Source organism: Erwinia sp. MYb375 (assembly GCF_037479175.1).
Taxonomy (GTDB): Bacteria; Pseudomonadota; Gammaproteobacteria; order Enterobacterales; family Enterobacteriaceae; genus Erwinia; species Erwinia rhapontici.
In genome coordinates this window covers 1,448,549-1,505,689 of record NZ_JBBGZS010000023.1, presented here as the reverse complement: position 1 = coordinate 1,505,689, position 57,141 = coordinate 1,448,549, and the positions used below count along the sequence as shown (strand labels likewise).

The 57,141-nt window shown below is 54.7% G+C and carries 53 protein-coding genes, 3 pseudogenes and 1 riboswitch (1 of these 57 running past the window's edge); of the genes and pseudogenes, 24 read left to right on the top strand and 32 right to left on the bottom strand.

What is annotated here, in order from left to right; genetic code table 11:
* Positions 1-43: 43 nt before the first annotated feature.
* Entirely contained in the window at positions 44-751 is a 708-nt protein-coding gene (locus WH279_RS19825) for a phosphatase PAP2 family protein (protein WP_339458140.1), read from the bottom strand.
* Between the two features lie 52 nt (positions 752-803).
* Positions 804-1,775 (bottom strand): CobW family GTP-binding protein, encoded by a 972-nt coding sequence (locus tag WH279_RS19820; RefSeq protein WP_339458139.1) that lies wholly within the window; start codon positions 1,773-1,775, stop codon positions 804-806.
* A 119-nt stretch (positions 1,776-1,894) separates the two neighbouring features.
* On the opposite strand from WH279_RS19820, the gene WH279_RS19815 reads away from it, so the two are divergent.
* Positions 1,895-2,203, top strand: coding sequence for a hypothetical protein (locus WH279_RS19815; protein ID WP_339458138.1), 309 nt, complete (start codon positions 1,895-1,897; stop codon positions 2,201-2,203).
* 63 nt (positions 2,204-2,266) lie between these two features.
* Here the strand turns inward: WH279_RS19815 and yeiP are convergent, their stop codons facing one another.
* Entirely contained in the window at positions 2,267-2,839 is a 573-nt protein-coding gene (gene yeiP, locus WH279_RS19810; RefSeq protein ID WP_133841462.1) for an elongation factor P-like protein YeiP, read from the bottom strand.
* A 260-nt stretch (positions 2,840-3,099) separates the two neighbouring features.
* Here yeiP and WH279_RS19805 point away from each other — a divergent pair, with 260 nt between their 5' ends.
* Entirely contained in the window at positions 3,100-3,354 is a 255-nt protein-coding gene (locus WH279_RS19805; RefSeq protein WP_339458137.1) for a YkgJ family cysteine cluster protein, read from the top strand.
* 1 nt (position 3,355) lies between these two features.
* Here WH279_RS19805 and WH279_RS19800 read toward each other — a convergent pair whose 3' ends face one another.
* The gene (locus WH279_RS19800) at positions 3,356-4,570 is read right to left on the bottom strand and encodes a sugar efflux transporter (RefSeq protein ID WP_339458136.1); all 1,215 of its coding nucleotides are present in this window, start codon (positions 4,568-4,570) and stop codon (positions 3,356-3,358) included.
* 372 nt (positions 4,571-4,942) lie between these two features.
* On the opposite strand from WH279_RS19800, the gene fruB reads away from it, so the two are divergent.
* The 3 genes from fruB to fruA are packed head-to-tail and all read left to right on the top strand — an operon-like array spanning position 4,943 to position 8,719.
* Entirely contained in the window at positions 4,943-6,076 is a 1,134-nt protein-coding gene (gene fruB, locus WH279_RS19795) for a fused PTS fructose transporter subunit IIA/HPr protein (protein ID WP_339458135.1), read from the top strand.
* Positions 6,073-7,014 (top strand): 1-phosphofructokinase, encoded by a 942-nt coding sequence (fruK, locus tag WH279_RS19790; RefSeq protein WP_200644051.1) that lies wholly within the window; start codon positions 6,073-6,075, stop codon positions 7,012-7,014. The genes fruB and fruK overlap by 4 nt, the downstream gene beginning before the upstream one ends.
* Positions 7,015-7,030: 16 nt before the next feature.
* Positions 7,031-8,719, top strand: coding sequence for a PTS fructose transporter subunit IIBC (fruA, locus tag WH279_RS19785; protein ID WP_339458134.1), 1,689 nt, complete (start codon positions 7,031-7,033; stop codon positions 8,717-8,719).
* Between the two features lie 71 nt (positions 8,720-8,790).
* Here fruA and nfo read toward each other — a convergent pair whose 3' ends face one another.
* Positions 8,791-9,633, bottom strand: coding sequence for a deoxyribonuclease IV (nfo, locus tag WH279_RS19780; RefSeq protein WP_200644053.1), 843 nt, complete (start codon positions 9,631-9,633; stop codon positions 8,791-8,793).
* Positions 9,634-9,698: 65 nt separating this feature from the next.
* Positions 9,699-10,760, bottom strand: coding sequence for a YeiH family putative sulfate export transporter (locus WH279_RS19775; protein WP_339458133.1), 1,062 nt, complete (start codon positions 10,758-10,760; stop codon positions 9,699-9,701).
* 138 nt (positions 10,761-10,898) lie between these two features.
* On the opposite strand from WH279_RS19775, the gene yieE reads away from it, so the two are divergent.
* From yieE to WH279_RS19755, 4 genes are all read left to right on the top strand, one after another.
* Positions 10,899-11,765: a DNA-binding transcriptional regulator YeiE gene (gene yieE, locus WH279_RS19770; protein WP_133841470.1), complete on the top strand. Its 867-nt coding sequence runs from the start codon at positions 10,899-10,901 to the stop codon at positions 11,763-11,765.
* Positions 11,766-11,955: 190 nt separating this feature from the next.
* Positions 11,956-13,422 (top strand): amino acid permease, encoded by a 1,467-nt coding sequence (locus tag WH279_RS19765; RefSeq protein ID WP_133841471.1) that lies wholly within the window; start codon positions 11,956-11,958, stop codon positions 13,420-13,422.
* A 139-nt stretch (positions 13,423-13,561) separates the two neighbouring features.
* Complete coding sequence (locus WH279_RS19760; protein WP_339458132.1) at positions 13,562-14,644, top strand: FecCD family ABC transporter permease; 1,083 nt, start codon at positions 13,562-13,564, stop codon at positions 14,642-14,644.
* The gene (locus tag WH279_RS19755) at positions 14,644-15,429 is read left to right on the top strand and encodes an ABC transporter ATP-binding protein (RefSeq protein ID WP_418903933.1); all 786 of its coding nucleotides are present in this window, start codon (positions 14,644-14,646) and stop codon (positions 15,427-15,429) included. The genes WH279_RS19760 and WH279_RS19755 overlap by 1 nt, the downstream gene beginning before the upstream one ends.
* A gap of 118 nt (positions 15,430-15,547) precedes the next feature.
* Here WH279_RS19755 and fghA read toward each other — a convergent pair whose 3' ends face one another.
* From fghA to ptrR, 3 genes are all read right to left on the bottom strand, one after another.
* Entirely contained in the window at positions 15,548-16,390 is an 843-nt protein-coding gene (gene fghA / locus WH279_RS19750; protein WP_133841474.1) for an S-formylglutathione hydrolase, read from the bottom strand.
* An 11-nt stretch (positions 16,391-16,401) separates the two neighbouring features.
* Positions 16,402-17,529: an S-(hydroxymethyl)glutathione dehydrogenase/class III alcohol dehydrogenase gene (locus tag WH279_RS19745; RefSeq protein ID WP_200643590.1), complete on the bottom strand. Its 1,128-nt coding sequence runs from the start codon at positions 17,527-17,529 to the stop codon at positions 16,402-16,404.
* Between the two features lie 65 nt (positions 17,530-17,594).
* Positions 17,595-18,473, bottom strand: a complete 879-nt coding sequence (ptrR, locus tag WH279_RS19740; RefSeq protein WP_339458131.1) for a putrescine utilization regulator PtrR — start codon at positions 18,471-18,473, stop codon at positions 17,595-17,597.
* A gap of 102 nt (positions 18,474-18,575) precedes the next feature.
* On the opposite strand from ptrR, the gene WH279_RS19735 reads away from it, so the two are divergent.
* The 7 genes from WH279_RS19735 (at position 18,576) to mglC (ending at position 26,939) form a co-directional block, all read left to right on the top strand.
* Complete coding sequence (locus WH279_RS19735; RefSeq protein WP_339458130.1) at positions 18,576-19,709, top strand: YbfB/YjiJ family MFS transporter; 1,134 nt, start codon at positions 18,576-18,578, stop codon at positions 19,707-19,709.
* Between the two features lie 233 nt (positions 19,710-19,942).
* The gene (gene folE / locus WH279_RS19730; protein ID WP_133841478.1) at positions 19,943-20,608 is read left to right on the top strand and encodes a GTP cyclohydrolase I FolE; all 666 of its coding nucleotides are present in this window, start codon (positions 19,943-19,945) and stop codon (positions 20,606-20,608) included.
* A 42-nt stretch (positions 20,609-20,650) separates the two neighbouring features.
* Positions 20,651-21,820 carry a DUF418 domain-containing protein YeiB gene (gene yeiB, locus WH279_RS19725; RefSeq protein WP_339458129.1) on the top strand — a complete coding sequence of 390 codons (1,170 nt, stop codon included), beginning with the start codon at positions 20,651-20,653 and terminating at the stop codon, positions 21,818-21,820.
* A gap of 135 nt (positions 21,821-21,955) precedes the next feature.
* Entirely contained in the window at positions 21,956-22,996 is a 1,041-nt protein-coding gene (gene galS / locus WH279_RS19720; RefSeq protein WP_133841480.1) for an HTH-type transcriptional regulator GalS, read from the top strand.
* Positions 22,997-23,315: 319 nt separating this feature from the next.
* Positions 23,316-24,311, top strand: coding sequence for a galactose/glucose ABC transporter substrate-binding protein MglB (gene mglB / locus WH279_RS19715; RefSeq protein WP_133841481.1), 996 nt, complete (start codon positions 23,316-23,318; stop codon positions 24,309-24,311).
* 77 nt (positions 24,312-24,388) lie between these two features.
* Positions 24,389-25,909 (top strand): galactose/methyl galactoside ABC transporter ATP-binding protein MglA, encoded by a 1,521-nt coding sequence (mglA, locus tag WH279_RS19710; protein WP_133841482.1) that lies wholly within the window; start codon positions 24,389-24,391, stop codon positions 25,907-25,909.
* A gap of 19 nt (positions 25,910-25,928) precedes the next feature.
* Positions 25,929-26,939, top strand: coding sequence for a galactose/methyl galactoside ABC transporter permease MglC (gene mglC / locus WH279_RS19705; protein WP_133841483.1), 1,011 nt, complete (start codon positions 25,929-25,931; stop codon positions 26,937-26,939).
* A gap of 128 nt (positions 26,940-27,067) precedes the next feature.
* On the opposite strand, the gene sanA is transcribed toward mglC, so the two are convergent.
* The 6 genes and pseudogenes from sanA to metG form a co-directional block, all read right to left on the bottom strand.
* Positions 27,068-27,781, bottom strand: a complete 714-nt coding sequence (gene sanA, locus WH279_RS19700; RefSeq protein ID WP_200643586.1) for an outer membrane permeability protein SanA — start codon at positions 27,779-27,781, stop codon at positions 27,068-27,070.
* A gap of 153 nt (positions 27,782-27,934) precedes the next feature.
* Positions 27,935-29,608, bottom strand: a pseudogene (locus WH279_RS19695) (NAD-dependent malic enzyme); the annotation flags it as partial.
* A gap of 150 nt (positions 29,609-29,758) precedes the next feature.
* The gene (gene cdd / locus WH279_RS19690; RefSeq protein WP_200643584.1) at positions 29,759-30,649 is read right to left on the bottom strand and encodes a cytidine deaminase; all 891 of its coding nucleotides are present in this window, start codon (positions 30,647-30,649) and stop codon (positions 29,759-29,761) included.
* A gap of 126 nt (positions 30,650-30,775) precedes the next feature.
* Positions 30,776-31,468 carry a CidB/LrgB family autolysis modulator gene (locus tag WH279_RS19685; RefSeq protein WP_339458128.1) on the bottom strand — a complete coding sequence of 231 codons (693 nt, stop codon included), beginning with the start codon at positions 31,466-31,468 and terminating at the stop codon, positions 30,776-30,778.
* Positions 31,461-31,856, bottom strand: coding sequence for a CidA/LrgA family protein (locus WH279_RS19680; protein WP_339458127.1), 396 nt, complete (start codon positions 31,854-31,856; stop codon positions 31,461-31,463). Before WH279_RS19680 ends, WH279_RS19685 begins: the two co-directional genes overlap by 8 nt.
* 71 nt (positions 31,857-31,927) lie before the next feature.
* Complete coding sequence (gene metG / locus WH279_RS19675; protein ID WP_339458800.1) at positions 31,928-34,009, bottom strand: methionine--tRNA ligase; 2,082 nt, start codon at positions 34,007-34,009, stop codon at positions 31,928-31,930.
* Positions 34,010-34,142: 133 nt separating this feature from the next.
* On the opposite strand from metG, the gene apbC reads away from it, so the two are divergent.
* Entirely contained in the window at positions 34,143-35,255 is a 1,113-nt protein-coding gene (gene apbC / locus WH279_RS19670) for an iron-sulfur cluster carrier protein ApbC (RefSeq protein ID WP_339458126.1), read from the top strand.
* Positions 35,256-35,297: 42 nt separating this feature from the next.
* On the opposite strand, the gene WH279_RS19665 is transcribed toward apbC, so the two are convergent.
* The 4 genes from WH279_RS19665 to WH279_RS19650 all read right to left on the bottom strand — a co-directional run bounded on the left by WH279_RS19665 (position 35,298) and on the right by WH279_RS19650 (position 37,826).
* Positions 35,298-35,546 (bottom strand): hypothetical protein, encoded by a 249-nt coding sequence (locus WH279_RS19665; RefSeq protein WP_339458125.1) that lies wholly within the window; start codon positions 35,544-35,546, stop codon positions 35,298-35,300.
* 99 nt (positions 35,547-35,645) lie between these two features.
* Positions 35,646-36,068, bottom strand: a complete 423-nt coding sequence (locus WH279_RS19660; RefSeq protein WP_200643578.1) for a GNAT family N-acetyltransferase — start codon at positions 36,066-36,068, stop codon at positions 35,646-35,648.
* 162 nt (positions 36,069-36,230) lie between these two features.
* Entirely contained in the window at positions 36,231-36,827 is a 597-nt protein-coding gene (wrbA, locus tag WH279_RS19655; RefSeq protein WP_339458124.1) for an NAD(P)H:quinone oxidoreductase, read from the bottom strand.
* A 114-nt stretch (positions 36,828-36,941) separates the two neighbouring features.
* Positions 36,942-37,826, bottom strand: a complete 885-nt coding sequence (locus WH279_RS19650; RefSeq protein WP_339458123.1) for a pirin family protein — start codon at positions 37,824-37,826, stop codon at positions 36,942-36,944.
* A gap of 115 nt (positions 37,827-37,941) precedes the next feature.
* Between WH279_RS19650 and WH279_RS19645 the strand changes: the two genes are divergently transcribed.
* Complete coding sequence (locus WH279_RS19645) at positions 37,942-38,883, top strand: LysR family transcriptional regulator (RefSeq protein ID WP_339458122.1); 942 nt, start codon at positions 37,942-37,944, stop codon at positions 38,881-38,883.
* A 20-nt stretch (positions 38,884-38,903) separates the two neighbouring features.
* On the opposite strand, the gene WH279_RS19640 is transcribed toward WH279_RS19645, so the two are convergent.
* Together WH279_RS19640 and WH279_RS19635 are read right to left on the bottom strand one after the other, a co-directional pair.
* Positions 38,904-39,227: an AzlD domain-containing protein gene (locus WH279_RS19640; protein WP_339458121.1), complete on the bottom strand. Its 324-nt coding sequence runs from the start codon at positions 39,225-39,227 to the stop codon at positions 38,904-38,906.
* Entirely contained in the window at positions 39,227-39,889 is a 663-nt protein-coding gene (locus WH279_RS19635; protein ID WP_339458120.1) for an AzlC family ABC transporter permease, read from the bottom strand. The genes WH279_RS19640 and WH279_RS19635 overlap by 1 nt, the downstream gene beginning before the upstream one ends.
* Positions 39,890-39,992: 103 nt before the next feature.
* Between WH279_RS19635 and WH279_RS19630 the strand changes: the two genes are divergently transcribed.
* From WH279_RS19630 to fbaB, 6 genes are all read left to right on the top strand, one after another.
* On the top strand, positions 39,993-40,541 hold the full coding sequence (locus WH279_RS19630) for a helix-turn-helix domain-containing protein (RefSeq protein WP_339458119.1): 549 nt from the start codon (positions 39,993-39,995) through the stop codon (positions 40,539-40,541).
* Between the two features lie 277 nt (positions 40,542-40,818).
* Entirely contained in the window at positions 40,819-41,601 is a 783-nt protein-coding gene (locus WH279_RS19625; RefSeq protein WP_339458118.1) for a hypothetical protein, read from the top strand.
* 111 nt (positions 41,602-41,712) lie between these two features.
* A riboswitch (TPP riboswitch) is annotated at positions 41,713-41,809 on the top strand.
* 34 nt (positions 41,810-41,843) lie between these two features.
* Positions 41,844-42,635, top strand: a complete 792-nt coding sequence (gene thiM, locus WH279_RS19620) for a hydroxyethylthiazole kinase (protein WP_339458117.1) — start codon at positions 41,844-41,846, stop codon at positions 42,633-42,635.
* Positions 42,632-43,432, top strand: a complete 801-nt coding sequence (gene thiD / locus WH279_RS19615) for a bifunctional hydroxymethylpyrimidine kinase/phosphomethylpyrimidine kinase (protein ID WP_339458116.1) — start codon at positions 42,632-42,634, stop codon at positions 43,430-43,432. Before thiM ends, thiD begins: the two co-directional genes overlap by 4 nt.
* Positions 43,433-43,760: 328 nt before the next feature.
* Positions 43,761-45,032, top strand: a complete 1,272-nt coding sequence (locus tag WH279_RS19610; RefSeq protein WP_339458115.1) for a hypothetical protein — start codon at positions 43,761-43,763, stop codon at positions 45,030-45,032.
* Positions 45,033-45,225: 193 nt separating this feature from the next.
* A complete protein-coding gene (fbaB, locus tag WH279_RS19605) occupies positions 45,226-46,278 on the top strand; it encodes a class I fructose-bisphosphate aldolase (protein WP_133841502.1) in 1,053 nt (350 codons plus the stop codon).
* A gap of 59 nt (positions 46,279-46,337) precedes the next feature.
* Here the strand turns inward: fbaB and WH279_RS19600 are convergent, their stop codons facing one another.
* The 11 genes and pseudogenes from WH279_RS19600 to baeS all read right to left on the bottom strand — a co-directional run.
* Positions 46,338-47,024, bottom strand: coding sequence for a GntR family transcriptional regulator (locus WH279_RS19600; RefSeq protein WP_200643566.1), 687 nt, complete (start codon positions 47,022-47,024; stop codon positions 46,338-46,340).
* A gap of 92 nt (positions 47,025-47,116) precedes the next feature.
* Positions 47,117-48,580 carry a mannitol dehydrogenase family protein gene (locus WH279_RS19595; protein ID WP_339458114.1) on the bottom strand — a complete coding sequence of 488 codons (1,464 nt, stop codon included), beginning with the start codon at positions 48,578-48,580 and terminating at the stop codon, positions 47,117-47,119.
* Positions 48,581-48,627: 47 nt separating this feature from the next.
* Positions 48,628-49,910, bottom strand: a pseudogene (locus WH279_RS19590) (MFS transporter).
* 71 nt (positions 49,911-49,981) lie between these two features.
* Complete coding sequence (locus tag WH279_RS19585; RefSeq protein ID WP_339458113.1) at positions 49,982-50,992, bottom strand: Zn-dependent oxidoreductase; 1,011 nt, start codon at positions 50,990-50,992, stop codon at positions 49,982-49,984.
* 10 nt (positions 50,993-51,002) lie between these two features.
* Positions 51,003-52,217, bottom strand: a complete 1,215-nt coding sequence (manD, locus tag WH279_RS19580) for a D-mannonate dehydratase ManD (protein ID WP_339458112.1) — start codon at positions 52,215-52,217, stop codon at positions 51,003-51,005.
* 156 nt (positions 52,218-52,373) lie between these two features.
* Positions 52,374-52,547 carry a hypothetical protein gene (locus WH279_RS19575; protein ID WP_339458111.1) on the bottom strand — a complete coding sequence of 58 codons (174 nt, stop codon included), beginning with the start codon at positions 52,545-52,547 and terminating at the stop codon, positions 52,374-52,376.
* Positions 52,516-52,980 carry a hypothetical protein gene (locus WH279_RS19570; RefSeq protein WP_339458110.1) on the bottom strand — a complete coding sequence of 155 codons (465 nt, stop codon included), beginning with the start codon at positions 52,978-52,980 and terminating at the stop codon, positions 52,516-52,518. Before WH279_RS19570 ends, WH279_RS19575 begins: the two co-directional genes overlap by 32 nt.
* 175 nt (positions 52,981-53,155) lie before the next feature.
* Positions 53,156-54,055 (bottom strand): lipid kinase YegS, encoded by a 900-nt coding sequence (yegS, locus tag WH279_RS19565; RefSeq protein ID WP_339458109.1) that lies wholly within the window; start codon positions 54,053-54,055, stop codon positions 53,156-53,158.
* Positions 54,056-54,329: 274 nt separating this feature from the next.
* Positions 54,330-55,712 carry a prephenate-dependent tRNA uridine(34) hydroxylase TrhP gene (gene trhP, locus WH279_RS19560; protein WP_339458108.1) on the bottom strand — a complete coding sequence of 461 codons (1,383 nt, stop codon included), beginning with the start codon at positions 55,710-55,712 and terminating at the stop codon, positions 54,330-54,332.
* 165 nt (positions 55,713-55,877) lie between these two features.
* Entirely contained in the window at positions 55,878-56,585 is a 708-nt protein-coding gene (gene baeR, locus WH279_RS19555) for a two-component system response regulator BaeR (protein WP_159336325.1), read from the bottom strand.
* 16 nt (positions 56,586-56,601) lie between these two features.
* Positions 56,602-57,141 (bottom strand): annotated as a pseudogene (baeS, locus tag WH279_RS19550) (two-component system sensor histidine kinase BaeS); it runs 846 nt beyond the window's last position.

Genomic DNA, 57,141 nt, shown 5'->3' with positions numbered 1-57,141 from the left:
TGTGGACGTAAAAAAGAGCGATTACGTCCGTGCAGCAGGGGGGTTAATTTCCAGGTTTATATTTGCCTGGCAAATTGCGATACAACCAGTTCACCAGATAATCACTTGCCGGAGTCAGCAACCACCAACTCATACCGACCAGTACGATTGACAGGGAACCCACGGCAATATCGGTAAACCAGTGTGCGCCAATCATCACGCGCGGCAGCGCAAAAATCAGCACAATAATCACGGCCAGAGCAAATGCACGTCGGGTGAAATAGCGCAGCATAAAGCAGGCAAAAATCATCAGCATCATACCGTGGTCACCGGGGAAACTGTCTGCCGAAGAATCTTTTGTCGGGATCCCGGTGAGTTTGGTCACATGGTTAACGTCCGGGAAGAATTTCGTTGGGCTGGGATGCGACACGGGAATTTGATGGCCGAGCTGGTTAAGGCCTACGGCCGTGATCAGCATGGTGATGCCGATGGCGAACATACGGCGGCGCCCTTCAGGTGTTTCACGACGCCAGAAATGCAGGTACAACCCGCCCATCGCCAGCAGTGACACACCGTCAAAGGCGCGGAAGTTGGTAATAGCCACCAGCCATAACAGAATTGGGTTAGTCACCAGTCGCTGGTTAAACCAGTAAAAAAGGGTTTTATCCAGGCTAAACCACAGGCCGTGGTTAGCTGGGAGATACCATGAGAAAAACAGTGCCAGGCCGAGAAAGTTCAGCAGCAAAATGAGTGAAAAACGTTTAATAGTCATATCCGTATTTAGGCTTTTTATAGAAAAGTCGCGGCGTATAATATGTCTACAACTATAAACGAAGATTCAACAAGGCATTTTGCAAAAGATTCCATTCGGCCCTTTCCTCATGAATTAACTCTATACGGCTATCGGGCGGTGTTGTCTGACGGGTTTCAATATGGAAGTCCGCACCCTGACGATTAATGCTCACTAACCCTTCCGAAATGCGTAATACGCCCTTAACACGTGAAACCGGTGCCAGCCTGGCCCATTCAAGCAGGCCAATAGTATCAAACACCGTTTCACTGTCGAAAATCCAACCCGCCGCATAGTAGCCCTGTCCCTGATTCAGTGCTCGCCGCCAGCGTGCGTTGTTGTCCAGCTTTAGCGCGGCCAGCCCTGACTGTGACGGACTATGATGATGGTGTGAGGGCGTTGGCAGCGCTTGCAGGTTGGCACGCGGTTGATCGAGCAGTGCAATATCGATCTGGCCGTGTGAGGTGGCAACCAGCTGACGCGGCGCTGCTGATAGCTGCTGCCACTGATCAAGTCTCTGCCGATCTGCCTCTTCCCAGCGATCTTGCTTATTGGCGACAATAATATCTGCGGCGGCCAGCTGGTCGCGGAAGTTTTCATTATAGACAACGCGTTGGTCGGCAAGCTGACGCGGATCGAGCAGACACAAAGTGGCGCGCAGGTCGATCCACGGCTGATAAACGGTGGCTGACAGCATATCGAGGATCTGTTTTGGATGGCCGAGCCCGGTAGGTTCAATCAGCAGGCGGTCAGGTTTAGCCTGCTTCAGCAGCATATTGAGCCCCACCTGCATGGGCAGTCCGTTGACACAACACATGCAACCACCGGGGATCTCTTTCAGTAGGGCGCCCGTCTCTGCCAGCAGGGCACCGTCGATGCCAATTTCACCAAACTCATTGACCAGAACGGCCCACTGCTCACCTTCGGGTTTACTGGCCAGCAAATGACGCAGAGTGGTGGTTTTTCCGCTGCCAAGAAAACCGGTAATCAGATTGACTCGGGTCATATTAACTCCTCAGGAAAACTTTAATGATATTTATCGTTCTTGGCCCGTATTTGTTTTCATCACATCGACGTGCGTAATTGGCTAGAGTCATCGAGAAGAAGATGAACAGCGAGGTTAATATGAACATTATTGCTACAACAGCAATCGTTATTTTTTTCGCATCATGGACGAGCAATGTAATGGCAGAGCCGCAAAGCACTTCGGGGATCATCCAGTTTAGCGGGAGGATTGTGGAGTCTGAATGTACCCATAAGATTCAGCAGCAACAGGTGCAAGTCTCATGCGAGCGTAATGGCCAGGCGAAATTCAGTCATGTTTCTTTTAAAAGCAATGAATTACAGCCACTACCTTACAATTTAGGTACCAGCCGGATTCGCTGGATCGACCAGCAACATAAGATGGGCATTCTTATGGTCGACTACCTGTAGTGTTGTTATGTTATAACATGTTATTTATGGCGCTGTCACCTGACCGCGCCATTTACGTGGTGGCTAGTCTGCACGGCTCATATAACGACGCTCAGGGATGTGAATGCGAATTTTGTCACCATTACTGAGGTATTCCGGCACCTGAACGACCAGGCCTGTGGCCATTTTCGCAGGTTTTGTGCGGGCGCTGGCGGAAGCACCTTTAATTCCCGGGGTGGTTTCGACAATTTCCATATCTACCGTCTGAGGTAACTCCAGCGCCAAAATCATGCCGTCCATGGTCAATACCTGAATACCCGGAATGCCGCCTTCCGGCAGGAACAGCAGTTCATCTTCGATCTGCTCCTGTTTGAAGTTGTACGGCGTGTAATCTTCATCATCCATAAAGACGTATTCATCGCCATCAATGTACGAGAAAGTGACCTGGCGACGGCTGAGTGAAATGGTGTCGATAATGTCGTCACCTTTGAAACGTTCTTCCACTTTCATTCCGGTGCGGATATCCGTGAAACGCATTTTGTACAGCGTAGACGCGCCGCGTGCGCTCGGGCTTTGTACGTCAATATCTTTAACTAACAGCAGTTTGCCGTTAAAGCTGACGGCCATGCCTTTTTTGATTTCATTGGCTCTTGGCATAAAACAGGTCTCGTATGAAAGATGAGGGAGAAATTTATCGCGACACGTTACTCGCGCCCGCGTCGCCAGGCAAGATGGCCCGGAGAAAAATATGCACCTGAAAGGATACGCATGGCCCGAACATCGGTTTTCGACGTATCGAAATTGATAACCTGTAGGGGCCGATCATTTGTTTCCATCGGACCGAACCGGTTACAGGACAAGAATAGTATTCACGAGGGCGACCTGCTATTGTCGCGCTTTCGTATTGGAGGTCAGTGATGGAATGTCGCGCCGCCTGTGGTGCCTGCTGTACGGCACCGTCAATTTCATCGCCTATCCCAGGCCATCCGCATGGAAAACCGGCGAACACACCCTGTATTCAGCTTGATGCTCAGATGCGCTGTAAACTCTTTGGTTCGCCACTGCGGCCTAAAGTGTGCTCAGGGTTGCAGCCGCAGGTCGAGATGTGTGGCATCAGTCGCGAGCAATCGATAGTGTATTTACTGGACCTGGAAGCACAGACCGCACCCTGAATCAGCCGGCGGGCTGCTCAGCGCTGGTTTCCCCTGACTGAGGTTCCGGCACGCGCAGCAGGCAAAGCAGCGAGGCGGCCATCATGACGACGGCAAACCAGAATACCGCGTGGAAACTCCATACCTCAGCCACCATTCCTGCCAGCGAGCCGCCAACAATCCATCCCATACGGGTAGAGTTGGTGAACAGTGTCGTCGCTGCTCCCGCCTGGCCGGGCATCATGTCCTGGAAGTAAATCATTCCGATGGCTGCCACCACCCCAATAAACATGGCATTCAGCCCCTGCAACAGCAGCATCGACACTTCGCCATTAAACATCAGCGTGCCGCCGTAAAACAGCAATCCTGAAAACGCGGCAGCGCGCATCAGGCGGCGCTTACCGCAGCGTTTGGCATAATAGCCCGCCAGCAACATCACCGGGATCTCCAGCCCCGCAGCCAGCCCCATCATCAGCCCGGCCAGTTTTTCCGGCAGATGCAGCTCATTCACTACGTATAACGGCATGGTGATGAGATACAGACCATTGCTCGACCACATCAGCGTGCAGGCAATAAACAACATCAGCGTGGCACGGCGGTGACGGCGCGGAGCCTGAATGGGCTGACGCATCACCACGGTAGTTTTGCGCATTGAGGGCAGCAGATAGCGCACAATCACCGCGCAAAGAACAAAGGCCACGGCGGCCGTCAGATACATAGTGCGGAAGCCGTAACCCAGCGCCAGAGCAAAGGCCAGCGGTGGGCCTACCATCCAGGCCAGCGAGATCTGTGCACGCATAACCGAACTGAACATCACGTTTTCACGCCCGGTTTTATCTGAATGTTCACGCGCCAGCGCAAACATCTGAGAGGTGGCGCTGGTGCCGAAACTGGAAAGCAAAACGCCCACGAACAGTAAAATAAAGTAGTTGCGGTTCCAGGCGAACAGTAGCGACGCCATTGCGCCCAGCAGACAGCAATAGAGGATCAGCGTTTTACGGTCGCCTTTGCGGTCTGAATAGCGCGCCAGCAGCTGGCTGACGACAATGCCAATGACGGCGCTGAGGGTGAAGAACAGCCCAACCATAAAGGGGCGCACATGAACTTCAGTGCTCAGGAACAGGCTGAGGGTTGGCGTTTGCAGTGCACCGGCCAGCCCGGAGATAAATGCCACGACAAGAAATGCCAGAGATTTGCTGTCTGGCAGGGTACGGGCGGGCGCAGCAGGTAATGACATGGGTTCCATAAGCCTGGTGAGGAAAAGCCGCGAGATTTTACGCCTTAATGCGAAAGTCGGGAAACCTTTTTCAATGGAGGAGGAAACCGTTTTTATTTTAGGCACTTTTTGCACAATTCCGCGGTGAGGATGCTCGTCAGCATGCCTTCAGCTATTCACTCTTTTGACGTGCGTTTTTCTGAAAATGATTAATGAAATGTGCGGAGCGTCAAAAATCTGCTACGCCATTCACAGTAAAACTTGCAACAGATCCGCTATCCGGACCACACTCATTGAAACGTTTCAGCGTTGTCTCCTCAGGTTGTTAGTGCAGAGATAGCGCTTTTTTTCTCAAATTAGCTGAAACGATTCAAATCAGCAGCGAGGAGAACCATGTTCCAGTTAGAACTCAACGCCATTAAGCCTGGTGCCCAGGCAGGCGACAAACAAGATGCTATCCGTCAGGTCGCCGCCGCGCTGACCGCCGCCGGGAATGTCGGTGAAGGTTATGTCGACGGCATGCTGGCACGCGAACAGCAGACTTCAACTTACCTCGGTAATGGCATTGCCATCCCGCATGGCACCACCGATACCCGCGACCTGGTGTTAAAAACCGGTGTGCAGGTGTTCCAGTTCCCGCAGGGCATTGCCTGGGGCGAAGATCAGACGGCCTTCGTCGTGATTGGTATCGCCGCGAAGTCTGACGAACACCATGCGCTGCTGCGCCAGCTCACGCATGTGCTGAGTGATGACAGTGTGGCAGAACAGCTGCGTACCACCGACTCGGCTGAAACCCTGCGCAGTATTCTGATGGGTGAAAAACTGGCGGCAGAATTCAAATTCGATACCTCACTGATCACCGTTGATGTGGCTGCCAGCGACCTGATGACCCTACAGGCGCTGAACGCCGGTCGTCTGCAACAGGCCGGCGCAGTGGATGCCTCTTTCGTGAGCTGCGTGATTGCCGGTAAGCCGCTGAATCTGGGGCAGGGTATCTGGCTCAGTGACAGCACCAACGGTAACCTGGCCAGTGCGGTTGCCATCAGCCGCGCTGCTGCCCCGTTCAGCGTGAACGGTGAAACCGCGTCCCTGTTGATCACCGTTTCCGTCACCGATGACCAGCCGCTGAATGTGCTGAATTATTTAAGCGATCTGCTGATTAAGCAGAAAGCAGATCGTCTGCTGAGTGCGGACGCAGCCGGAATTCTGGCATTGCTGACCAGCGATGTCTCCGAACAGGCTGACGTACTGACCGAAGAGTTCACCATTCGTAACGAACATGGGCTGCACGCGCGTCCGGGTACAGCACTGGTCAGTGTGATCAAGCAGTTTAACTGTGATGTGACCGTGACGAACCTTGATGGCAGCGGTAAACCGGCTAACGGTCGCAGCCTGATGAAAGTCGTGGCGCTTGGTGTGAAAAAAGGCCATCGTCTGCGCTTCAGCGCCAGCGGTACCGATGCCCGCGCAGCACTGGATGCCATTGGTGAAGCCATTGCTGCCGGTCTGGGCGAGGGTGCATCATGAGCAGACGTGTCGCCACTATCACGCTGAACCCTGCCTACGATCTGGTGGGGTACGTCCCGGAAGTTGAGCGCGGCGAAGTCAACCTGGTGAAAACCACCGGGCTGCATGCAGCGGGTAAAGGCATCAACGTGGCCAGGGTCCTCAAAGACCTGGGCATTGATGTCACCGTGGGCGGCTTCCTGGGTAAAGAGAATCAGGACGGCTTCCAGCATCTGTTCAGCGAGCTGGGGATTGCTAACCGCTTCCAGGTGGTTGAAGGCCGCACCCGTATCAACGTCAAACTGACCGAGAAAGATGGCGATGTCACTGACCTGAACTTCTCGGGTTTTGACGTAACAGCACAGGACTGGGAGCGCTTTACGGCGGATTCACTGACCTGGCTGGGGCAGTTCGATATGGTCTGCGTCAGCGGCAGCCTGCCCGCAGGCGTTGACCCGGATGCTTTCACCGAGTGGATGACGCAACTGCGCACCCACTGCCCATGCATTATTTTTGACAGCAGCCGTGAGGCGCTGGTTGCGGGCCTGAAAGCCGCACCGTGGCTGGTCAAACCCAACCGCCGTGAGCTCGAAATCTGGGCAGGCCGCAAATTACCGACATTACAAGATGTGATTGAAGCAGCACATGCGCTGCGTGAGCAGGGGATCGCTCACGTGGTTATCTCTCTCGGTGCCGAAGGGGCGCTGTGGGTGAATGCTTCAGGCGAATGGATTGCAAAACCACCTGCCTGTGAAGTTGTGAGCACCGTGGGTGCGGGCGATTCTATGGTTGGCGGGCTGATTTATGGCCTGCTGATGCGTGAATCGAGCGAGCACACACTGCGTCTTGCAACAGCAGTGGCGGCTATGGCCGTCAGCCAGAGCAACGTGGGCGTTACCGATCGTACCCAGTTGGCCGCAATGATGGCGCGTGTCGACCTACAACCTTTCATTAACTAACAGCAGGAGACGCATAATGAAAACGCTGCTGATAATCGATTCTTCGCTGGGGCTGGCAACGGGCTATCTGGCAAAAAATATCACCACAGCGGCTGCGGCAAGCGCCGGTCTGATTCTGACGGATAATCCGGCAGAAGCGGATCAAGTCATTGTGGCAGGCAAAAATATTCCGGCAGACAGCACGCTGAACGGCAAAGCCATTTATCTGGCTGACATCGAACAGCTGCTGCGCCAGCCAGCCGACGTGCTGGCCAAGGCGCAAACTCACGCTCAACCTTATCAGGCACCGGCGGCATCAGCGGCTGCGCCTGCTGCGGTCAGCACCGGACCTAAACGTGTTGTCGCGATTACCGCGTGTCCGACTGGCGTGGCACATACCTTTATGGCCGCCGAAGCCATTGACACCGAAGCGAAAAAACGCGGCTGGTGGGTGAAGGTTGAAACCCGTGGTTCAGTGGGGGCTGGCAATGCCATTACCGCCGAAGAAGTGGCGGCAGCCGATCTGGTGATTGTGGCGGCAGACATCGAAGTGGACCTGGCGAAATTTGCCGGTAAGCCGATGTACCGTACTTCTACCAGCCTGGCGCTGAAGAAAACCGCTCAGGAACTGGATAAAGCCGTGGCAGAAGCCCGTGTTTACCAGCCTCAGGGTGGACAGTCTTCTGCACAGGACGAGAAAAAAGAGAAAGCAGGGGCCTATCGTCACTTGTTGACCGGTGTGTCCTACATGCTGCCGATGGTGGTTGCAGGGGGGCTGAGCATTGCCCTGTCCTTCGCCTTTGGTATCACTGCGTTTAAAGAGCAGGGTACGCTGGCAGCAGCGCTGATGCAGATTGGTGGCGGCAGTGCGTTTGCCCTGATGGTGCCGGTGCTGGCAGGCTTTATCGCCTTCTCGATTGCCGACCGTCCGGGTCTGACGCCTGGCCTGATTGGCGGGATGCTGGCGACCAGCATTAACGCCGGCTTCCTTGGCGGTATCATCGCCGGTTTCATTGCCGGTTATGCCGCGAAGTTCCTCAGCCAGAAGGTCAAACTACCGACCAGTATGGAAGCATTAAAGCCGATTCTGATCATTCCGCTGGTCGCGAGCTTGATTACGGGTCTGTTGATGATCTACGTAGTGGGCAAACCGGTGGCCGGTATCATGGCGGGTCTGACGGCCTGGCTGGCAAACCTGGGTACGGCTAACGCCGTGGTTCTGGGCGCTATCCTCGGTGGCATGATGTGTACCGATATGGGTGGCCCGGTGAACAAAGTGGCTTATGCCTTTGGTGTCGGGCTGCTCAGTTCGCAAACCTATGCGCCGATGGCGGCGATTATGGCGGCCGGTATGGTGCCACCGCTGGCGATGGGTCTGGCAACGCTGGTTGCACGCAGGAAGTTCAACAAAGGTCAGCAGGAAGGGGGCAAAGCGGCGCTGGTACTGGGTCTGTGCTTTATCTCTGAAGGTGCGATTCCGTTCGCTGCCCGTGATCCGATGCGTGTTCTGCCTTGCTGCATCATCGGCGGTGCCGTAACCGGCGCAATGTCGATGGCGATTGGTGCCAAACTGATGGCGCCACACGGCGGTCTGTTTGTCCTGTTAATCCCTGGCGCAATCACCCCGGTCGTCGGTTACCTGGCGGCGATTATCGTGGGTACGCTTGTGGCAGGTCTCTCTTACGCGGTGTTGAAACGCCCGGAAGCAGAAGCGCTGAAAGTCTAATCTTATCCCCGTAGGGGGGGGGCCCGCCTCGCCCGTTTCACAGGGTCAGGCACGCCTGACCCCTACGGGTTTTATTTCTGCTCTGACTTCAACCACGCAATTTCATCTTTCCAGATATCCGGATTGATCGTTTCAAGAATCATCGGGATCCCGTCAAAGCGTTTATCCTTCATCAACCAGCTAAATACCGTCTTACCGATATTCCCCTCGCCCAGACTGTGGTGACGATCGACGCGGCTGTTAAACTCGCTTTTCGCATCATTCAGGTGCATACCGCGCAGATACTGAAAGCCCACGATGCGTTCGAAATCAGCAAACGTCTTCACGCACTCTTCTTCGGTGCGCAGGTCGTAACCCCCGGCAAAGGCATGGCAGGTATCAATGCAGACACCGACGCGGGATTTATCTTCCACGCCATCAATGATCGCCGCCAGATGTTCAAAGCGAAACCCCAGGTTACTGCCCTGACCGGCGGTATTCTCGATCACCGCCGTGACGCCTTCCGTCTTATCCAGCACGATGTTGATCGACTCAGCAATACGCTGAAGGCAATCGTCTTCGCTGATTTGATGCAGGTGGCTGCCGGGGTGGAAGTTCAATAACGTCAGCCCCAACTGCTGGCAGCGTGTCACTTCATCGAGGAAGGCTTCGCGTGATTTTTCCAGGGCCTCCTCAACCGGGTGCCCAAGGTTGATCAGATAGCTGTCGTGGGGCAGGATTTGTCCGGGCGTGTAGTGATACTTTTCACAGGCGCTGCGAAAGGCCGAAATCACTTCATCAGTCAGCGGAGCCGCGCGCCACTGACGCTGATTTTTCGTAAAGAGCGCGAAAGCAGTGGCTTCCAGTTCGTATGCGCGTTCAACCGCTTTATCCACACCGCCAGCTGCACTGACGTGGGCACCGATATATTTCATGCCGTTCTCCTGTTAATGACCTGCTTAATGGCAGGCGGGTCATCATAACCGGAAAAGAGCGGAAACTATGCCATCAAATGTTGAACCAGCAGGTTGATAGCACCACCGCCCACGATCAGCCAGATAAACAGCGTCAGGCCAAGAAGAAGGGGACGCATCCCGGCGCGCTTCAGTTGGCTGACCTGTGTCGTGACGCCGAGCGCCGCCATGGCCATCGCCAGCAAGACATTATCCAGCTGGTTAATCGTATTGACGACTGACCGCGGGAACAGCTGCAGAGAGTTAAACAGCGCGACAACAATAAACAGCAGGGCGAACCATGGGAAAGAGAGCGCGCTTTTGCTCTGGGTTGCAGTGGCTGGCTGCATCCGCTTTATCTGCCAGTTAAGGATCACCAGGAAGGGGGCCAGCATCATCACGCGTAGCATTTTACTGATCACCGCCGCGTTCTCTGTTTCCGGGGCGATAGCATGTCCTGCCGCGACCACTTGCGCGACTTCATGCATCGTTGAGCCGGTGTAAATACCGTAACTTTCAGCCGTCACCGACGGAAACATTTGCAAGACATGCGGATATAACAGCGGATAAAGGAAAATGGCGAGAGTGCCAAAGATCACAACCGTAGCCACGGCCACCGCGACTTTTGAGGCTTCGGCTTTCAGCACGGGTTCTGTTGCCAGCACGGCCGCGGCACCACAGATACTGCTGCCGGCGCCAATCAACCAGGCCGTGTCGCGATCCAGCCCGAAGACTTTACGGCCCAGCCAGCAGGCAATAAAGAACGTGGAGCTCAGGGTCATGATATCGATGATCACGCCACTGACACCCACGCTGGTAATTTGCTGGAAGGTTAACCGGAAACCATAAAGAATAATGCCCAGCCGGAGCAGTCTCTGCTTTGCCAGCAGAATACCGCTATCGCAAGGCGGATAAATGAGGGGATACAGCGTATTGCCAACGACGATGCCAAATACAATAGCCAGGGTCAGTGCGCCAAGCCCCAGTCCGGCAACCCAGGGGATATTGCCTGCCCAGATAGCCAGCGCGGCAATCCCGCCTGCCAGCGCGAGGCCTGGAATAAAGCGCTGTATCGAGTGATGATGATTTTTGAGAGCGATGTCAGCCAAAATATCTTCCTCCATAAGATGATGGCAATATGATGATGGCAACTTACTTAAAAGAGAAATTGATTATATACTTATAATCAACCACTCTAAGTGTTAAGCGGTCTACTTGTGAGCCACTTTTTTGTGAAAGGAATGACGATGCATATCACCCTGCGCCAACTGGAAGTCTTCACCGAAGTTCTGAAAAGCGGTTCAACCACTCAGGCCTCTCAGGTGCTGGCACTTTCCCAGTCAGCGGTCAGTGCCGCACTGGCCGATCTTGAAGGCCAGCTGAGCGTCCAGTTGTTTGACCGGGTCGGCAAACGCCTGGTCATTAACGAACATGGCCGCCTGTTATATCCACGTGCCGTTGGGCTGCTTGAGCAGGCGCAGGATATTGAGCAGTTATTCCGTGAAGACAACGGGGCGTTGCGCGTCTCGGCCAGCAGCACCATCGGCAACTATCTGTTACCCGGCATGATCGCCCACTACCGCCGCGATTTCCCGATGCTGCCCTTAGAGCTGAGCGTCGGTAACAGCCAGGATGTGATTACCGATGTGGCAGATTTTCGCGTGGATATAGGTCTGATTGAAGGGCCATGTCATATGGCCGAGTTGATCACTGAGCCCTGGCTGGAAGATGAGCTGGTGGTTTTTGCGGCCCCGAATGCCGATATTCTCAACCAGCCGGTGACGTTACAGAGCCTGGCCGCTGCGCCCTGGATCCTGCGCGAACATGGCTCCGGCACGCGTGAAATCGTCGACTATCTGCTGTTGTCACATCTGCCGCAGTTCGATCTGGCGTTGGAGCTGGGCAACTCTGAGGCGATTAAAAATGCGGTGCGTCACGGCATGGGGATCAGTTGCCTGTCGCGGAGGGTGATTGCCGAGCAACTGGAGATGGGGACGCTGGTCGAAGTGACCATTCCGTTGCCAAAACTCAAACGCACGCTGTACCGGATTCATCATCGGCAGAAACACCTCTCGAAGGCGCTGAACCGTTTTCTGAGCTATTGCACGGAATAAAACCCGGGTCGGGCATGCCCGACCCCTGCGAAATCATGCGCTCTGACAGGGGAGAGCACGCCTCGCCCGTGTTACGCTAATAATTTCCCGCCGATCATGAAGCTAACTTATAACGTGGCGTAATCGCTATACGACCCCCGCCAGGTTGCTATAATCGCGCCTTATTTTTTGCAAGGCGCAGCGTTAAAACATGGATCATGACACAACAACAACACAACCCACTGGATTAAGACGTGAACTGAAAGCACGTCACTTAACCATGATCGCCATTGGCGGTTCGATTGGCACAGGCTTATTTGTCGCCTCAGGTGCCACTATTTCTCAGGCGGGTCCAGGCGGGGCATTACTGTCCTATATGCTGATTGGCCTGATGGTTTACTTCCTGATGACCAGCCTCGGTGAGCTGGCGGCCTTTATGCCGGTTTCAGGCTCATTTTCTACCTACGGCGCCAAATACGTCGAAGAAGGCTTTGGCTTCGCGCTGGGCTGGAACTACTGGTACAACTGGGCGGTCACCATCGCCGTTGACCTTGTCGCTTCACAGCTGGTAATGACCTGGTGGTTCCCGGACACCCCGGGCTGGATCTGGAGCGCACTGTTCCTCTGCCTGATCTTCCTGCTGAACTACATCTCCGTAAAAGGCTTTGGCGAAGCGGAATACTGGTTCTCGCTGATCAAAGTGGTCACCGTCATCATCTTTATTATCGTGGGTGTAGCGATGATCGTGGGCATTCTGCGCGGCGGTGAAAGTGCAGGCTGGCATAACTGGCAGATTGGTGATGCGCCGTTTTCCGGTGGCTTTGCCGCGATGATTGGCGTGGCGATGATCGTTGGCTTCTCGTTCCAGGGCACTGAATTAATTGGTATTGCCGCCGGGGAATCGGAAGACCCGGCGAAGAACATTCCACGTGCGGTCCGTCAGGTGTTCTGGCGCATCCTGCTGTTCTATGTGTTTGCGATTCTGGTGATCAGCCTGATTATCCCTTACACCGACCCAAGCCTGCTGCGTAACAATGTGACCGATATCAGCGTCAGCCCGTTCACGCTGGTATTCCAGCATGCCGGCCTGCTGTCGGCAGCGGCAGTCATGAATGCGGTGATCCTGACGGCGGTATTGTCAGCGGGGAACTCCGGGATGTATGCCTCCACGCGTATGCTTTATACCCTGGCTTCAGAAGGTAAAGCACCGCGTATCTTCGCCAAACTGTCCAAAGGCGGTGTGCCGCGTAATGCGCTGTATGCCACGACAGTGGTGGCGGGGCTGTGCTTCCTGACCTCGATGTTTGGCAATCAGACGGTGTACCTGTGGCTGCTGAACACCTCCGGGATGACGGGATTTATTGCCTGGCTGGGTATTGCTATCAGTCATTATCGTTTCCGTAAAGGGTATGTGGCTCAGGGCCGGGATCTCGCCGATTTGCCGTACCGTTCCGGTTTCTTCCCGCTGGGGCCGATCTTTGCGTTTGTGCTGTGTCTGATTATTACCCTGGGCCAGAACTATCAGGCGTTCCTGTCGGATACCATTGACTGGGGCGGCGTAGCGGCCACGTATATTGGCATCCCGCTGTTCCTGATCATCTGGTTTGGCTTCAAGCTGACGCGCAAAACGCGTTTTGTGAAGTACAGCGAGATGGAATTCCCTAAGTTCGAAAAGTAATGGCGATGGGATAACAGAAGAAGGCGCGGATCCCGCGCCTTTTTTTATCTGAAAAAAACAGACTAAAAATATTACTGATTAGTATTCGCATTTGCTTTATTTTAAGCGGCATTAAATACATTTCTAGCAGGTATTAAGAATGAGTCTGACCCAGGAACCCGTGCAGCACGCGGGCAATATCCCGCCTGAAGGTGTCATGGGGCGTTACCACCAGCTGCTGCGCCACCGACTGTTAATTATGGCCGTACTGGTGCTGGCGATCGCCGCTTCGCTGGTGCTGGACTTCACGCTTGGCCCGTCCGGCCTGTCGTTACAGGTATTATGGCAAACGCTGCTGTCACCGGAGACGGTTGATGCCGGTACCCGGGTGATCGTCTGGGACATACGCCTGCCGTATGCGTTGATGGCTGTGGTGGTTGGCTTAGGACTGGGCCTTGCCGGGGCTGAGATGCAGACCATCCTGAATAACCCGCTGGCCAGCCCGTTTACCCTTGGGGTGTCGTCGGCCGCCGCCTTTGGTGCTGCACTGGCCATTGTGCTGGGCATTGGTATCCCGGGCATCCCTGACCAGTGGTTTATCTCCGCCAATGCGTTTGTCTTTGCGCTGCTGGCCGCACTGATGCTGGACGCGGTCACCCGCTGGACGCAGGTGTCCACCTCCGGTGTGGTGCTGTTTGGTATCGCGCTGGTGTTTACTTTCAATGCACTGGTCTCGATGATGCAGTTTATTGCCAGCGAAGATACCTTGCAGGGGCTGGTGTTCTGGACGATGGGCAGCCTGGCGCGCGCCTCGTGGGAAAAGCTGGCGATACTCTGCGTGGCGTTGCTGATTCTGGTACCGTTCTCGATGTTAAGCGCATGGAAACTGACAGCGCTGCGTTTGGGTGAAGATAGGGCAGTGAGCTTCGGTATTGATGTGCGTCGCCTGCGTCTGGTCACGCTGCTGCGCATCAGCGTGATCTCTGCACTGGCGGTGGCATTTGTCGGCCCGATTGGCTTTATCGGCCTGGTGGCACCGCATATTGCCCGCATGATTTTTGGTGAGGATCACCGCTTCTATCTGCCCGCCAGTGCGCTGACCGGGGCACTGGTGCTGTCGATGGCATCGGTGGTATCGAAGAACCTGATCTCAGGCGTCATCATCCCGGTGGGGATTGTCACCTCGCTGGTGGGCGTGCCGTTCTTCCTGAGTATTATTCTGCGCCATCGGGGGAGTGTCTGATGCAGGGGCTGAAAATTAGCGGTTTCCATGCCGGTTATCCAAAACGTCAGGTGATCAGCAACCTTAATGTGCCGCTGCTGCCACGTGGCAAAATCACCGTGCTGTTGGGGCCTAACGGCTGTGGGAAGTCAACGCTGCTGCGCTCGCTGGCCGGGCTGAATCGCGCCAAAGGCGAACTGTGGCTGAACGGTGAAGACCTGATGGCGTTGCCGTTTGCCCGCCGTGCCTCACGTGTGGTGTATCTGCCGCAGTCGCTGCCGGCCGGGGTGCATCTGCATGTGCTGGAGTCTATTATAGTGGCTCAGCGTGCCAGCGGTGGGCGCAGTAATGCCAGCAGCGAAGCCGAAGTGATGGCGCTGCTGGAACAGCTGGGTATCGCGCATCTGGCGCTGAGTTATCTTGACCAGCTGTCCGGTGGTCAGAAACAGTTAGTCGGGCTGGCGCAGTCGCTGATCCGCCGCCCGGAGCTGTTGCTGCTGGACGAACCGTTAAGCGCCCTCGACCTCAATTACCAGTTCCACGTGATGGATTTAGTGCGACGCGAAACCCGCCTGCGCAACATCGTTACCGTCGTGGTGGTGCATGATATTAATATCGCGCTGCGTCACAGCGAGCACGTATTGATGCTGCAAAACGGTGAGCTGATTGCCGATGGTTTACCGGAAGCGGTGATTACGCCGGAAAGCCTGGCGCGGGTATATGGTGTGAAAGGGCGCATTGAGCGCTGCTCGCAGGGTGTACCGCAGGTGTTGATTGATGGGTTAGTGGCAGAGGCCATCACGTAGAACGGGTATACCGCAGAAGGGTCGGGCATGCCCGACCCCTACGTTCAGGAGGGTGCGGTGATCTTGGGTAGGGGCGAGGCATGCCTCGCCCTGGGTCAGAGATGCCCCCGTGCGCGATTTACACCAGCAGATGCTGCGCATGGAAGCGCAGGTGATCTTCCACAAAGCTGGCGATAAAGAAGTAGCTGTGATCGTAACCGGGCTGTTCCCGCACGGTTAACGGATAGTTCAGCTCCAGCGCGATGGCTTCCAGCCGTTGCGGCCTCAGCTGATCGGCGAGGAACTGATCGTTATCGCCCTGATCGACCAGCATCGGCAGCACGGCACCGCCGTTACGCATCAGCCAGCAGCTGTCATATTGCTTCCACGTGTTGATATCGTCCCCCAGATAGGTGCGGAAGGCCTTCTGCCCCCATGCCACTTCCAGCGGATTCACAATCGGTGCGAACGCCGACGCCGAACTGAATTTACCCGGGTTACGCAGTGCAATCATCAGTGCACCGTGGCCCCCCATCGAATGCCCCATAATCGCCTGACGATCGCTGACATTGAAATTACCGGCAATCAATGCAGGTAATTCAGTGTTGATGTAATCGTACATGTGAAAATGATCTGCCCAGGGCGCTTCGGTGGCATTGAGGTAAAAACCGGCACCCTGACCGAGGTCGTAACCGTCGTCATTGGCAACGCCTTCGCCGCGCGGGCTGGTATCCGGCATCACCAGCACCAGGCCCAGTTCGGCCGCCACGCGCTGCGCACCGGATTTCACGCTAAAGTTCTCGTCGCTACAGGTCAGTCCCGCCAGGAAGTAGACCACGGGTGGCGGTGAACTGCTTTTCGGTCCCGGTAAAAAGACGCTGAAGGTCATCGCGCAGTTCAGCGTCTCAGACTGATGCTGATAGCGCTGTTGCCAGCCGCCAAACAGGCGATGTTCTTCCAGAAGTTCCAGAGTCGATGGCATCCTTTCCTCTCTTATTTTTTGGCGAAATGCACCACGGAACGAATCGATTTCCCTTCGTGCATCAGGTCGAATGCGTCGTTGATCTCTTCCAGCGGCATGGTGTGGGTAATAAAGTCATTCAGCTGGAATTCACCCGCCATATAACGATCCACGATGCCTGGCAGCTGCGAACGGCCTTTCACGCCACCGAAGGCAGAACCGCGCCAAACGCGCCCGGTCACCAGCTGGAATGGACGGGTAGAAATCTCTTCACCGGCACCGGCTACACCGATGATCACGGATTCGCCCCAGCCTTTATGACAACACTCAAGAGCTGAACGCATCACGTTGACGTTACCAATACACTCGAAGGAGTAGTCAACCCCGCCGTCGGTCATTTCAACGATCACATCCTGAATCGGCTTGTCGAAATCTTTCGGGTTGATCAGATCGGTCGCGCCCAGTTTGCGTGCCAGATCGTATTTGCTGGTATTGATATCAATCCCGATGATGCGTCCGGCTTTCGCCATTTTCGCGCCAATAATCGCCGACAGGCCGATGCCACCAAGGCCGAAAATCGCCACGGTATCGCCTTCTTTCACTTTAGCGGTATTGGTCACGGCACCCATGCCGGTGGTGACGCCGCAGCCCAGCAGGCACACTTCTTCCAGCGGCGCTTCTTTGCTGATTTTCGCCAGGGAGATTTCCGGGATCACGGTGTATTCAGAGAACGTTGAGGTGCCCATATAATGGAAAATCGGCTGACCGTCTTTGAAGAAGCGAGTGGTGCCGTCTGGCATCAGGCCTTTGCCCTGGGTGGAGCGGATCGCCTGACACAGGTTGGTTTTACCGGACAGACAGAATTTACATTTGCCACACTCCGGGGTGTACAGCGGGATCACATGGTCGCCCACGGCCACGCTGGTAACGCCTTCACCCACGGCTTCCACCACGCCGCCGCCCTCATGGCCCAGCACCGCCGGGAACACACCCTCCGGATCTTTACCGGACAGCGTGTAAGCATCGGTGTGGCAGACGCCAGTGGCAACGATACGGACCAGCACTTCGCCTTTTTGCGGTGGCATCAGATCCAGTTCTTCAATTTTCAGTGGTTCACCGGCGGCCCATGCTACGGCGGCACGCGTTTTAATCATCTGCATATGTTGCTCCTGTCTTTCTTTCAAAGGGGTGTAATAAGCGTAACCAGGGTTGAAGGAAACAGCGGTTAATCGCTGGACTTCTCATCAAATTGTTCAATAATCAGATACTTCAGCGCCTCAACGTTGGGCGTGAAGGCATCACGGCGCCACACCAGTCGGGTCTCTGTGTCGCGCATTTCAGGTGGCAGCGGGTGCTGGCGCACGCGTTCGTGGCCCGGCATCTGCGCCAGCACGGCGGCAGGCAGCAATGCCAGCCCGCCGCCGCTGGCAACGCAGGCCAGCATCGCGTGATACGACTGAATCTCCATCACATTGCCCGGCTGGACGCCTGCATTGCGGAACCAGTTCTCAAACCGGATGCGATAGGAGCAGCCTGGACGAAAGGCAAACAGCGTGCTGCCTGCGGCATCGGTGGGCGTTATGATCCCGGCGTGATCCAGACTGGAAATCAGCACCATCTGCTCGGGAAACGCGACACAGCTGTTGAGTTCATCGGCATTGACCGGACCATCCGCCAGCGCGGCGGCCAGGGTGCCAACGCGCACTTTTTCGATAATCTCAGAAGAGGTACCGGTACTCAGCGCCAGGTTGACGGCGGGATAACGCTGATGAAACTCTGCCAGCAGGGAGGGAAGGCGCGTGGCAGCCGTGCTCTCCATCGAGCCGAGGGCAAAATTGCCCGCCGGTTTGCCGCCGTGTGCCATATTTAGCGCCTCTTCGCTCAGCGCAAGGATACGCTGAGCATAACAGAGGAAGTTGTGGCCCATCGGCGACAGGCGCAGGCGCTGCTTCTCGCGGATAAACAGGTCGGTGCCCAGCTCTTCTTCCAGCTGGCGCAGGCGCGTAGTGAGGTTTGACGGCACCCGATGTAACTGCTCCGCTGCCCGTACAACGGAACCGCTGTCGGCCACTGCACAGAACATTTTAAGTTGGGTCAGGTCCATTCGTTCTCTTATCGTCAGTAACTTAGTTAGTATTATTCACTTTTCGTGATTTTAACCATCACGCATGCTGATGGCAACTGAAAATCGGCCAGGGAGTCAAAAATGGCAGTACGTGTGGCGTTATGTGCTTTTCTGACGTTGGTGGTGGCGATGGGGATAGGGCGCTTTGCCTTTACCCCGCAGGTGCCTTTAATGATAGGCGAAAATCAGCTATCGCTGACGAGTGCGGCGGTGGTGGCGGCGCTGAACTATCTGGGGTATCTCTGCGGTTCGTTTGATGCCATGCGTGCCACCCGGCGCGTGGAGTGGCGCTTACAGGCGGGCGTCTGGGGAGCGGTGGTGCTGACGCTGCTTTCCGCCCTGGTTTCCGGCCCGTGGCAGCATGGCGTGGTGCGTTTCCTGATTGGCTGGGCCAGTGGCTGGGCGATGGTGCTGATCGCCGCGTGGAGCAATGAACAGTTGCACCGCTATCAGCGTCCGGGGCTGAGTGCCGCCGTGTTCGCCGGGCCGGGAACCGGGATTCTGATCAGCGGACTGCTGGCGGTGTGGCTGCACAGTCAGCAGGTCAGCGCGGCCTGGGCGTGGGGCGCTTATGGTGTGCTGGCACTGGTTCTGGTGGCGCTGATTGCCCGCACCTTACCGCGTACCGGCCAGTTGCATCGCCCGGAAACCGCCCCGGAGCCGCTGCGCCTGACACCTGGGCTGAAGCGGCTGGTATGGAGCTACAGTCTGGCCGGATTTGGCTATATTCTGCCCGCAACCTTTCTGTCACAGATGGCGACCACGCGTTTTCCTGGCCTGATCAGCCAGTTTGTCTGGCCGGTGTTCGGTGGGGCCGCGGTGGTGGGGATCGCTATCGGTATTCTGACCCGTCACCTGGGTGACAGTAACCGTCGCCTGGCACTGGTGCTGTGGGTGCAGGCGCTGGGAGTCTTTGCAGCGGACCTGATCCCCGGATTGGGCGGATTGGCGCTGGGATCGGCACTGATTGGTGGTGGCTTCCTGTGCGTGGTGCAACTCTCTCTGCAATATGCCCGCGAACTGGCTCCGCTGCACACGCGCTATCTCGCCGGATTACTGACCACCGGCTATGCGGTCGGGCAACTGGTGGGGCCGTTGTTATCGGCGATCTCTACCGCGCTGACGCACCGGCTGGAACCCGCGTTGTATGTAGCCGGGGCGGCGCTGCTGGTGGCGGGGATTCTGGTGTGGCATCGCGAGGCGGCAACTGAATGAAACTGTTTCATCGACAATTAAATTGATTCACTGGATCAGACTCCAAATGTGTTCCAAAATAGCGCCTCAGAAATCCTCTTCATCTTTCACGCTGCAGGTGCGTTGTCTGCCCTTACTCACCCCGGTCACTTACTTGTTGTAAGCTCCCGGGGATTCGTTCGGTTGCTGCCTTCCTGCATCATGAAATCTATTGAGGATTGGATTTTGTCAGACCTGCTGGAGAAAAGAGACAAATGGCGACGTTAAGTCAGGAAGCCACACTGGTTCATGAGGCGCTGGTTGCCCGCGGCCTGGAAACCCCGCTGCGTTCACCTGTGCGCGAGATGGATGATGACACGCGTAAGCAGCTTATCGCCGGTCACATGACCGAAATTATGCAGTTGCTCAATCTTGATCTGGAAGATGACAGCCTGGCTGAAACACCGCAGCGTATTGCCAAAATGTACGTTAATGAAGTGTTCTCCGGTCTGGACTACGCCAACTTCCCGAAAATCACCGTTATTGAAAATAAGATGAAAGTGGATGAAATGGTGACCGTGCGTGATATCACGCTGACCAGCACCTGTGAACATCACTTTGTGATCATCGATGGCCAGGCCACCGTGGCCTATATCCCGAAAGAGAAGGTGATTGGTCTGTCGAAAATCAACCGTATTGTGCAGTTCTTCTCCTCGCGTCCGCAGGTGCAGGAACGCTTGACGCAGCAGATCCTTGTGGCACTGCAAACGCTGCTGGGCACCAGCAACGTCGCGGTGTCCATTGATGCCGTGCACTACTGTGTTAAGGCGCGTGGTATTCGTGATGCCACCAGCGCGACGACAACGACCTCACTGGGTGGGCTGTTCAAGTCCAGCCAGAACACGCGCCAGGAGTTCCTGCGCTCGGTACGCCATCGCTAATGTTCAGGGTCAGGCATGCCTGGCCCCTACAGGAATGCCTTCATGTCCCGTATTCTTCCTCTCGATTTTATTCGTGGACTGGCCATTCTTGGCATTCTTCTGCTGAATATCACCGCCTTTGGTTTGCCGAAGGCGGCTTATCTCAATCCGGCCTGGCAGGGATTGCCATCGACCCGCGATTTTCTGGTGTGGGCGGCAATGGACCTGTTCGCCCAGGCAAAATTCCTCACGCTGTTTGCGATCCTGTTCGGTGCCGGGCTGCAACTGCTGCTGTCGCGCGGTAAGCGCTGGATACAGTCACGCCTCTCCTGGCTGGTGATCTTCGGTTTCCTGCACGCGTTGCTGCTGTGGGAGGGCGATATCCTGCTGGCTTACGGGCTGACCGGGCTGGTGACCTGGCGCATGATCCGCGATGTGCCCGGTACAAAGCAGCTGTTCAATACCGGGTTAATGCTTTACCTGATTGGCAGCGCGGTGCTGGTGGTGCTCGGCATGGCCTCAGGGCCGAATCCGAACAGTTCATGGTTGGCCGGGGCGGCCGACGTGCAGTATGAAACCTTCTGGCGTACCCAGGGCGGCTGGGAGGCGATGGTGAATCGCCTGGATATGCTGGGGTCGGCGCTGATGGCGCTGGCGGCACAGTACGGCTGGCAGCTGGCGGGCTTAATGATGGTGGGCGCCGCATTGATGCGCAGCGGCTGGCTGCGTGGCACATGGAGCCTGCAACATTATCGCCGTACGGGCACGATGCTGGTGCTGTCCGGTATGCTGATTGAAGCACTGTCGATTGCGTTACAATGGCACGTCAAATGGGAGTTTCGCTGGGCGGGTTTCTTCCTGCAGGTGCCGCGTGAAATCAGTGCCCCCTTGCAGTCGCTGGGCTACGCCGCGCTGTGCTTCGGCTGGTGGCCACAGCTCCAGCGTTTTCGCCTGACGCTGATGGTGAGTGCGGTCGGCAGAATGGCACTCTCCAACTATCTGTTACAGACGCTGATTTGTACCACGTTGTTTAACCACTTTGCATTGTTCAATCACTTCGACCGCCTGCAATTGCTGCTGATTGTTCCGCTGGTCTGGGGCGTTAACCTGTTGTTTTCCCACTTCTGGCTGCGGATATTCCGTCAGGGCCCCGTCGAGTGGTTATGGCGCCAGCTGACCGGGGTGGGGGTAGAGAAAAAACCGTTGGAAGATGATGCTCATCACAAAGGTTAAAAAATTGTATGTAACCGTTTTCAAGCCTGTGACGGAATTCACGTAGCCCGGGTGTTTCACCTGACAGAATAGACGTCAGAATGCGTCTGGGTCAGGAAGAGCTATGCAAATAACAGGCTTCAGTGGTAATCGCTCATGATTACCATACGTGATGTTGCCCGCGAGGCGGGCGTTTCGGTCGCTACGGTCTCCCGGGTGCTGAATAACAGTGCGGCGGTGACCGGAGACACCCGCGAGGTGGTGCTGAAAACGGTTGCACGCCTCGGTTATCGTCCCAATGCGAACGCCCAGGCGCTGGCCACGCAGGTCAGCGACACCATCGGTGTGGTGGTGATGGACGTGTCCGATCCCTTCTTTGGCGCGCTGGTGAAAGCGGTTGATACCGTGGCCCAGCGTCTGCACAAACATGTATTAATCAACAACTCCTATCATCAGGCGGATAAAGAGCGTCACGCGATTGAAGTATTGATCCGCCAGCGCTGTAACGCCTTGATCGTCCATGCGAAAGCCTTACCAGACGCCGAGCTTGCCTCTCTGATGCAGCAGGTGCCGGGTATGGTACTGGTTAACCGTATTGTGCCTGGTTTTGCCCATCGCTGTGTTTGCCTCGACAACGTCAGCGGGGCGCTGATGGCGATGCGTATGTTGCAACAGCACGGTCACCAGCGCATTGGCTACTTAGGTTCCGTACATCCGATTGAAGATAACGACCAGCGCCGTGAGGGCTGGTCTCAGGCGCTGAGCGAGCAGGGCGTGACGCCCGTTGAAAGCTGGTGTGCCAGTGGTGAGCCGGATTTACAGGGCGGTGAGGCGGCGATGGTGGAGCTGCTGGGGCGGAACCTGCAATTGACGGCAGTGTTTGCCTACAACGACAGTATGGCTGCCGGGGCGCTGGCCGCCCTGAAAGATAACGGTATTGCGGTGCCGCAGCAGCTTTCTGTCGTCGGGTTCGATGATATTCCCATCTCGCGTTACACCGATCCGCAGCTCAGTACCGTGCGCTACCCGATTGTTTCTATGGCAAAACTGGCCACTGAGCTGGCGCTCAAAGGCGCCGCCGGGGAGCTGGACAGCAGCGCCCAGCACTGCTTTATGCCGACCCTGGTGCGACGCCATTCAGTGGCAACACGACAAAATGTGGCGGCCGTCACTAACTCAGGCGAATCTACGATGTAACCGTTTCCAATCTGTGAGTAAATTCACAGTTAATTAACAAGGCCTTCTCTATGATGGCAGCGTCCTGCAGGGTTTGAAACATTATGTAACGGCAGAACGTCCCCTTGTGACGGTCATTTGCCCTCCCTGCGAAACAGTTTCACACACAGCACTCAGGAAGCATTCCGTACAGGGAAGTCGGGTTTGATGTTAGCAATATGTCGGTGCCGCAGATCGTACATGTAACATTTCGCGCCGCCGCCAACAAACTGATCGCCCTGTACCTCATCATTGACGGGTACGCGGCGTTGAGTACTACCCTACAAAAACCGGAGATACCATGAATAAGAAGGTTTTCACTCTCAGCGCCCTGGTGGCCACCATGCTGTTTGGCGCAACTGCTCAGGCAGCAGATACCCGTATTGGCGTCACCATTTATAAATACGACGACAACTTTATGTCCGTCGTGCGCAAGGATATTGAGAAAGAAGCCAAGCTCAACCCGGGCGTGCAGCTGCTGATGAATGACTCGCAGAACAGCCAGTCTACTCAGAACGATCAGGTTGACGTACTGGTTGCTAAGGGCGTGAAAGCGCTGGCCATTAACCTGGTTGACCCGGCTGCCGCTGCCGTTGTGATCAGCAAAGCAAAAGCTAACGATATCCCGGTTGTGTTCTTCAATAAAGAACCGACTGCGAAAGCACTGGCCAGCTATGACAAAGCTTACTACGTTGGTACTGACTCTAAAGAGTCTGGCGTGAAGCAGGGCGAGCTGATCGAGAAACACTGGAAAGCCAATGCCAACTGGGATCTGAACAAAGATGGTCAGATTCAGTTCGTGCTGTTAAAAGGCGAGCCAGGTCACCCGGATGCGGAAGCCCGTACCAAATACGTGATCGATACGCTGAACAAAGATGGCGTGAAAACGCAGCAGCTACATCTGGATACCGCGATGTGGGATACCGCACAGGCGAAAGATAAGATGGATGCGTGGTTGTCTGGCCCGAACGGCAACAAAATTGAAGTGGTTATCGCCAATAACGATGCGATGGCAATGGGTGCAGTAGAAGCACTGAAAGCACACAACAAGTCATCTGTACCGGTCTTCGGTGTGGATGCGTTGCCAGAAGCTCTGGCGATGGTGAAATCTGGCGCAATGGCCGGCACCGTGCTGAATGATGCGAAAAACCAGGCGAAAGCGACCATCGATATGGCGATTAACCTGGCGGCGGGTAAACCAGCCACCGAAGGTACCGATTACAAACTGGATGGCAAAGTGGTTCGTGTTGCCTATGTCCCGGTCGACAAAGACAACCTGGCCGACCTGCCTAAATAAGTACAATCTGATACGGATGCTGGTTCCAGCATCCGTTTTTCAGGCGTTGAATAAAAAACCTTCAGCCGGGTAGAAATATGGGCAGCGATAACGTGCAAACACAGCGCGAGTTTTTACTGGAGATGACTGACGTCAGTAAGTCATTCCCCGGTGTTAAAGCGCTCGATAATGTTAATTTAAAAGTCCGTCCACATTCGATTCACGCCTTGATGGGGGAGAATGGTGCCGGTAAGTCAACACTCTTAAAATGCCTTTTTGGTATTTACAGTAAAGATACGGGGAGCATTCTTTTTCAGGGCGAGGAAATTAATTACAAAAGCTCTAAAGAGGCGCTGGAAAATGGCGTGTCGATGGTGCATCAGGAATTAAACCTCGTTCTGCAACGTACGGTTATGGATAACATGTGGCTGGGTCGTTATCCAAAAAAAGGCTTTTTCGTCGATCAGGATAAAATGTATCGCGATACCAAAGCGATTTTCGACGAGCTGGATATAGATATTGACCCGCGTGACAAAGTGGTTTCTCTGTCTGTTTCTCAAATGCAGATGATTGAGATTGCGAAAGCATTTTCCTATAACGCTAAAATCGTCATTATGGATGAGCCCACCTCATCGTTGACGGAAAAAGAAGTTAACCACCTGTTTACGATTATTCGTAAGCTGAAAGATCGTGGCTGCGGCATTATCTATATCTCTCACAAGATGGAAGAGATCTTCCAGCTGTGTGATGAAATTACCATCCTGCGCGACGGACAGTGGATTGCCACTCAGCCGCTGGAAGGGTTGGATATGGATAAGATTATTGCCATGATGGTTGGGCGGTCGCTGAATCAGCGCTTCCCGGATAAAACCAACGTGCCGGGTGAAACCATCCTGGAAGTGCGTAATCTGACCTCACTGCGTCAGCCGTCGATTCGCGATATCTCCTTTGATTTGCGTAAAGGGGAGATCCTCGGAATTGCCGGTCTGGTGGGTGCGAAACGTACCGACATTGTTGAAACACTGTTTGGTATTCGCGAAAAATCAGGCGGTACGATTAAGCTGCACGGTAAGGCCATTAATAACAACAGCGCCAATGAAGCCATTAATCATGGTTTTGCTTTGGTGACTGAAGAACGCCGTTCTACCGGGATTTACGCTTACCTTGATATTGGTTTTAATTCACTGATTTCAAATATCGGTAAATATAAGAACAGTATTGGTTTGCTGGATAACACCCGAATGAAGAGCGACACTCAATGGGTGATTGACTCGATGCGGGTAAAAACGCCCGGGCATCATACCTCGATTGGTTCATTGTCCGGTGGTAACCAGCAAAAAGTGATTATTGGTCGTTGGTTATTAACGCAACCAGAAATACTGATGCTCGATGAGCCTACACGAGGTATTGACGTTGGGGCGAAATTCGAAATTTATCAGTTGATTTCTGAACTGGCAAAAAAAGGGAAGGGGATCATTATCATCTCTTCCGAAATGCCAGAGTTGTTGGGCGTTACCGATCGTATTCTGGTAATGAGTAATGGCCTGGCCGCAGGCATTGTCGAAACGAAGACTACCACGCAAAACGAAATATTGCGTTTGGCATCGTTGCACCTTTAATGATGTAAGGGCTGTTACTATGAAAGCAGTGAATAAGAAAAGTTTGCTCACCTGGCTGAAAGAAGGTGGGATTTATGTGGTGCTGCTGGTGTTACTGGCCATCATTATTATCCAGGATCCAACGTTCTTAAGTTTAATGAACCTGAGTAATATCCTGACCCAGTCTTCGGTGCGTGTGATTATCGCGCTGGGTGTGGCGGGTTTGATTGTTACCCAAGGGACCGACCTGTCAGCAGGACGTCAGGTGGGTCTGGCTGCGGTTGTGGCCGCCACGCTGTTACAGGCAATGGATAACGCCAATAAGGTGTTCCCGCATCTGGAAACCCTGCCGATTGCTGTTGTTATCGGGATTGTCTGTGCGATTGGCGCCGTGATTGGTCTGATTAACGGTCTGATCATTGCTTATCTGAAGGTGACGCCATTTATCACCACGTTGGGCACCATGATTATTGTTTACGGTGTTAACTCACTGTATTACGACTTCGTAGGGGCATCTCCGGTCGCGGGCTTTGACGAGAAATTCTCTACCTTTGCTCAGGGATTCCTGCGCTTTGGTGATTTCAAACTGTCATACATTACCTTCTACGCGATTATCGCCATCTTTGTGGTGTGGATCCTGTGGAATAAAACCCGCTTCGGTAAAAACATTTTCGCCATCGGTGGTAACCCGGAAGCGGCACGCGTCTCTGGTGTTAACGTTCCGTTTAACCTGATCCTGGTCTATGCACTGTCCGGTGTGTTCTATGCCTTTGGCGGGATGCTGGAAGCGGGGCGTATCGGTTCTGCTACCAACAACCTCGGCTTTATGTATGAGCTGGATGCGATCGCTGCCTGCGTGGTCGGTGGCGTATCGTTTGCGGGGGGGGTTGGTACGGTTGCGGGTGTGGTGACCGGGGTGATTATCTTTACGGTGATCAACTACGGTCTGACCTATATCGGGGTTAACCCTTACTGGCAGTACATCATCAAGGGCGGCATTATTATCTTCGCCGTTGCGCTGGACTCCCTGAAGTACGCACGTAAGAAATAGCGGCGAGGCGAGCTCGACGGGTTTCGGGACGGGCATGCCCGTCCCCTACGATAAGCGCTCACTCGACGATACGTAGAGGCGAGGCACGCCTCGCCTGAAGGGCTGACCTTTTCTGGTCAGCCCTTTTGTTATTTCTTCTTCTGTATCTCCAGTAACTGCTCCGGGGTCACCGCTGGATAACTCTGGGCGTCTTCCGGTACTTCATGCCGCGCCGGGATGGGTACCAGCGGTCCGAGGAAGCGTGGCTCACGCTTCATCAGATACAGATCGGCCAGCGCACCCAAACGTGCACCGACTTCACGCGTTCTCACGCTCCACATATTTTTTGGCGAGGGAACGGCATAACACTGGGCCTGAATCCCCATATGCAGGGCGATAAACAGCGCACGCTCACAGTGGAAACGCTGAGTGATAATAATAAAATCGTTGGTATCGAACACTTTCCGGGTGCGCACAATCGAATCGAGGGTGCGGAAACCAGCATAATCCAGCACGATATCGGAGGGCGCCACGCCTGCGGCAATCAGGTCGCGGCGCATGGTCATCGGTTCGTTATAGCTCTGCTGGGCATTGTCGCCACTCAGCAGCAGATAACTGACCTTGCCGCTGTTGTAGGCGTTAATCGCCCCCTGCATGCGGTACAGATAATACTGGTTGATGACCCCGGTCCGGTAATATTTGGCGGTACCCAGAACCACGCCAACCTGACGGTGTGGCAGCGCTTTCAGATCGTCATAGATATAAGGTGCGGTTTTCCAGCTCATCCAGCGATCGAGGCCAAGCGCGGTCAGTACCATCAGGGCAATGATGATTATCAGACCATAAATCAGGCGTTTCAACATGCGGAATGGCGCTCAGGTTGGCGGTGGAATGTGGATTCAAGGCTACTTGAGGCGGAGAGGTGAAGCAAGTCACACCGTATCGGATGGGGGTTTTTCGCGCAATAACCCCTTCCAGGCGGAGAGTATGACCCGCCTGGAAGGGAAATCGCTGTATCAGATTGAGGTACGGCGATAATTACGGTACTGCGGCAGCCAGAAGTTGGCCGCGATAGCCTTCGAAAGTACATCTTCGGAGGTCACCACCGCCACGCCTGATAGCTGCGCGGCTTTACCCACTGCCATAGCGATCAGTTTTGACACGCCCTGAATATCTTTCACTTCAGGCAGTACCGGGCCAGACCCATCGTTGGCCAGCGGAGAACACTCTGCCAGCGCCCGGCTTGCTGCCATCAGCATGCCGTCCGTGACGCGTGTTGCACCCGACGCAATCACGCCAAGGCCAATGCCCGGGAAGATATACGAGTTATTACACTGGGCAATCGGGTAAATCTTATCCTTCCAGGTAACCGGGGAGAACGGGCTGCCCGTCGCCACTAAAGCATTACCGTCGGTCCACGCCATAATATCCTGCGGTGTCGCTTCCACACGAGAGGTCGGGTTAGACAGCGGCATAATGATAGGACGTGCGCAGTGTTTATGCATTTCACGCACGATCTCTTCGCTGAACAGGCCAGGCTGGCCTGACACGCCGATCATAATGTTTGGCTGTGCGTTACGGACCACATCGAGCAGTGACAGCGAGTCGCTGCTGCTGTCCCAGCCGGCCAGGTTTTCACTTTTCTGCACCAGCTTGCTCTGGAAGTTAAGCAGGTTGGGCAGCTTATCGGTCAGCAGGCCGAAACGATCGACCATAAAGACGCGGCCACGGGCCTCTTCATCGCTGAGGCCTTCAGACTTCATCTGCGCGATGATTTGCTCGGCAATACCGCAACCGGCTGAGCCCGCCCCCAGGAACACCACTTTCTGTTCACACAGCTTGCTGCCTGCTGCACGGCTGGCGGCAATCAGCGTCCCCAGCGTCACTGCCGCGGTGCCCTGAATATCATCATTGAAGCAGCAGACTTCATCACGATAGCGCTCAAGCAGCGGCATCGCATTTTTCTGTGCGAAGTCTTCGAACTGCAACAGCACGTTAGGCCAGCGGCTTTTCACTGCATGAATAAAGTCATTTACGAAGCTTTCGTACTCTTCACCCGTAATACGCGGATGACGCCAGCCCATATACAGCGGGTCATTCAGCAACTGCTGATTGTTGGTCCCCACATCCAGCACCACTGGCAGGGTATAAGCCGGGCTGATGCCGCCGCAGGCGGTGTAGAGGGAGAGTTTACCGATAGGAATGCCCATTCCGCCAATGCCCTGGTCGCCCAGGCCGAGGATACGCTCACCGTCGGTGACCACAATCACCTTCACATTCTGCTTGGTGGCGTTTTGCAGCATATCTTCAATGTTGGCTCGGTTCGGATAAGAGATGAACAAACCGCGCGCGCGACGATAAATCTCAGAGAAGTGCTCACAGGCGGCACCCACGGTTGGGGTGTAAATGATCGGCATCATCTCTTCCAGATGATTATCGAGCAGGCGGTAGAACAACGTTTCGTTGGTGTCCTGAATATTGCGCAGGTAGACGTGTTTATCGTTATTGTTCTTGAAGTCCTGGAACTGACGCCATGCGCGCTCTGCCTGCTCCTCAATGCTCTCCACTGTTTCTGGCAGCAGGCCATTCAGGTTGAAGTCATTACGTTCTTCAATTGAGAACGCGCTGCCTTTGTTCAGAAGGGGGAATTCCAGCAAGATAGGGCCAGCATAAGGGATGTATAGCGGTCGTTTACTTTCGTATTAGAGTTGCATGCAATTAATACTCTATTATGATCGGGATGTTGTGGCGCCAATCCTAAAATAATTAATCTGAAAGTACAGCTTTTTTTAAAATGCAATAAAAAAAGCTGCGATCTTTCTCGAATTATAGAGACTCTTTTACGCTTTATTCAGCACCACCGTAGTCAAACGCGTGCAACCCAGCGCGGCCAGCGTGGCTGCGGTAGCGCTCTGCTGGCTTAATGCCGCATCCGGGGCTTCGGCCAGAACGGCCTGGTGAATATCGCTCAGGCTATGTCCGCTAAGGCTGAGTAAGTTCAGTGCGCCCTGCAACGGAGGCAGACTGGGATTAAACGCCGCGTTTTCTGCATAGCGCCCGGCAAAGATTGCGCCGCTGGCGGTTTGCAAGGCGACACCGCTCCAGGCTTTGCTGTAAGGCGCATGACTGTGGCTGGCGGCGTTAATGGCGGCTTGTGTCAGTGCATCTCCCGCCGCGATAAAGCCGTGGTCGATATCGTCCATCAGCAGGGTGGTGATGGCCAGGTCGTGCGGGCCAAAGGAATCCGGCAGATAGTCACCCAACGTGGCCGCAGCACGGCCAGGCAGTTCAATCGTCAGCCCGCTGCCGCTGTTCAGCTCATTCATAAACTGTCGGCAGTGGCCGCACGGCGTGTAGTTGACGGTAATGCACGCCAGTGCACTTTCACCCCGCAGCCAGGCATGTGTCACCGCACTCTGCTCGGCATGAACGGTCTGCTGCATTGTAGTACCGGCAAACTCCATATTGGCACCAAAGAACAGCGTGCCGCTTTTGCCACGTGCAATGGCACCCACTTTAAAATCAGACAGGGTGGCTACCGCGCAGGCTGCTGCCAGCGGCAGCAGGGCAAAGGCCAGTTCGCTGTCGGTCAATCCACAATGTTTTTTCAGTTCGCCCGCCTGGCTGGCCGTGATAAATCCGGCGAAGTCATCCGCGGCCAGGATCGGCTGAAGTGCGCTTTGTAACAGGGTAGGAAGTGTGGCAAATGCCTGCTGGTAACGTGGGTGCATAGTGGGGCCTCTTTCGCTGAATGCAGCCCATGTTAGCGGGCCGGCAGCCAGTTATATGTGATCTAAGTCTCTCTATCAATGTAATAAGTGAAATTGATCAACGAAATGCGAGACTTATCGCAAGTTTTAGCCCCACAACGCCATTAATAGCGGAAAAATAAACGGTGCCAGAAGCGACGTGATAATGCCGCACAGCACCAGTGCCAGTGAGCTGAACGCGCCTTCCTGATAATCGATCTCGGCAGCCCGCGCTGTCCCCAGCGCATGCGAAGCATTACCAATGGCAAGACCGCGTGCGGATTTACTGCGCACTCGCAGCAGGTTGAGCAGCATATGGCCGAAGACGGCACCCAGCACGCCGGCCAGCAGCACGCAGATAGCACTGATAGCCGGGATGCCACCCAGCGTGCCGGAGATGGCCATCGCAATTGGCGTGGTAACCGATTTGGGTAACAGCGTGGCGGCAATCTGTGGCGTGGCCCCTAACCACAGCGCAATCGCCGTACCGGACACCATTGCCGTGATGCTCCCGACAAAGCAGACGCTGATAATCGACTTCCAGCGTGTACGGATCTGGTGCATCTGCTCATACCGCGGCAGCGCCAGCGCCACCACGGCCGGTTGCAGCAGGTCGTTGAGTAGGGCGCTGCCCTGGAAATAGCGCGTGTAGGGCAGTTGTAGCAGCAGCAGCAGAGGAATAATGACCGCCATCGCAATCAGCAGGGGGTTAACGATCGACATTTTGACTTTTGCCGCCAGTTTGCGTGCGGCAAGAAAGACCAGCACGGTCAGCGGCAGCGACCACCAGATATCACTCATCGTTTGCTCCTGTGCGTCGCTGGTGGCGGTCATTAAGGCGCTGTGACATCAGTCCAATAGTGACCAGCACAATCAGCGTACTCACCACGCAGGAGATCACGATCGGACCGAACTGAGCGGTCAGGATATCCATATCGTTCATGACGCCAACGCTGATGGGGACGAACAGCAGAGCCATATAGCGGATCAGCAGATGACAGCCGGGTTTTACCCAGTGGATCGGAAGCAGTTGCGAAGCCAGCAGGGAAAACAGCACCAGCATACCGAGGATACTGCCGGGAATGACAACAGGCAGCAGGGCTGAAAGCCCGCGACCGGCATAGAGGCAGAGGTAGATGATGATGAACGCGCGAAGGTATTGCCATAAAACCAGGAGAGTACTGCGCATGGTCAGATCCCAGAGTGCGTAGGGGCGGGGCGGGCCCCGCCTGGGTCAGGCAGGCCGGACCCCCGACGAATTTACTTAACTTGTTGGCCTGGCTGAGCGCCGCTATCCGGGCTGAGCAGGAAGATATCTTTCCCGCCAGGACCTGCCGCCATCACCATGCCTTCTGAGATACCGAAACGCATTTTGCGCGGCGCGAGGTTTGCCACCATCACTGTCAGACGGCCCACCAGCACCGCCGGGTCCGGGTAGGCTGCACGGATGCCGGAGAACACGTTGCGTTTCTCTCCACCCACATCCAGTGACAGACGCAGCAGCTTATCGGAGCCATCAACAAATTCCGCGTTTTCGATCAGCGCAATACGCATATCGACTTTGGCAAAATCATCGAAGCTGATGGTGTCCTGAATCGGATCATCCGCCAGCGGACCGGTCACAGGTGCCTTCGCTGCGGCGGCATCTTCTTTTGATGCTTCAATCAAACCGTTCACTTTGTCCATCTCAATGCGGCCATACAGGGCTTTAAATGGCGCAATGCTGTGGTTCAGCAACGGTTGCTGAATGCCGTCCCAGCTCAGCTCCTGATTCAGGAAAGCTTCGGTGCGGGCGGTCAGCGATGGCAGCACCGGCTTCAGCCAGGTCATCAGCACGCGGAACAGGTTGATGCCCATGGAGCAGATCGCCTGCAGGTCGGCATCACGGCCTTCCTGTTTCGCCACCACCCACGGAGCCTGCTCGTCAACATAGCGGTTAGCCACGTCGGCCAGCGCCATAATTTCGCGCACGGCACGGCTGAATTCACGGCTGGCCCAAGCTTCACCAATGCTGGCTGACGCATCCGTGAAGGTTTTGTACAGCGCCGGGTCTGCCAGTTCAGCAGAAAGCTGCCCGTCAAAACGTTTGGTGATAAAGCCGGCATTACGTGATGCCAGGTTCACCACCTTGTTGACGATATCGGCATTCACACGCTGCACGAAATCTTCCAGATTGAGGTCAATATCGTCGATGCGTGATGAGAGCTTCGCCGCGTAGTAGTAACGCAGGCTGTCGGCATCCAGATGTTGCAGCCAGGTGCTGGCTTTAATAAAGGTGCCGCGTGATTTAGACATTTTCGCGCCGTTAACCGTGACATAGCCATGCACAAACAGGTTGGTCGGTTTACGGAAGTTGCTGCCTTCCAGCATGGCTGGCCAGAACAGGCTGTGGAAGTAGACGATATCTTTACCGATAAAGTGGTAGAGATCGGCATCCGAATCTTTCTGCCAGAACGCATCGAAGTCGATATCACCGCGCTTATCGCACAGGTTTTTGAAGGAGCCCATGTAGCCGATAGGCGCATCCAGCCAGACATAGAAGTATTTGCCCGGGGCATCCGGAATTTCGAAGCCGAAGTACGGCGCATCGCGGGAGATATCCCACTGCTGCAAGCCGGACTCAAACCACTCCTGCATTTTGTTCGCCACCTGCTCCTGCAACGCACCGGAACGGGTCCAGGCCTGTAACATCGCGCTGAATTCCGGCAGATCGAAGAAGAAATGCTCAGAATCACGCATCACAGGCGTTGCGCCGGAGACGACGGATTTCGGATCAATCAGTTCAGTCGGGCTATAGGTGGCTGAACAGACTTCGCAGTTGTCGCCATACTGATCCGGCGCCTTACATTTCGGGCAGGTGCCTTTCACAAAACGATCGGGCAGGAACATGCCTTTTTCCGGATCGTAAAGCTGAGAAATGGTACGGTTCTTAATAAAACCGTTCTCTTTCAGTCGGGTATAGATCAGTGCAGACAGCTCACGGTTCTCTTCGCTGTGCGTAGAGTGGTAGTTGTCGTAGCTGATATCAAAACCGGCAAAGTCGGTCTGATGTTCCTGACTCATCTCGGCAATCATCTGCTCCGGCGCGATGCCCATCTGCTGAGCTTTCAGCATAATTGGCGTGCCATGTGCGTCATCGGCACAGATGAAGTAAACCTGATTGCCGCGCATTCGCTGGTAACGGACCCAAATATCTGCCTGGATATGCTCGAGCATGTGGCCGAGATGAATGGAACCATTTGCGTACGGCAGTGCGCACGTTACCAAAATTTTTTTCGCGACTTGAGTCATATTAAGACTTAGCTCATACCTGTTGAAAAAGGGGTTTAGATGGTAACCGATTGCCTGACCCTGCGTAAACAAGGGGTTCAACTCCCTGCGGTTTTTTCCGGCCAGTGACGTCAGTTCGGGCCAGATCTGATATGCTTAATCACATAAATGCAGGCAGAACAACCAGCAATATCAAGGAACACAGATGACTTCACAATCCCAGGGGCATCATTCCCCCGAAGCGCTACGCGCGATAGTGATGGGCGTGCTGACCACGTTTGAACACCCCACGTTGCACCATAATCTCACCGTACTGAAGGCGCTGCGCCACTGTGCGCTGCTGGATAACACCCTGCATATTGAACTGAATATGCCGTTTGTCTGGCAGGGGCCGTTTGAAAGCCTGAAAGCGACGGTCAGTGCCGACCTGCTGCGTCTGACAGGAGCGGTCGCGATTTCCTGGCGCTTAACGCTGAATGTAGCGACGTTGCAACGGGTAAAAAATCGCCCTGGCGTCAATGGCGTGAAAAACATTATTGCCATCAGCTCTGGTAAAGGCGGCGTCGGCAAATCGACCACGGCGGTGAACCTCGCGCTGGCGCTGGCGGCAGAGGGGGCGAAAGTCGGACTGCTGGATGCCGATATTTACGGACCGTCGATCCCGGATATGCTCGGTGTTGAAGATCAGCGGCCAACCTCACCGGACGGCACACATATGGCGCCGATTATGGCCCATGGCCTGGCCACCAACTCGATTGGTTATCTGGTGACCGAAGATAACGCCATGGTGTGGCGTGGTCCGATGGCCAGCAAAGCGCTGATGCAATTGCTGAACGAAACGTTATGGCCGGAACTGGATTATCTGGTGCTGGATATGCCGCCGGGTACGGGGGATATCCAGTTAACCCTGGCGCAGAACGTGCCGGTGACCGGTGCCGTGGTCGTGACCACGCCGCAGGATATTGCGCTGATCGATGCGCGCAAAGGCATTGTGATGTTTGAAAAAGTGAATGTCCCGGTGCTGGGCGTGGTGGAAAACATGAGTATGCATATTTGCAGTCAGTGTGGTCATCATGAAGCGATCTTTGGCACTGGCGGTGCCGAAAAGCTGGCGGAACAGTATCACACCTGTCTGCTGAGCCAGCTTCCGCTGCATATCAGCCTGCGCGAAGACCTGGATAATGGCGAGCCTACCGTTATCCGTCGCCCTGACAGCGAGTTCACCGCACTGTACCGCCAGCTGGCGACACAGGTCGCCGCGCAACTTTACTGGCAGGGTGAAGTCATCCCGGAAGATATTGCCTTCCGCGCACTGTAGTATGACGGGCCGGCCTTATCCGGCCGGCCCGTGATGAATCCGTTACACCAGTCTGACGTGTCGCTGCTGAAATCCATCCACCATTGAATAATCGAAATCAATTTTCCCACCGTCGAAAAGCTGAGTAATCAACGTGAAATCATTGTCCGGTGTGACATTACAACGATGGTTAAGCAAGGTGTCCTGAATAGTAAACGAAGGGTCACCGCGCGCGATACGCTTCAGATATTGCAGCATGTCGTATGCACGTACACTGACGCCTGCTTGTTCATGAGGGGGTCTGCTTGTCATCGCGTGTTCAGCCATTCCTGTGAAAAGCGCATTATAAACGTTGAATTTTAGTCATCAGCAAGCTAAATCGACTTTTGAGTGTCACCAACGGTATCCGGTTTACAGCACGTAGTGCATCAGCAGATACTCGCCCTGGTCGCTTTCGCCTTCCGCTACCACCCGCCAGCCGTGCTTTTTATAAAACAGCTGAGCCTGCAGATTTTCCGCCAGGCATTTGAGCGCGCCGGTAGAGGTAAAGCTTTTTTGCACGGCCTGTAATAATGCACTGCCTGCGCCGCTGCCCTGCCAGGTGGGGTCGATAAACAGGCTGTGCAGAAAATTATCGTTATCCAGTACGGCGGCAAATCCGATGCGGTGGCCGTCTTCTTCGGCCACGATTACCCGCTCGCCCCGCGTTACCCGATCGAAATCCTCTAACTGCCATTGACTGTCATCCAGCCAGGTCCAGTTGGTTTTACGCGCGGCAAGAAACAGAGTGCGTAAGAATGGCCGATCTGCTTCGGTAAAAGGACGGATATTCATCGAAAAACTCCTGCAACATAAACGCCGGGTGGCAACGGCGCAGAGTGTAGCGTAAAAGTGCGTCGGTAGCAGCGAAAGGCATCAGGCAGGGGGAACGCATGAGAGAAGGGCGCAAAAAAAAGAGATGATGGGCTCATCTCTTTGCTGGTTACCGTCCGTTTTTTACTTCAATTTTACGGCGATCGCGGCCACGTGTTGACCCTGGTGTTTTGCGATAGCCAGTTCGCGTTCGCTGGGTTGTCGCGACCCATCGCCGCCCGCCAGTGTGGACGCGCCATAAGGCGTGCCGCCACGGACTTCTGAAATATCAAACAGTTCGGGGGTGCTGTATCCGATGGGGACAATAATCATCCCGTGATGCGCGAGGGTGGTCCAGGTCGAGGTAATGGTCATTTCCTGTCCACCACCGGTGCCGGTAGAGGTAAATACACTGGCCACTTTGCCCACCAGGGCACCCTTGGCCCACAGGCCGCCGGTCTGATCGAGGAAATTACGCATCTGCGCCGACATGTTGCCAAAGCGGGTGGGGGTGCCAAAAATAATCGCATCATAGTCAGCCAGTTCTGCCGGGCTGGCAATCTCGGCGGTCTGATCGGCTTTACCGCCGTACGCTTTGAACGCCTCGCTATCCATGGTCTCCGGCACGCGTTTGACGGTGACCTCGGTGCCCGGCACGCTGGCTGCCCCTGTGGCAACGTGCTGCGCCATGGTTTCAATATGCCCATACATTGAATGGTAAAGAACTAAAATCTTTGACATTTTACTTTCCTTATTGGGATGGATGGCATTTTCTTTTGGTGCTAATAAACGTGAAATAAAACGACGTAATACAGACACTGATATCCCCCCTGGTGAAGGCGTTGATGAGCCACATTATTTAAAAATGGGCATGGAGGTGGGCTGAGGTTGGCCCACCATTTCCTCACGCAGGCGGCGACCGATGTCGTTAATTCTAGCTTCGCCTGCGCGTAATGCCGCATCACTGGTGTGCACAGAATAATTTCCCAGCGAGAGGGGCCACGGATGAGCAACACCGGAACCGATCACGAAGCGCGTTTCGGCGTCCCCGGCGTGAAGGGTGACGGGTTGAGAACCGGATGCGAAGATGACCATTTCACCTGTAGCGATCTTCTCAGGTGAAACCAGCGTGCCGCGACTGATACTGAGCCACAGGCTGGAATGATTTTCTGGCGGAATATACTGCCAGGATGAGTGTGCGGGCAGGGTCACCAGCAGATAATTGATGCCCTCATGCGAGCGAACCGGGCTTTTAACGCCCTGGTATTCACCCAGAATGACGTATGCCGGGCCGGTTTGCGGCATCGACCGCGCTTCAAGATACTGACTGTCAACGGGGCCATTTTCCAGTTCAGGCGGCAACGCCAGCCAGAGCTGAAATCCCTCCACAGACTGAGAATCACCTGCCGACATTTCTTTGCCGTGCCAGACGCCGCCGCCTGCGCGCATCCATTCCACCCCGCCATAGCCAATCATGCCTTTACCCGAATCCGGATCGTCAAAGCGCAGATTGCCTTCCGTGATCACCGTGACCGTGGCAATGCCAGAGTGCGGATGAAGCGGCATACGATCAATCATCGAGCGATCGCCGGTGAAGCGATCGAGGAAAACGAAAGGTCTGGCGATCGTGCCATAGTCTGACGGGCTCATCAGACGGATAATCGGCCCCGGACCCCTGCCGTGTGTCCGGTGTTCAATGGGGCGTGAGTCGGGTTTTTCCTCGGGTGCGAACGGTGACATTTGACTTCCTCTGGTAAGCGGTGAGCGCGGGCAACGCAAGGTTATTACGCTGGAGTACAGGATAGTGTTGTATCTTAATCATTCGTATACGGCTTGATTAGAGGGCGTAATATCATTGGACTCATCCATTTTTGGACGTAATAAGATGCTCGATCTCAACGACGTTGCGATCTTTATCCATATTGTTGAAACGGGAAGTTTCGCCGCTGCTGCGCGACGGCTGGGAGTGCCACCGAATACGCTGAGCCGACGGATTAAGCTGCTGGAAGCGAGTCTTGCGGTGCGGTTATTTCATCGTTCCACCCGCAAACTGACCCTGACCGGTGCCGGTGAGCAGCTGTATGACCACAGTGCACAAAAAATCAGTGAGTTAAACGCCATCAGTACGCAGCTGGTCAGCGAGAATCAGGTGCCGATGGGACGGATAAAAGTTGCCGCGCCTGCTGACTTCTTCGATCTGTTTTTCATGGAGTGGGTGGCCGATTTTCTGGCGTTATATCCGCAGCTGCAGCTGGATTTTATTCTCAGTGATACACATGCGGATATGATCGGCGAGGGCATTGATGTCGCGTTTCGTGGTGGACGCTTAAAGGATTCCAGTCTGGTTGCCCGAAAAATCAGCACGGGTCGGCGTCTGATGGCCGCCAGCCAGCATTATCTGGATACCTTTGGTGTACCTGACAGCATCGACGCACTGCAGCATCATGCCTGCATCGGCCAGTCTGCATCCTCTTCACCGGCTATCTGGCATCTGGTGGGGCCGCAAGGTGCGGTGCAGGTTGAGGTGACTGGCCGTTTCTCGGCCAATACCGCGCAGGCCCAGCTTAAAGCGGCTCTCAGCGGGCTGGGCATCTGTTTTTTACCTGAATCCCTGTTATACGACAGCCTGACCCGCCAACAGCTGGTCGCTGTGTTGCCTGATTATGGCCAGCTGAATAACGATTTGTCGATTGTCTATCCCAGCCGTCATTACATTCCGCTGGCGGTATCGACTTTTGTCGAACACACGGTGGCGCTGCTCAAGAAAACCATCGCTGATAAGCACCGCCGTTCATGATGTGATGCGGCTGGCGAGGGCTAGTGAACACCGGCGAGCCGCAGCAGGGCGGTGACCGCTGCTGCCGCCAGGATCACCAGGATGAGCGGTGTCTTACGCCAGGCCAGCAGCACGGCAACCGCCACCCCGGCGACACGTGCTGTCCCGGCAAAGTGGTCACCGGCATAGAATGTGCTGCCCAGCGCCACCGCAAACAGCAGCGTAGTGGCCGCATCAGACAGCAACTTACGCGCGTTTTCAGACAGGGTCATGCGGTTACCCAGCGTGGCACCGGCAAAGCGCATCAGCCAGGTTCCCACGGCCAGAATCACGATCCCGCAGATAATCAGTGTGTTGTCCGCCATTATTTCCTCCTCGCCAGCAGTCCGGTCATTGAGAGCAATACGGGCAGCCCGATAGGTGTAAAGGGCACGGCCAGCAGTGAGATTACCGCCCCGCAGGCGGCGCGGATCAGCGTGGTGCGTGATTTCAGGGCGGGGATCACCAGCGCCAGTAAAATGGCCGGAAACACCGCATCCAGCCCGATCATCTGGGTATCGGGCAGCAGTTTGCCAATCACACTGCCCAGCATGGCCCCCAACGGCCAGACCACGGCCACGCCGAGGCCACACAGCCAGAACGCGGCTTTACGCTGTTGCGCGCTGGACTGCGACAGGCCAAACACCACGCTTTCGTCATTCATAATATGGCAACCGAGCACGGCAGAGAGACGCGAACCTACCAGGTCACGTACGGCAATGCCAAAGGGGAAGTGGCGTGCATTGACCAGCAGCCCGGCCAGCGCAGCGGCCAGCGGATTGCCCCCGCCAGCGACGATGGCTATAAACATAAACTCTGAGGCACCGGCCAGCACAAACAGGCTGGAGAACAGCGGAACCCATAGCGGGAATCCATAAGCGGTCGCCAGCGAACCGTAGGAGATGCCCACAACGCCGACCGCCAGGCAGATCAGATAAATCGCTTTACGCGTGTCCGGGCTGAGTGATGAAAAATGCCGACTGAACATAATTTGTTTTCCATAACGAACGAAGTTTCCATTATAATGAACGTAGGTGCTCCTAAGATCAACACGAACGTTTCGTTCATTTTGGCGAACGATAAGGCGAAAGATGACACAGCCCATAGCGGTAATTGCGGAAAGTTTGATTCGGGAACGCACACAGGCCGGGCTTTCACTCGCCGAAGTGGCCCGAAGGGCGGGAATTGCAAAGTCGACGCTGTCGCAGCTGGAGGCGGGCAACGGTAACCCCAGCCTGGAGACGCTGTGGGCGCTGTGTGTGGCACTGAATATTCCCTTTGCCAAACTGCTGGAACCTGAAGGCAACAAAACCCAGGTGATCCGGCGTGGCGAAGGGGCGAAAGTGGTGGCCGGAGAAGCGAACTATCAGGCCATTTTGCTGGCCAGCTGCCCGCCGGGTGCGCGGCGCGATATCTATCTGTTAATGACCCAGCCAGGTGCTGACCGTCTGTCTCAGCCGCATCCTGCTGGGTCGGTTGAGCATATTATCGTCACCCAGGGGCGGGCGCTGGTCGGGCTGAAGGAGGCCCCGGAAGAGTTAGCGCCAGGCGATTACATCTGCTATCCCGCCGATCGTGAGCATATCTTTAAAGCGCTGGAACCCGACACCCTGGCACTGCTGGTGGCAGAGCAGGGATAAAGGGAGGATGGGGACGGAAAACCGTCCCGTAATCGGGTTTTTTATACCGTGTCGCTGAATAGCGGTTGACGGGGGTTATGATTCTATCGAACCGATTTTTTGTTGAGACTATTCTTATCGTTAGCCAGAATGCGGCCTGAAAAAGTGAAGGCGTATTATCATTTCTACATTAAATGTGTATTTGATTTTAATAAAGCAATCTGGGATTTAAATCAAAATCGGTCAGACTGACGTTCAGAACGTGCTGGCCGATATAAATTATAAAATGGAGTTAAGAATGAAAGGCATCAGTAAGCTGGTCTGGGCAGGTCTCGCGCTGAATATCTGCTATCTCGGCGCAGTAGTCTATCTCACTACCCAGATAGATGATGATGAGTTAAACATTTTTGCACGCAATGCGATTGCTTTTTTGCAGTACTTCACCATCCCGTTCTTAGTTTCTCTGTTACTGCAGATGCTCAGTTTGCCCATTCTATTTAAAAGCCCAAAGTGGGGGCTGGCGCTGGCTATCATTGGCTCGCTTATTATCCTGCCATTAAGTATGGTTTTCCTCGCCGGTTATATGTTTAGCTATGAAAAGCATTGCAACAAGGGCCTGGAAGTATTTTCACCCAATGAAAAAAACACACCTTCACGGGCTTTGATTTTTAAAACATCGATGTTCTATGTGCAGGGCGGGATTTCCCTTGCTATCGGATTGTTTATTCTTGCCGATGGTGTGAGTGTTGGCGGATTATTAGTCTGTACCGGGATCATTTTTATCTCAAATGCGATGCGTTTAAAGCAACGCGTAATGATTGGTGTGTCAGGCGATAAATTGATTCTTACCCCGGCGCTGTATGCTGAAACCTGTCTGATCCCGCTAACCGATGTCACGTTAATCAAAGAAAACAAAAATATCTTCAAACTGCATATCCACTCTGCTGGTGTTGACAGGAAATGTAGCTTTAGTAAAAAAATGATCGCCGGAGAGAATGCTCAGGCTGACCTGGCGGTGATTTTGTCAACATTGCCGAAAGCGGACAGCGAGGCTGTGGCGGTGAGTGACAAGCCTGAATAACCTCCAGCCCGGGCGGCGGGAGACGTAAACGCTTGTTTCTCTGCCATCTAACTGGCATGATTCTGAGTGGTGATTATTGCAACGGTAATCACAAATCATTGATTTTACTATTTAAATGACTCGGGGTGCCCTTCTTCGTGAAGGCTGAGAAATACCCGTACCACCTGATCTGGATAATGCCAGCGTAGGGAAGTCAGATGCCCGACCGGCATCGCCTTCTTGATCGCCGGTTGGGAGCACATATGAACCAACCTGAACGCCTGAGCCACACCGATGTAGCCCATTCACTGACGCTGTTTCGACAGCAATCCCCCCTGATTCACTGTATGACCAATGATGTGGTGCAAACCTTTACCGCCAACGTGCTGCTGGCGCTGGGGGCTTCTCCGGCGATGGTGATTGATGCCGAAGAAGCCGCGCAGTTCAGTGCGATGGCCGATGCGCTGCTGGTCAATGTCGGCACGCTGACGCATTCCCGCAGTGAAGCGATGCAGGCGGCGATTCATGCCGCCAATGCCGCAGGACGCGCCTGGACATTAGATCCGGTGGCGGTGGGCGCACTGGATTTCCGTACCGCCTTTTGTCATCAGCTGCTGCTGCTTAAACCCGCTGCGATCCGCGGTAATGCCTCGGAAATTATGGCACTGGCAAAACAGGCGGTCAGCGGACGGGGCGTAGACACCCAGCATGCGTCAACGGCGGCATTGCAGGCAGCCGTTGCGCTGGCGACGGAAACGGGGGCGGTGGTGGCGGTTACCGGGGAAGTGGATTTTGTCACCGACGGTGTGCGCACCCTCAGCGTGAGCGGCGGTTCCCCACTGATGACCCGCGTGGTTGGTACCGGCTGTGCGTTGTCCGCCGTGGTCGCCGGATTTGCCGCGCTGCCGGGCGATCGTCTGGTGCATGTTGCCAGCGCCTGCCGCGTGGTGGCGCTGGCGGGAGAGCGTGCAGCGGCAGCGGCGCAGGGGCCGGGCAGCTTCATCCCCGCGTTCCTTGATGCACTGTATCAACTGAACCCGGAGGCACTGGTATGAAACGGATTAACGCCATGACCATTGCCGGGACTGACCCGAGCGGTGGCGCCGGGATCCAGGCCGATCTGAAAGCTTTCTCTGCACTGGGCGCCTATGGCACCAGCGTGATCACCGCGCTGGTGGCGCAGAACACCACGGGCGTGCAGTCGGTCTATCGCATTGACCCGGCATTCGTGGGCGCGCAGCTGGATTCGGTCCTGTCGGATGTGCGTATCGACACGATAAAAATCGGTATGCTGGCAGAAAGCGCCATCGTTGAGGTGGTTGCCGAAAGGCTGAAAGATACCCCGGTGCCCTGGGTGGTACTGGATACCGTGATGCTGGCAAAAAGCGGCGATCCGCTGCTCTCTGCTGAGGCGGTCGCCACCTTACGCGAGCGTCTGTTACCGCAGGTCTCCCTGATTACCCCCAATCTGCCAGAAGCCGCCGCGCTGCTGGCCTGCGATCCGGCACGCGATGAGGCCGAGATGCGTGAACAGGGCAGGGCGCTGCTGGCGCTGGGCTGTCAGGCGGTACTGATGAAGGGCGGCCATCTCAGCGAATCGGAAAGCCCGGACTGGCTGTTTACCCGCCAGCGGGAGCAGCGCTTTACCGCCCCGCGCATCAACACCCGCAATACGCACGGCACCGGCTGCTCGCTCTCGGCGGCGCTGGCGGCACTGCGTCCGCGCCATGACGACTGGGTCACCACCGTACAAGCGGCTAAACACTGGTTGCAGGGTGCACTGGAGCAGGCTGACTCGCTGGAAGTCGGCCACGGGCAAGGGCCGGTGCATCATTTTCATCAGTGGTGGTAAGGGGTGATGCGGGGGAAATGGATTTTTTATTGATTAAAATTAATAAGTTAGCGTTTTACTCTGTCTGGCGATGGTCTTATCGCCAGATAAAGGGGTAAAACTGGCCTCTACACTCGCCATCCTGGTGAGAGCAGGGTGATAGATTTGGCAAACGCATAGTATTCTCTTTACACCGAGGTGTAGTTTGCATCCTGAATCAACGTTCCTTAGCCAGTTTAAGTCGATCTCACAGCTGCTGATTGCTGAACCTCGTGAAAAAATTAACCAGCTGGCAATACTCCTGTCTGAAAATAATACTTTCCTTGATGAGAGCAATGAAACCATTGAAATGATCAATGCGCTGTCTGAAACGATTGAGAATGATTTTTCAGACACGTCTCTACAGCTGTTACAAAAAAGTCTTTTCCTCTTCTGGCGAAGGCTGATTGTCAGTAAAAAAATGGATATCTTCTTTTTTGGTCATCAAACCAATGCGACATTTTTCTTTGAGCTGCTTGATAAAGAGAATGCGGGGAATTTATTTTATATTGATGTCAACCCGGGTGAGAGTATCAGCACGGAGAGTTTTTCGCAGCCATTGCTCACCAGCGCGCATCCGGTGATCATTTACGATCACGGCGCAGAGGCGGTCAAAAACCTTGATGAAGTCCGTGATGCACTGCTGATAGCCGATTTTCAACAGGTTATGATGTTGAAAGCGTTACCTTTCTCCGACAGTGATGATGTGTTCATCTCTTTTTTACAGCATAAACACAATCAGACAGTGATGAAGAAACCGCCCACGCTGATTATGGGTAATTCTTATGGTTATTACGCCTATCCGCATAGCTGCCTGAATAAGTCTGTGAACCTTTCCATGCACAGCCTGGATATTCGTCAGGCACAGACGATGTTATCCCATTATGCTGAAAGCAAAAAACTTAAAACGGTTGTTTTGACCTTTGGGTATTTCGACATTTTCTATGAGCTGTATAAAACCCGGATGCAGGAAAATATCAGGGTAGTACATATTGTGAGTCATTATAATCATAAAAATAATATCCTGCCTTATGACAGTATTGCCACTGACTTTCCTCATGCTTCTGATGAAGCATTACTGGCTCATTTTCTGCCGATGGTGAGAAATAGCGAGCGGCTAGCGAATTTTAATCTTAAGCTTGATGATGCCGCCACGCTGGGCAGCATAAGTGTCAATCTCGAAGAACATATTAAGGGGGCGAGTTCGCTCCCGCAGGCGGTGTTTGAAGAGACATCGAAAAGTCGCGCCGCGCTCCACAATAAATCGTATAAATATAAGAAAAGTAAAGAGGTTAACGCAAAAATCATCAGCGAAATGTGCGCACTGGCGAAAGACAAAGGTATTCGAATTCATTATGTTATCCCGCCGTTTCCGGATGCCTATCTCCAGTCCCTTGAGCCACGGATGATTGAAGAGAACCGTGCTTTCTTAAAAAGTCTGGAAAGTTATCATTTTAATTTTCACGATTTTAATGAGGATAAAGCCTTTAACCGGACTGATTTTCGCGATGGCGATCATCTCAACTATCATGGTGCCGTTAAGCTGGTAAAAACCCTGAAGAAAAGGGGCGTGCTGCTTTAGCCTGGCCGGTTTTCAGCAGGATAAGTGACGGAGAGTGAGTGCTGCGTGACACTGCGCTTTTTAGTGCGGATCGTTCTGAAAAATGGAGTCAGCAATTTGCCTTAATGACGGTATTGGGTCCACCCTGTTGAGGTCAGGAAAACTGACCCGCGGGCCAGCAAAATGGCCCCCACACATTTTAACAGGAGTTATCATGACGGACATCGTACAGTTATTGGGCAAAGAAGCGGACTCTCTTTTGCAACATCGCTGCATGACTATTCCAGCGGACAACCTCTATCTTCCAGGGGCGGATTATGTGGATCGGGTGATGGTCGATAACAATCGTCCCCCGGCAGTTTTACGCAATATGCAAACACTGTACAACACCGGACGTTTAGCCGGGACAGGTTACCTCTCTATCCTCCCCGTAGACCAGGGCGTCGAGCATTCGGCGGGCGCCTCCTTTGCCGCCAACCCGCTCTACTTCGATCCGAAAAATATTGTGGAGCTGGCGATTGAAGCGGGCTGTAACTGTGTGGCTTCCACGTATGGCGTACTGGCTTCAGTCTCACGGCGTTACGCTCACCGCATCCCGTTTATGGTTAAGCTCAACCATAACGAGACGTTGAGTTATCCCACCCAGTATGACCAGACGCTGTATGCCAGCGTTGAGCAGGCGTTTAACCTCGGTGCTGTCGCCGTCGGGGCCACCATCTATTTCGGTTCAGAGCAGTCACGGCGTCAGATTGAAGAGATCTCTGCGGCCTTTGAACGCGCCCATGAACTGGGGATGGTCACCGTGCTGTGGGCGTATCTGCGCAATAATGATTTTAAAAAAGACGGGGTGGATTACCATGCCAGCGCCGACCTGACCGGCCAGGCGAACCATCTGGCGGCCACCATTGGCGCGGATATTGTGAAACAGAAAATGGCGGAGAATAACGGCGGTTATAAAGCAGTGAAATTCGGCCATACCGATGAGCGCGTCTACAGCACACTGACTACAGATAACCCTATCGACCTGGTACGTTATCAACTGGCGAACTGCTATATGGGGCGCGCCGGGATGATCAACTCCGGCGGTGCGGCAGCAGGGGATACGGATATTGCTGAATCCGTGCGTACGGCGGTGATCAATAAACGTGCAGGCGGCATGGGGCTGATTTTAGGGCGCAAGGCCTTTAAGAAATCGATGAAGGACGGCGTAGCGCTGATTAATTCAGTGCAGGATGTCTACCTCGCGAAAAACGTCACCATCGCCTGATTTATCGTAGGGGTCAGGCATGCCTGACCCTGTATCAACCGTGCCTTGTCCCGCCGGTTTCAGAATGGCTCAAACCACTCGCTGTTCTGCTCGGCAATCGGGGTAATAGAGAAAATCATCTCCTGCAAATGGCGGCGCAGCGCCTGTTCAGCGGCATCGGCATCTTTCGCACACAAGGCCAGGTAAATCTGGTGGTGCTGCTCAATCAGGCTCTCTGGCGGTGACACTTTACTTAACGTCAGAAAACGCACACGGTCCATGGTGGCTTTAATATTTTCCACCGTCTCCCACGCCAGTTCACAGGCAATACTTTGCGCGATCAATCGGTGAAACTCATCGTCCAGCAAGAGAAACGATTGGCTGTCGTGGCGATCGGCGGCCAGCTTTTGTAACTGCAGATTATGCTCCAGCGCCGCCAGCCCGACAGGTGTGGCTTCTGTGGCCGCACGGCGTACCACTGCAACCTCGACGGCTTCACGTATAAAGCGACCATCGGCAACGCGCTGCGCGGAGATTTTACGCACGAAGGTGCCGCGCTGCGGAAGGACCTGCACCAGGCCCGCTTCTGCCAGTTTGATAAAGGCTTCACGAACCGGCTGACGTGAGACGTTAAAGCGCGTGGACACCTCTTTTTCCGAAAGCAGTGAGCCGGGATGGATCGCACAGGTGACGATATCCTGACGCAGGAATCGATAAATCTGCTGGTTGACCGGCTCACTGGCGGTGATGGTATAAACTGTCGACATTCGGCAACGTCCCTTTAGCGGCGGGTCAACAGCCTGCCCGCCTATGGCGTGAAAGCCTTCAGTCTAATCAGGCTGGCGCATCAGCGCCAGAGTTAAACGCGGGCAACCAGTTGATGCACCGTTTGTTTCGCTCCCTGGCTCAACAGCAGACGGTAAAAATGGTTAACCTGGTGGACAAACTGTGGGTTACCGGGCAAATCCTCACCAAAGACATGTTTCAGCCCCAGTAAGGCGGCCACGCGGGATTCCCCTTCGGCACTTTCCGCAACCCTTTTTGCCAGCTCGGCACTGAGGGGATCGTTGATCACCATCGGCTGACCCTGCTCATCGTAACCGCTGATATAACGGATCCATCCTGCCACGCCAAGTGCCAGTAAATCGAACTTGCTGTCATGCGCGAGGTGCCAGCGGATGCTGTCCAGCCAGCGCTGGGGCAGTTTCTGGCTGCCATCATTGGCGATCTGCGCGGTGCGGTGCCGGATAGCACGGTTGCTGTAACGCGCAATCAGCGAGTCGGCGTAGGCCGTCAGATCAACGTCCGTTGTGCGTAGCGTCGGTGCCTGCTGTTCGAGCATCAGCTGGCGCGCCGCCTGTTTGAAATGAACATCTGTCATACAGTCGCTGATGTGCTGATACCCGGCGAGGTTACCCAGGTAGGCAAGGAACGAGTGGCTGCCATTCAGCATACGCAGCTTCATCTCTTCAAAGGGCAGCACGTCAGCCACCAGTTCCGCTCCGGCCAGTTCCCATGCCGGGCGGCCGCTGACAAAGTTATCTTCGATCACCCACTGGAAGAACGGCTCACAGGCCACTGCCACCGGATCCTCACCGCCCAGTTTGTCACGCAAGGCGCGGTGGGTTTCATCGGTCATCGCCGGAACAATACGGTCGACCATGGTGGACGGGAAGGTCAGCGTTTGCGTGATCCAGTCGGCCAGTTCCGGCGCCTGCTGGCGTGCCAGCGCGGTGATCACGTTGCGGGTGACATGGCCGTTTTCCGGCATATTATCGCAGGACATCACGCTGAAAGGTGCCAGCCCTCGCTCACGGCGTCGACGAATGGCCGCGAGAATAATGCCCGGCAGCGACTGCGGCGCATCGGGATTTTCCAGATCATGACGGATCGCCGGATGGTCAAGATTTAACTCACCGCTGGCCGGATAATGGCAGTAGCCTTTTTCCGTGACCGTCATGGAGACAATAGCGACGTCGGGCTGGCTCAGCGCGTCCAGCACCGCCTCAATACCGTCGGACTGGCCGTGCAGGGCGGCGGTCACCACGCCTATCACGCGCAGATTCAGCTGGTCATCGGCCATTTCGGCCACGGTGTAGCAGAGTTGCTGCTGACGCAGGGCGGTAATCAATTCGCCGCTGTTTAGATTGATTTCGCAATATCCCCAGTCACTGCCCTGTTCGGCGGCGAGCCGATCGCTACAGACGGCCTGGTGAGCACGATGGAAAGCACCAAAGCCAATATGGACCATGCGGGTCCGTAGCGCGTGACGGTTGTACTGGGGGCGTTCTACATCGGGCGGGAGGGTATCAAGAGACAACATAACGCATCCTTACAGATAAACGGGTGGTGCAAGCCCACCCGCGCTAATCAAATGGACACCGGAGTATCCAGTTTCTTCGGTGGTTTAATCACAAACAGCACCAGGAACGCGCCCAGCGCGGCCACCACGCCCGCCAGCACAAAGGCGCTGTCGAACTTACCGGTGTGCTGCACGATATAGCCGGTGACAATCGGCCCGACAATCCCGGAAAGGCTGCCGATCAGGTGAATAAATCCGCTGATACTGCCGACGCGGCTTTTATGCACCACATCCTGAATAATCGCCCAGTAAATTGCCCCGGTGATGTAGAGGAAGAAGATGGAGACAGACATCAGGCCGACGGCCGATGTGACCTCTTTTACCGTACCTGCAAAGCCGACACAAATTGCAGCGGCCATTAACGAGACCACCAGCACGATTTTGCGTGAAAGCAGCAGCTTGCCGGTCACTTTGAAAATTTTGTCCGAAATAATCCCCCCGAGCGCCAGACCGACGAAGCCGACGATCCATGGGATCATGGTGGTAATACTCATCGCTTTAATATCCAGCCCGTGCGCCTGGACCAGATAGGCCGGGAACCAGCTGAGGAAAAAGAACAAGATGTAGTTGTAGCAGAAGAAAGCGAATGCCGTGACCAGGATAATCGGCTGGCGCAGATAGTAGCCTAAGCCGTGCTGTGACTGTGACAGTTCCTCTTCAGCACTCAGCTGCTCGTCTTTCATCTGCGCAATCAGTGCACGTTCACGTTCGCTGATTAATTTGCTTTTCAGTGGATTGTCAGCGCAAAAAAAAACCACACGACCATCCAGATGATGCCAATCGAGCAGATAATGGCGAAGGCCGGACGCCAGCCGAAGGCAAGGGCAAGGTAGCCGATGATCGGCCCGGCGACTGCGCCGCCAAGGGGCGAACCGGCGCTTAGCAAGCCCATCGCCGTGGCGGCCTGTTTTTTCGGGAACCAGCCGTTAATCGCTTTATTAGCCGAGGCACAGATCGGCCCCTCTGCCATGCCGAACAGCACGCGCAGGATTAACATTGACCAGAAACCGGTGGCCAGGGCGGTAAAGCCGCAGAACAGTGACCACATCCCGACGGCAACGCCGAGAGTGATTGTCGGGCCGAATTTATCGGTCGCGAGGCCACCCACAAAGTTGAAGATGGCATAGCCGAAGAAGAAGCTGCCGAAAATCAGGCCAAACTCTTCCGCATTCAGCATCAGATCTTTTTCAATCATTGGCACGGTCAGGGACAGCGCCACCCGGTCAAGGTAGTTAATCATGTAAACAAGGAACAGCAGTAATACGATGGTCCAGCGCAGGTTCTTAAACATGGTAATAACTCCGCGTTCTATTTGTCATTGTAGGGTAGAGGTGATGGCCGGATGTCACCCCGGCTTTAGGGTTAATGCATGCTGATGATCACCTTGCAGCAGCTGCGCGGGTCCTTCTCGAACAGTGTCATGGCCTGTTCAATCTGGCTCAGGGGCAACGTATGGGTCACCAGCTTCTCTGGCTGAATCAGTCCCTGCTCCATCCACGTGATAACCTCGGGGAAGCGATGGCTGTTCAGTCGTGATGTAAACAACGACAGCTCTTTGCTGGTCAGGCTTTGCTGCGTCAGGGTGCAGGGTTCGCCAGAGAATCCCAGCAGGCCAATGCGCCCGGCCGGAGAGGCCAGTGCGGCGGCTTCGGACAGAATTGACGGATGGCAGGCAGCATCAATAATCAGCGTGGGCTGTACGCCGTTAAGCTGTTCTGCCAGCGGCGTGGTGCTGTTGTTCAGTGCCTGATCCGCACCATTTTCCCGTGCCATCGTCAGGCGCTCTTCCAGACGGTCAGCAACAATCACCGTCTTGACCTTGTAGACGCCTTTCAGTACCTGAATCGCGGTCAGCCCCATTGGCCCGGCACCGTAAATCAGTGCCACATCATCGGGAACCGGCTTGAGGAACGCGCTGATATTGGCCGCAATGGTAAATGGCTCGACCAGGCTGGCCAGCGTGTCCGGTATCGCCTCCGGCAGCACATAAGCATTTGCCGCTGGCGCAATCGCATACTCACTGAAACCGCCATCGCGATGCACGCCGATGACCTGCAATTCGCTACAGACATTCGGTCGACCGATCGAGCAGGGGTAACAGTGACCACAGCTGACGACCGGATCAACCGCCACGCGTTCACCGATGCGCGTACTGTCCACACCGCTGCCAGTGGCATCAATCAGACCGAAAAACTCATGACCGATCACACGCGGATAGCGAGCGAACGGGTTGTGGCCGTGCCAGATATGCACATCCGACCCGCAGATGCTGGCGTACTTCACTTTAACCCGCACTTCACCGGCAGCCGGTTCCGGCAGGGGACGATCCTGCAACTGCAACTCGCCCGGACATTCAATCACCACGCTTTTCATGTTGTGCTCCTTACCAGTTCCACAAGGTGCCGTCTTCCAGACGGGCCACAGGCAGATAGGCGGGTTCATAGGGGTATTTCGCGGCCAGTTTTTCGTCGAACTCAATACCCAACCCTGGCTTATCCCCCGGGTGCATATAGCCGTTATCGAAGCGCCAGCTGTTCGGGAAGACTTCCAGCATTTGCTCGGAGTAGCCCATGTATTCCTGCACGCCGAAGTTCGGCACCCACAGGTCAAAGTGCAGCGCTGCCGCCATGCAAATCGGTGACAGATCGGACGGCCCGTGCGATCCGGTTCGTACCTGATACAGCGAGGCGAAATCTGCGATGCGGCGCATACCGGTAATGCCACCTGCGTGGGTGATGGTGGTGCGGATATAATCGATAAGCTGCTCTTCGATCAGCTGTTTGCAGTCCCAGATACTGTTGAACACTTCGCCCACGGCAATCGGCGTTACGGTGTGCTGACGGATAAGGCGGAAGCTTTCCTGATTTTCAGCCGGTGTTGGGTCTTCCATCCAGAACAGGCGATAGTCTTCGATGCTTTTGCCGAAGCGGGCCGCTTCGATAGGGGTCAGGCGGTGGTGCATATCGTGCAGCAGGTGCTCGTCAAAGCCGAATTTATCGCGAATAGCTTCAAACAGTTTCGGGGTGAAATCGAGGTACTTCTCGGTAGACCACAGCTGCTCTTCCGGGTGTGCGCCTTTGGTCGCGGGTTCGTAAGCTTCACCTTTGCCTTTAGCCATTCCGTAGGTGGTTTTCATTCCCGGTACGCCGCACTGAGCGCGAATGGCTTTGAAGCCCAGCTCTTTATGCTTCGCATAGTCGTCCATCACTTCGTCAATGCTGTGCCCGGTAGTGTGGCAGTAGACCATCACGCCCGTGCGCGAAGCGCCACCCAGCAGTTGATAGACCGGCATATTGGCCGCTTTGCCTTTAATGTCCCATAGCGCCTGGTCTACGGCGGAGATGGCCGACATGGTAACCGGGCCACGACGCCAGTAGGCACCCTTGTAGAAGAACTGCCAGATATCTTCGATCTGATGGGCATCGCGGCCAATCAGCTGCGGGCAAACGTGATCTTTCAGGTAAGACGCCACCGGCAGCTCGCGGCCGTTCAGCGTGGCATCACCAATACCGGTCAGTCCCTGGTCGGTGGTGATTTTTACGGTGACAAAGTTTCTGCCCGGGCAAGTGACAAACACTTCTGCGTTAACAATTTTCATTCTGAACCGCCTTGTACGTCAACAATGGTGAAAAAATACGCTTATAACGTACTACCATACAAGTTGTGCGTGTGGGATTCGCGAGAGGGATCACATTTCGTCGGTGGAGCAGGAGGGGGGAAAAAGCGCCCAGGGGCGCTTTTAGTGAGTGTGGTATTAACGCACAGGCGACGATTCAGCCTGAGTGGTGGCCTGTTTTCTCTCAACAGCTTTTATCGCATCTACCGCCTCTCCGACTTCGCGCATTCTCTGACCCAGTTTATCCACTGCTTTTTGTAGAGCGATTTGCTGTTCTTGTTCATAGATAGCATTGCGGCGTTCGTATGACATATCCCCTCCTGTTGGGTTGAAAACCTGACTCAAGTGTATTTCCTGATACAAAATGCTTTTTGACGATACGCTGATATATTTTGCATAGCTTGTCATTAACAGCAAGAAAGAGATACATACCAGCATGGTACTGAATATAGTGTTCAATAAGTGCTCTTTCGACATGGCGGATAACATGTATAGACGAAATATTTCCACGCGGAGGATGAAAGCATGTTGAGTTTTTTACGCGATTATCACGAGTATCAAAAGAAACTTCATAAGCGCCATTGTGGCTCAAGGTAAAGCCTGCTTGTAAGTGGATACCTGAATCACTTTGTTGAGTAATCTGCTGAATAACCAACTCATATTCTACATCTTTTGATGTAAAATCATTAAAGTAGGTAACTCTGTTGGTGTAAAGATAGAATGGCCTGAATTCCATTTCCGTCATCTCCTTATTTATCCGCAACAAAAATAAAGACTTCTGTTATTACAGGGGATAATAACGATAACGTTTAATGGTTTCCTCTAATCCGGGCTGATTATTCATTATTCTGGAGCCGTGCCGCAAAAATTCACCCTGACGTTAATAACGACAGGGTGAACATCACCTTGAACAGAGAATATTACATCAGTAATTCACAGGAGGGGGGCAGGCGGCATTCCAGCGCATCCGGCATCACCTCAATGCGAAATTCTGTCCCGCTCAGGGGTTCGCCATCGAGATTAAAGGTCATCTCATTCGGCGCGCGGATAGTCAGCCACGACAGCGAGGCGGTAATCAGATTAGGATTTTCTTCGTTACTGGTCAGCTTATGCACCAGCGTGGGCAACAGCTCCTGCGAGGTGGCGATACTCAACTCCAGTTTGCCATCATTAATCAGCGCCGTTGGGCACAAACGCTGACCGCCACCCGCCTGACGACCATTACCAATACCAATCACCAGCGCATCACCCTGCCAGTGAAAATCCGGGCCTTCCAGCGTACAACTGTCGGCTTTCAGGGTATCCATGCGCATCAGCCCATGAATAAAGTAGGATACGCCACCCAGGGCAGATTTCAGTTTTTCCGGGGTTTCGGTGGTAATCCGCGTGCCGAATCCGCCAGTAGCCATATTGATGAAGTAGTGATCATCATTCACCCGCGCGAGGTCAATGGCCGTGGCTTTCCCCAGGATGGCCAGACGCAGTGCGTTTTCCATCTCCAGCGGGATACCTGCGCTGGTGGCAAAGTCATTGGCAGTGCCCAGCGGCACCAGGCCCAGCACCGGACGGCGCTCTGGCGATAATCCGGCGAGCGCGGTCGCCACTTCGTTAATCGTGCCATCGCCGCCAGCGGCAATCACGGTTTCAGCCTGCAATGCTACCGCTTCGCGCACGTAGCGCTCGCCGTCACCGTGCTCCCAGGTCACCCGCACTTCCAGCGGGAATCCCTCATTGCGCAGTGTTGCTATGGCCTCACGCAGCGCTTCATTGCCTGCGCTTTTACCATTTAAGATTGCCAGCGTAAGTGAATGTTTTTCCATTTTTTAATCCCTGAAGGCATTTGCGGTTTGCATCAACATATAGCATACCCTGCCACAGAGGGTTACCTCAGGTCGAAAAAGCGCGGAGTTTTCTGAAAAAAGGCGGGGACTGAAAAAAGAAATGGCCCGCACGGGGGAGCCGTGTGGGCCGAATAAGGTGGTTCTGGACACCAGGGTCCTGATAACATGCTATTTGAATTTGTTCATTAGGAGCGCGAGTATCTTAACGAAGTTAATGAGACGGTAATGTGATCGCATTCTAAGATCAGTAACATCATGTAACTTCTTTCGCCCGTTCCACTGCATGAGGATTACGGGTGGTCGTGCCTGCGAGATTCCGCATCAGCAGGGCATACTGAAGATCCATTTCCTCCGGCAGCGGCAGCCACACCAGATGGCCGTTGCCCGGGGCCACATCAATCGGCTGTGCTTTGCCATTTTCCATCTGCGTCAGGGTGAAGTTGATATTTCCCGCCGGGGACATCAGTTCCAGACTGTCGCCCACGCTAAATTTGTTCTTCACATCCACCTGCGCCAGAGCACCCCGGCGTTCACCCGTAAATTCACCGACAAACTGCTGACGGTCGGAGACCGAGTAGCCAGCATCATAGCTCTGATAGCTGTCATGCGTATGGCGACGCAGGAAGCCTTCGGTATAACCGCGATGTGCCAGCCCTTCCAGGGTTTCCAGCAGGGCAGGGTCAAAGGGTTTCCCGGCGGCGGCATCATCAATAGCGCGCCGATACACCTGAGCGGTGCGTGCGCAGTAATAAAAGGATTTGGTGCGTCCTTCGATTTTCAGCGAGTGGATGCCCATCTGCGTGAGACGCTCAACGTGCGCCACGGCGCGCAGATCTTTCGAATTCATAATGTAAGTGCCGTGTTCATCTTCGAAGGCGGTCATATACTCACCCGGGCGCATGGCTTCTTCGATCATAAACACTTTATCCGTTGGCTGCCCGGCGCCCAGCGTGGGTTCGACATTCTGTACGGCAATTGGCGCCTGGCGATGCACGATATTGCCAATCGCATCCTCTTTGCCTTCCTGGACGTTATATTCCCAGCGGCAGGCATTGGTGCAGGTGCCCTGATTCGGGTCGCGTTTGTTGATGTAACCGGAAAGCAGGCAGCGGCCGGAGTAGGCCATGCAGAGTGCGCCGGGGACGAAAATTTCCAGCTCCATCTCCGGCACCTGCTGACGAATCTCACCGATCTCTTCCAGGGACAGCTCGCGTGACAAAATCACCCTTGTCAGCCCCATCTGTTGCCAGAATTTCACCGTCGCCCAGTTGACGGCGTTCGCCTGTACCGACAGATGAATATCCATCTGTGGAAACGCTTCGCGAACCAGCATGATCAGCCCGGGATCGGACATGATCAGCGCATCTGGCTGCATATCAATCACCGGTTTCAGGTCACGAATAAAGGTTTTCAGCTTGGCGTTGTGCGGGGCAATATTCACTACCACGTAGAATTTTTTACCAAGCGCATGGGCTTCATTAATGCCCGTGGCCAGATTCTCATGGTTGAATTCGTTATTGCGCACGCGCAGGCTGTAACGAGGCTGACCGGCATACACGGCATCTGCGCCATACGCAAAAGCGTAACGCATATTTTTTAGTGTCCCGGCCGGAGAAAGCAGTTCCGGTTTGTTCATAATGTCTCAGTCTGATGTCAGGTCAGATATTGCGGTGATAGCGGTTTCTGTGCGGCATGGGTCAGGCATGCCTGACCCCTACAAATGACGCAGGGGTGAGGCATGCCTCGCCCGGTATGTTGTCTGGCGGGGATTGTAAGGCGGTGATTGTTTGGGGAAATTGATCTACATCAAACGACAGATATCTGCTTCCCAGCGATATCCCATGCCATAGACTGCACGGATAAAGGGCTGGTCGGCATCCAGCAATTCCAGCTTACGGCGCAGGTTCTTAATGTGGCTGTCGATAGTACGGTCAGTGACCACGCGGTAGTCGTCATAGAGATGATTCAGCAACTGCTCGCGTGAGAACACTTTGCCCGGCTCCTGGGCCAGGGTTTTCAACAGACGAAATTCGGCGGGCGTCAGATCGAGGGGTTTATCGTCCCAGCTCGCCTGGAAACGGTTTTCATCCACCTTCAGCAGCGACACCTGACGCGCTTCTTCCGGGGTACGCTGACAGCGTTTAAGAATGGTTTTGACACGCGCCACCACTTCACGCGGGCTGAAAGGCTTACAGATGTAGTCATCGGCGCCAATTTCCAGACCGAGCAGGCGGTCAATCTCTTCAATCTTTGCCGTCACCATCACCACGGGGAGGTCGGAGAAACCGCGCAGTTCGCGGCACACGGATAAACCGTCCAGCCCCGGCAGCATCAGATCCAGCAGGACCAGGTCCGGTGAATGCTGTTTTACCCATCCCAGCACTTCATCACCGCGCAGCAGATGATGGGTACGAAAGTTAGCGGCCTGCAGGTAGTCGATCATCAGTTGGCCGAGTTTGGGTTCGTCTTCAACGATTAAAATCAGCGGAGCGGGCGTGTCGAGCGTCATAGTGTGGTCGCCATGGTCAGTGAGTCTTATACGGCAAGTGTACCGTAATTCGCACGCCACCGGCATCGGAGTGCTCCGCAACAATGGTGCCGTCATGCGCTTCGACAATATTATGGCAGATAGCCAGCCCCAACCCTGAGCCCCCGCTGGCCCGGTTACGTGAACCTTCAGCACGGAAGAAACGCTCAAAAATCTGCGTCCGTTGTTCATCGCTGATACCGGGGGCGCTGTCATCGAAGTGCAGCACATTGGCATTGGCACGTTGTTGCAGCGTGATATGCAGGCTGCCGCCGGGATCGGTATAGCGCAGGCTGTTTTCCATCAGGTTGGTGAAAAGTTGCATCAGACGGTCCGGGTCACCAAACTGAGGTGCCTGGTCGGGTAACGTCAGCGTCAGATTCAGCGGATGCTGTTCAAAACGATGGCGGAAATTGCCGGAGACCAGTTCGAGCAGCGGGACGATGTCGGTCTGGCTTTTGCGATAGGCCAGTGCCCCTTCATCCGACAGCGATAACTGATGAACATCGTCCACCAGCTTGGTCAGCGTGGCGACCTC

Excerpts from the sequence above, each read along its gene's own strand:
- fruK (WP_200644051.1), top strand. The coding sequence starts at position 6,073 with ATGAGCAGACGTGTCGCCACTATCACGCTGAACCCTGCCTACGATCTG.
- folE (WP_133841478.1), top strand. The coding sequence starts at position 19,943 with ATGGCGACGTTAAGTCAGGAAGCCACACTGGTTCATGAGGCGCTGGTT.
- yeiB (WP_339458129.1), top strand. The coding sequence starts at position 20,651 with ATGTCCCGTATTCTTCCTCTCGATTTTATTCGTGGACTGGCCATTCTT.
- WH279_RS19660 (WP_200643578.1), bottom strand. The coding sequence starts at position 36,068 with ATGAATATCCGTCCTTTTACCGAAGCAGATCGGCCATTCTTACGCACT.
- WH279_RS19650 (WP_339458123.1), bottom strand. The coding sequence starts at position 37,826 with ATGTCACCGTTCGCACCCGAGGAAAAACCCGACTCACGCCCCATTGAA.
- galS (WP_133841480.1), top strand. The coding sequence starts at position 21,956 with ATGATTACCATACGTGATGTTGCCCGCGAGGCGGGCGTTTCGGTCGCT.
- WH279_RS19745 (WP_200643590.1), bottom strand. The coding sequence starts at position 17,529 with ATGCAGATGATTAAAACGCGTGCCGCCGTAGCATGGGCCGCCGGTGAA.
- WH279_RS19640 (WP_339458121.1), bottom strand. The coding sequence starts at position 39,227 with ATGGCGGACAACACACTGATTATCTGCGGGATCGTGATTCTGGCCGTG.
- yeiP (WP_133841462.1), bottom strand. The coding sequence starts at position 2,839 with ATGCCAAGAGCCAATGAAATCAAAAAAGGCATGGCCGTCAGCTTTAAC.
- WH279_RS19625 (WP_339458118.1), top strand. The coding sequence starts at position 40,819 with ATGAAAGGCATCAGTAAGCTGGTCTGGGCAGGTCTCGCGCTGAATATC.
- yieE (WP_133841470.1), top strand. The coding sequence starts at position 10,899 with ATGCATATCACCCTGCGCCAACTGGAAGTCTTCACCGAAGTTCTGAAA.
- WH279_RS19800 (WP_339458136.1), bottom strand. The coding sequence starts at position 4,570 with ATGTCATTACCTGCTGCGCCCGCCCGTACCCTGCCAGACAGCAAATCT.
- wrbA (WP_339458124.1), bottom strand. The coding sequence starts at position 36,827 with ATGTCAAAGATTTTAGTTCTTTACCATTCAATGTATGGGCATATTGAA.
- apbC (WP_339458126.1), top strand. The coding sequence starts at position 34,143 with ATGACTTCACAATCCCAGGGGCATCATTCCCCCGAAGCGCTACGCGCG.
- WH279_RS19585 (WP_339458113.1), bottom strand. The coding sequence starts at position 50,992 with ATGAAAAGCGTGGTGATTGAATGTCCGGGCGAGTTGCAGTTGCAGGAT.
- trhP (WP_339458108.1), bottom strand. The coding sequence starts at position 55,712 with ATGAACAAACCGGAACTGCTTTCTCCGGCCGGGACACTAAAAAATATG.
- WH279_RS19680 (WP_339458127.1), bottom strand. The coding sequence starts at position 31,856 with ATGCGCAGTACTCTCCTGGTTTTATGGCAATACCTTCGCGCGTTCATC.
- WH279_RS19630 (WP_339458119.1), top strand. The coding sequence starts at position 39,993 with ATGACACAGCCCATAGCGGTAATTGCGGAAAGTTTGATTCGGGAACGC.
- WH279_RS19570 (WP_339458110.1), bottom strand. The coding sequence starts at position 52,980 with ATGACGGAAATGGAATTCAGGCCATTCTATCTTTACACCAACAGAGTT.
- WH279_RS19665 (WP_339458125.1), bottom strand. The coding sequence starts at position 35,546 with ATGACAAGCAGACCCCCTCATGAACAAGCAGGCGTCAGTGTACGTGCA.
- WH279_RS19595 (WP_339458114.1), bottom strand. The coding sequence starts at position 48,580 with ATGTTGTCTCTTGATACCCTCCCGCCCGATGTAGAACGCCCCCAGTAC.
- nfo (WP_200644053.1), bottom strand. The coding sequence starts at position 9,633 with ATGAAATATATCGGTGCCCACGTCAGTGCAGCTGGCGGTGTGGATAAA.
- baeR (WP_159336325.1), bottom strand. The coding sequence starts at position 56,585 with ATGACGCTCGACACGCCCGCTCCGCTGATTTTAATCGTTGAAGACGAA.
- yegS (WP_339458109.1), bottom strand. The coding sequence starts at position 54,055 with ATGGAAAAACATTCACTTACGCTGGCAATCTTAAATGGTAAAAGCGCA.
- ptrR (WP_339458131.1), bottom strand. The coding sequence starts at position 18,473 with ATGGACCTGACCCAACTTAAAATGTTCTGTGCAGTGGCCGACAGCGGT.
- sanA (WP_200643586.1), bottom strand. The coding sequence starts at position 27,781 with ATGTTGAAACGCCTGATTTATGGTCTGATAATCATCATTGCCCTGATG.
- WH279_RS19815 (WP_339458138.1), top strand. The coding sequence starts at position 1,895 with ATGAACATTATTGCTACAACAGCAATCGTTATTTTTTTCGCATCATGG.
- cdd (WP_200643584.1), bottom strand. The coding sequence starts at position 30,649 with ATGCACCCACGTTACCAGCAGGCATTTGCCACACTTCCTACCCTGTTA.
- WH279_RS19805 (WP_339458137.1), top strand. The coding sequence starts at position 3,100 with ATGGAATGTCGCGCCGCCTGTGGTGCCTGCTGTACGGCACCGTCAATT.
- fghA (WP_133841474.1), bottom strand. The coding sequence starts at position 16,390 with ATGCCATCGACTCTGGAACTTCTGGAAGAACATCGCCTGTTTGGCGGC.
- WH279_RS19635 (WP_339458120.1), bottom strand. The coding sequence starts at position 39,889 with ATGTTCAGTCGGCATTTTTCATCACTCAGCCCGGACACGCGTAAAGCG.
- WH279_RS19685 (WP_339458128.1), bottom strand. The coding sequence starts at position 31,468 with ATGAGTGATATCTGGTGGTCGCTGCCGCTGACCGTGCTGGTCTTTCTT.
- WH279_RS19575 (WP_339458111.1), bottom strand. The coding sequence starts at position 52,547 with ATGTCATACGAACGCCGCAATGCTATCTATGAACAAGAACAGCAAATC.
- fruA (WP_339458134.1), top strand. The coding sequence starts at position 7,031 with ATGAAAACGCTGCTGATAATCGATTCTTCGCTGGGGCTGGCAACGGGC.
- WH279_RS19610 (WP_339458115.1), top strand. The coding sequence starts at position 43,761 with ATGATCAATGCGCTGTCTGAAACGATTGAGAATGATTTTTCAGACACG.
- WH279_RS19600 (WP_200643566.1), bottom strand. The coding sequence starts at position 47,024 with ATGTCGACAGTTTATACCATCACCGCCAGTGAGCCGGTCAACCAGCAG.
- thiM (WP_339458117.1), top strand. The coding sequence starts at position 41,844 with ATGAACCAACCTGAACGCCTGAGCCACACCGATGTAGCCCATTCACTG.
- WH279_RS19765 (WP_133841471.1), top strand. The coding sequence starts at position 11,956 with ATGGATCATGACACAACAACAACACAACCCACTGGATTAAGACGTGAA.
- mglA (WP_133841482.1), top strand. The coding sequence starts at position 24,389 with ATGGGCAGCGATAACGTGCAAACACAGCGCGAGTTTTTACTGGAGATG.
- WH279_RS19735 (WP_339458130.1), top strand. The coding sequence starts at position 18,576 with ATGGCAGTACGTGTGGCGTTATGTGCTTTTCTGACGTTGGTGGTGGCG.
- mglC (WP_133841483.1), top strand. The coding sequence starts at position 25,929 with ATGAAAGCAGTGAATAAGAAAAGTTTGCTCACCTGGCTGAAAGAAGGT.
- fbaB (WP_133841502.1), top strand. The coding sequence starts at position 45,226 with ATGACGGACATCGTACAGTTATTGGGCAAAGAAGCGGACTCTCTTTTG.
- WH279_RS19825 (WP_339458140.1), bottom strand. The coding sequence starts at position 751 with ATGACTATTAAACGTTTTTCACTCATTTTGCTGCTGAACTTTCTCGGC.
- WH279_RS19755 (WP_418903933.1), top strand. The coding sequence starts at position 14,644 with ATGCAGGGGCTGAAAATTAGCGGTTTCCATGCCGGTTATCCAAAACGT.
- fruB (WP_339458135.1), top strand. The coding sequence starts at position 4,943 with ATGTTCCAGTTAGAACTCAACGCCATTAAGCCTGGTGCCCAGGCAGGC.
- WH279_RS19820 (WP_339458139.1), bottom strand. The coding sequence starts at position 1,775 with ATGACCCGAGTCAATCTGATTACCGGTTTTCTTGGCAGCGGAAAAACC.
- manD (WP_339458112.1), bottom strand. The coding sequence starts at position 52,217 with ATGAAAATTGTTAACGCAGAAGTGTTTGTCACTTGCCCGGGCAGAAAC.
- WH279_RS19760 (WP_339458132.1), top strand. The coding sequence starts at position 13,562 with ATGAGTCTGACCCAGGAACCCGTGCAGCACGCGGGCAATATCCCGCCT.
- thiD (WP_339458116.1), top strand. The coding sequence starts at position 42,632 with ATGAAACGGATTAACGCCATGACCATTGCCGGGACTGACCCGAGCGGT.
- mglB (WP_133841481.1), top strand. The coding sequence starts at position 23,316 with ATGAATAAGAAGGTTTTCACTCTCAGCGCCCTGGTGGCCACCATGCTG.